61 protein-coding genes and 1 tRNA gene (1 of these 62 running past the window's edge) are annotated in these 57671 nt (G+C 37.9%); 26 read left to right on the forward strand and 36 right to left on the reverse strand.

What is annotated here, in order from left to right; translation table 11 throughout:
• Window positions 1-354: hypothetical protein (locus tag J2743_RS10700; RefSeq protein WP_425342816.1), on the reverse strand; the 354-nt coding region annotated here is incomplete at its 3' end.
• A gap of 390 nt (window positions 355-744) precedes the next feature.
• On the opposite strand from J2743_RS10700, the gene J2743_RS10705 reads away from it, so the two are divergent.
• Window positions 745-1818, forward strand: a complete 1074-nt coding sequence (locus tag J2743_RS10705; protein ID WP_209627054.1) for a CPBP family intramembrane glutamic endopeptidase — start codon at window positions 745-747, stop codon at window positions 1816-1818.
• A gap of 71 nt (window positions 1819-1889) precedes the next feature.
• The gene (locus J2743_RS10710) at window positions 1890-2435 is read left to right on the forward strand and encodes a flavodoxin family protein (RefSeq protein WP_209627056.1); all 546 of its coding nucleotides are present in this window, start codon (window positions 1890-1892) and stop codon (window positions 2433-2435) included.
• Window positions 2436-2473: 38 nt separating this feature from the next.
• On the opposite strand, the gene J2743_RS10715 is transcribed toward J2743_RS10710, so the two are convergent.
• The gene (locus J2743_RS10715; protein WP_209627058.1) at window positions 2474-2920 is read right to left on the reverse strand and encodes an SRPBCC family protein; all 447 of its coding nucleotides are present in this window, start codon (window positions 2918-2920) and stop codon (window positions 2474-2476) included.
• A gap of 151 nt (window positions 2921-3071) precedes the next feature.
• Window positions 3072-4106: an NAD(P)/FAD-dependent oxidoreductase gene (locus J2743_RS10720; protein WP_209627060.1), complete on the reverse strand. Its 1035-nt coding sequence runs from the start codon at window positions 4104-4106 to the stop codon at window positions 3072-3074.
• 317 nt (window positions 4107-4423) lie between these two features.
• On the opposite strand from J2743_RS10720, the gene J2743_RS10725 reads away from it, so the two are divergent.
• Together J2743_RS10725 and J2743_RS12255 are read left to right on the forward strand one after the other, a co-directional pair.
• Window positions 4424-5203: a carotenoid biosynthesis protein gene (locus J2743_RS10725; RefSeq protein WP_209627062.1), complete on the forward strand. Its 780-nt coding sequence runs from the start codon at window positions 4424-4426 to the stop codon at window positions 5201-5203.
• Between the two features lie 125 nt (window positions 5204-5328).
• Window positions 5329-6351, forward strand: coding sequence for a CPBP family intramembrane glutamic endopeptidase (locus tag J2743_RS12255; protein ID WP_209627064.1), 1023 nt, complete (start codon window positions 5329-5331; stop codon window positions 6349-6351).
• Between the two features lie 101 nt (window positions 6352-6452).
• Here J2743_RS12255 and J2743_RS10735 read toward each other — a convergent pair whose 3' ends face one another.
• Window positions 6453-7124 (reverse strand): peroxiredoxin, encoded by a 672-nt coding sequence (locus J2743_RS10735; protein ID WP_245248274.1) that lies wholly within the window; start codon window positions 7122-7124, stop codon window positions 6453-6455.
• Window positions 7125-7347: 223 nt separating this feature from the next.
• Complete coding sequence (locus J2743_RS10740; RefSeq protein WP_209627066.1) at window positions 7348-7965, reverse strand: hypothetical protein; 618 nt, start codon at window positions 7963-7965, stop codon at window positions 7348-7350.
• Between the two features lie 403 nt (window positions 7966-8368).
• Between J2743_RS10740 and J2743_RS10745 the strand changes: the two genes are divergently transcribed.
• Together J2743_RS10745 and J2743_RS10750 are read left to right on the forward strand one after the other, a co-directional pair.
• Window positions 8369-8545 carry a carboxymuconolactone decarboxylase family protein gene (locus J2743_RS10745; RefSeq protein WP_209627068.1) on the forward strand — a complete coding sequence of 59 codons (177 nt, stop codon included), beginning with the start codon at window positions 8369-8371 and terminating at the stop codon, window positions 8543-8545.
• Window positions 8546-8864: 319 nt separating this feature from the next.
• Window positions 8865-9116, forward strand: coding sequence for a zinc-ribbon domain-containing protein (locus tag J2743_RS10750; RefSeq protein WP_209627070.1), 252 nt, complete (start codon window positions 8865-8867; stop codon window positions 9114-9116).
• A gap of 39 nt (window positions 9117-9155) precedes the next feature.
• Here the strand turns inward: J2743_RS10750 and J2743_RS10755 are convergent, their stop codons facing one another.
• The gene (locus tag J2743_RS10755) at window positions 9156-10394 is read right to left on the reverse strand and encodes an aldo/keto reductase (RefSeq protein ID WP_209627072.1); all 1239 of its coding nucleotides are present in this window, start codon (window positions 10392-10394) and stop codon (window positions 9156-9158) included.
• 51 nt (window positions 10395-10445) lie between these two features.
• Window positions 10446-11006, reverse strand: coding sequence for a TetR/AcrR family transcriptional regulator (locus J2743_RS10760; protein ID WP_209627074.1), 561 nt, complete (start codon window positions 11004-11006; stop codon window positions 10446-10448).
• Between the two features lie 268 nt (window positions 11007-11274).
• Between J2743_RS10760 and J2743_RS10765 the strand changes: the two genes are divergently transcribed.
• The 4 genes from J2743_RS10765 (at window position 11275) to J2743_RS12260 (ending at window position 14096) form a co-directional block, all read left to right on the forward strand.
• The gene (locus J2743_RS10765; protein ID WP_245248275.1) at window positions 11275-11643 is read left to right on the forward strand and encodes a hypothetical protein; all 369 of its coding nucleotides are present in this window, start codon (window positions 11275-11277) and stop codon (window positions 11641-11643) included.
• A 209-nt stretch (window positions 11644-11852) separates the two neighbouring features.
• Window positions 11853-12920: a CapA family protein gene (locus J2743_RS10770; protein ID WP_209627076.1), complete on the forward strand. Its 1068-nt coding sequence runs from the start codon at window positions 11853-11855 to the stop codon at window positions 12918-12920.
• A 153-nt stretch (window positions 12921-13073) separates the two neighbouring features.
• Complete coding sequence (locus tag J2743_RS10775; protein WP_209627078.1) at window positions 13074-13340, forward strand: hypothetical protein; 267 nt, start codon at window positions 13074-13076, stop codon at window positions 13338-13340.
• A gap of 87 nt (window positions 13341-13427) precedes the next feature.
• On the forward strand, window positions 13428-14096 hold the full coding sequence (locus tag J2743_RS12260; protein WP_209627080.1) for a methyltransferase family protein: 669 nt from the start codon (window positions 13428-13430) through the stop codon (window positions 14094-14096).
• A gap of 13 nt (window positions 14097-14109) precedes the next feature.
• Here J2743_RS12260 and J2743_RS12095 read toward each other — a convergent pair whose 3' ends face one another.
• Both J2743_RS12095 and J2743_RS12100 read right to left on the reverse strand, forming a co-directional pair.
• A complete protein-coding gene (locus tag J2743_RS12095) occupies window positions 14110-14316 on the reverse strand; it encodes a hypothetical protein (protein ID WP_245248277.1) in 207 nt (68 codons plus the stop codon).
• Between the two features lie 43 nt (window positions 14317-14359).
• Entirely contained in the window at window positions 14360-14665 is a 306-nt protein-coding gene (locus J2743_RS12100; protein ID WP_245248279.1) for a flavodoxin family protein, read from the reverse strand.
• Between the two features lie 434 nt (window positions 14666-15099).
• Between J2743_RS12100 and J2743_RS10790 the strand changes: the two genes are divergently transcribed.
• Together J2743_RS10790 and J2743_RS12105 are read left to right on the forward strand one after the other, a co-directional pair.
• Complete coding sequence (locus tag J2743_RS10790) at window positions 15100-16221, forward strand: PAS domain-containing protein (RefSeq protein WP_245248280.1); 1122 nt, start codon at window positions 15100-15102, stop codon at window positions 16219-16221.
• Window positions 16222-16277: 56 nt separating this feature from the next.
• Window positions 16278-16502 (forward strand): PAS domain-containing protein, encoded by a 225-nt coding sequence (locus J2743_RS12105; protein WP_245248281.1) that lies wholly within the window; start codon window positions 16278-16280, stop codon window positions 16500-16502.
• A 21-nt stretch (window positions 16503-16523) separates the two neighbouring features.
• Here the strand turns inward: J2743_RS12105 and J2743_RS10795 are convergent, their stop codons facing one another.
• The 3 genes from J2743_RS10795 to J2743_RS10805 all read right to left on the reverse strand — a co-directional run bounded on the left by J2743_RS10795 (window position 16524) and on the right by J2743_RS10805 (window position 19771).
• Window positions 16524-16970, reverse strand: coding sequence for a universal stress protein (locus J2743_RS10795; protein ID WP_209627082.1), 447 nt, complete (start codon window positions 16968-16970; stop codon window positions 16524-16526).
• Window positions 16971-17060: 90 nt separating this feature from the next.
• Window positions 17061-18413, reverse strand: a complete 1353-nt coding sequence (locus tag J2743_RS10800; RefSeq protein WP_209627084.1) for a DASS family sodium-coupled anion symporter — start codon at window positions 18411-18413, stop codon at window positions 17061-17063.
• 929 nt (window positions 18414-19342) lie between these two features.
• The gene (locus J2743_RS10805; RefSeq protein WP_337971860.1) at window positions 19343-19771 is read right to left on the reverse strand and encodes a hypothetical protein; all 429 of its coding nucleotides are present in this window, start codon (window positions 19769-19771) and stop codon (window positions 19343-19345) included.
• Between the two features lie 422 nt (window positions 19772-20193).
• Here J2743_RS10805 and J2743_RS10810 point away from each other — a divergent pair, with 422 nt between their 5' ends.
• The 6 genes from J2743_RS10810 to J2743_RS10835 all read left to right on the forward strand — a co-directional run bounded on the left by J2743_RS10810 (window position 20194) and on the right by J2743_RS10835 (window position 23928).
• Window positions 20194-20529 carry a hypothetical protein gene (locus J2743_RS10810; protein ID WP_209627087.1) on the forward strand — a complete coding sequence of 112 codons (336 nt, stop codon included), beginning with the start codon at window positions 20194-20196 and terminating at the stop codon, window positions 20527-20529.
• On the forward strand, window positions 20526-21431 hold the full coding sequence (locus J2743_RS10815) for a DUF4405 domain-containing protein (RefSeq protein ID WP_245248283.1): 906 nt from the start codon (window positions 20526-20528) through the stop codon (window positions 21429-21431). Before J2743_RS10810 ends, J2743_RS10815 begins: the two co-directional genes overlap by 4 nt.
• A 399-nt stretch (window positions 21432-21830) precedes the next feature.
• A complete protein-coding gene (gene arsM / locus J2743_RS10820) occupies window positions 21831-22598 on the forward strand; it encodes an arsenite methyltransferase (RefSeq protein ID WP_209627089.1) in 768 nt (255 codons plus the stop codon).
• Between the two features lie 27 nt (window positions 22599-22625).
• A complete protein-coding gene (locus J2743_RS10825; protein WP_209627091.1) occupies window positions 22626-22979 on the forward strand; it encodes an ArsR/SmtB family transcription factor in 354 nt (117 codons plus the stop codon).
• 91 nt (window positions 22980-23070) lie between these two features.
• Window positions 23071-23457, forward strand: a complete 387-nt coding sequence (locus J2743_RS10830) for a putative zinc-binding protein (RefSeq protein ID WP_209627093.1) — start codon at window positions 23071-23073, stop codon at window positions 23455-23457.
• A gap of 42 nt (window positions 23458-23499) precedes the next feature.
• On the forward strand, window positions 23500-23928 hold the full coding sequence (locus J2743_RS10835) for an arsenate reductase ArsC (protein ID WP_209627095.1): 429 nt from the start codon (window positions 23500-23502) through the stop codon (window positions 23926-23928).
• A gap of 156 nt (window positions 23929-24084) precedes the next feature.
• On the opposite strand, the gene J2743_RS10840 is transcribed toward J2743_RS10835, so the two are convergent.
• The 4 genes from J2743_RS10840 to J2743_RS10855 form a co-directional block, all read right to left on the reverse strand.
• Entirely contained in the window at window positions 24085-24738 is a 654-nt protein-coding gene (locus tag J2743_RS10840) for a potassium channel family protein (RefSeq protein ID WP_209627097.1), read from the reverse strand.
• Between the two features lie 592 nt (window positions 24739-25330).
• The gene (locus tag J2743_RS10845; RefSeq protein ID WP_209627099.1) at window positions 25331-25837 is read right to left on the reverse strand and encodes a TIGR00288 family NYN domain-containing protein; all 507 of its coding nucleotides are present in this window, start codon (window positions 25835-25837) and stop codon (window positions 25331-25333) included.
• A 387-nt stretch (window positions 25838-26224) separates the two neighbouring features.
• Window positions 26225-26683 carry an AraC family transcriptional regulator gene (locus J2743_RS10850; protein WP_209627101.1) on the reverse strand — a complete coding sequence of 153 codons (459 nt, stop codon included), beginning with the start codon at window positions 26681-26683 and terminating at the stop codon, window positions 26225-26227.
• Between the two features lie 156 nt (window positions 26684-26839).
• Window positions 26840-27298, reverse strand: a complete 459-nt coding sequence (locus tag J2743_RS10855) for an AraC family transcriptional regulator (protein ID WP_209627103.1) — start codon at window positions 27296-27298, stop codon at window positions 26840-26842.
• 185 nt (window positions 27299-27483) lie between these two features.
• Between J2743_RS10855 and J2743_RS10860 the strand changes: the two genes are divergently transcribed.
• Complete coding sequence (locus tag J2743_RS10860) at window positions 27484-28119, forward strand: TMEM175 family protein (RefSeq protein ID WP_209627105.1); 636 nt, start codon at window positions 27484-27486, stop codon at window positions 28117-28119.
• A gap of 60 nt (window positions 28120-28179) precedes the next feature.
• On the opposite strand, the gene J2743_RS10865 is transcribed toward J2743_RS10860, so the two are convergent.
• Complete coding sequence (locus J2743_RS10865; protein ID WP_209627108.1) at window positions 28180-28887, reverse strand: class I SAM-dependent methyltransferase; 708 nt, start codon at window positions 28885-28887, stop codon at window positions 28180-28182.
• Window positions 28888-29027: 140 nt separating this feature from the next.
• On the opposite strand from J2743_RS10865, the gene J2743_RS10870 reads away from it, so the two are divergent.
• Window positions 29028-29777 (forward strand): class I SAM-dependent methyltransferase, encoded by a 750-nt coding sequence (locus J2743_RS10870; protein ID WP_209627110.1) that lies wholly within the window; start codon window positions 29028-29030, stop codon window positions 29775-29777.
• A gap of 37 nt (window positions 29778-29814) precedes the next feature.
• Here the strand turns inward: J2743_RS10870 and J2743_RS10875 are convergent, their stop codons facing one another.
• The 4 genes from J2743_RS10875 to J2743_RS10890 are packed head-to-tail and all read right to left on the reverse strand — an operon-like array spanning window position 29815 to window position 32281.
• A complete protein-coding gene (locus J2743_RS10875) occupies window positions 29815-30321 on the reverse strand; it encodes a CDP-alcohol phosphatidyltransferase family protein (protein ID WP_209627187.1) in 507 nt (168 codons plus the stop codon).
• 48 nt (window positions 30322-30369) lie between these two features.
• Window positions 30370-30915 (reverse strand): flavodoxin domain-containing protein, encoded by a 546-nt coding sequence (locus tag J2743_RS10880; RefSeq protein ID WP_209627112.1) that lies wholly within the window; start codon window positions 30913-30915, stop codon window positions 30370-30372.
• A gap of 11 nt (window positions 30916-30926) precedes the next feature.
• The gene (locus J2743_RS10885) at window positions 30927-31421 is read right to left on the reverse strand and encodes a helix-turn-helix domain-containing protein (RefSeq protein ID WP_209627114.1); all 495 of its coding nucleotides are present in this window, start codon (window positions 31419-31421) and stop codon (window positions 30927-30929) included.
• A complete protein-coding gene (locus tag J2743_RS10890) occupies window positions 31421-32281 on the reverse strand; it encodes a hypothetical protein (RefSeq protein ID WP_209627116.1) in 861 nt (286 codons plus the stop codon). Before J2743_RS10890 ends, J2743_RS10885 begins: the two co-directional genes overlap by 1 nt.
• A gap of 189 nt (window positions 32282-32470) precedes the next feature.
• Here J2743_RS10890 and J2743_RS10895 point away from each other — a divergent pair, with 189 nt between their 5' ends.
• Complete coding sequence (locus J2743_RS10895; protein ID WP_209627118.1) at window positions 32471-34480, forward strand: copper-translocating P-type ATPase; 2010 nt, start codon at window positions 32471-32473, stop codon at window positions 34478-34480.
• Between the two features lie 50 nt (window positions 34481-34530).
• Here the strand turns inward: J2743_RS10895 and J2743_RS10900 are convergent, their stop codons facing one another.
• From J2743_RS10900 to J2743_RS10910, 3 genes are all read right to left on the reverse strand, one after another.
• Window positions 34531-35202: a class I SAM-dependent methyltransferase gene (locus J2743_RS10900; protein WP_209627121.1), complete on the reverse strand. Its 672-nt coding sequence runs from the start codon at window positions 35200-35202 to the stop codon at window positions 34531-34533.
• A gap of 43 nt (window positions 35203-35245) precedes the next feature.
• On the reverse strand, window positions 35246-36688 hold the full coding sequence (locus tag J2743_RS10905) for an RDD family protein (RefSeq protein WP_209627123.1): 1443 nt from the start codon (window positions 36686-36688) through the stop codon (window positions 35246-35248).
• 188 nt (window positions 36689-36876) lie between these two features.
• Window positions 36877-36960 (reverse strand) — tRNA-Ser (locus tag J2743_RS10910).
• 218 nt (window positions 36961-37178) lie between these two features.
• Here J2743_RS10910 and J2743_RS10915 point away from each other — a divergent pair.
• Complete coding sequence (locus J2743_RS10915) at window positions 37179-39149, forward strand: heavy metal translocating P-type ATPase (RefSeq protein WP_209627125.1); 1971 nt, start codon at window positions 37179-37181, stop codon at window positions 39147-39149.
• Window positions 39150-39164: 15 nt separating this feature from the next.
• Here J2743_RS10915 and trpD read toward each other — a convergent pair whose 3' ends face one another.
• The 7 genes from trpD to trpE all read right to left on the reverse strand — a co-directional run bounded on the left by trpD (window position 39165) and on the right by trpE (window position 45729).
• Entirely contained in the window at window positions 39165-40211 is a 1047-nt protein-coding gene (trpD, locus tag J2743_RS10920; RefSeq protein ID WP_209627127.1) for an anthranilate phosphoribosyltransferase, read from the reverse strand.
• Window positions 40212-40216: 5 nt separating this feature from the next.
• Window positions 40217-41044 (reverse strand): tryptophan synthase subunit alpha, encoded by an 828-nt coding sequence (gene trpA, locus J2743_RS10925; RefSeq protein ID WP_209627129.1) that lies wholly within the window; start codon window positions 41042-41044, stop codon window positions 40217-40219.
• Window positions 41041-42222: a tryptophan synthase subunit beta gene (trpB, locus tag J2743_RS10930; RefSeq protein ID WP_209627131.1), complete on the reverse strand. Its 1182-nt coding sequence runs from the start codon at window positions 42220-42222 to the stop codon at window positions 41041-41043. Before trpB ends, trpA begins: the two co-directional genes overlap by 4 nt.
• A 66-nt stretch (window positions 42223-42288) precedes the next feature.
• Window positions 42289-42948, reverse strand: coding sequence for a phosphoribosylanthranilate isomerase (locus tag J2743_RS10935; protein ID WP_209627133.1), 660 nt, complete (start codon window positions 42946-42948; stop codon window positions 42289-42291).
• Window positions 42945-43766: an indole-3-glycerol phosphate synthase TrpC gene (locus J2743_RS10940; protein WP_209627135.1), complete on the reverse strand. Its 822-nt coding sequence runs from the start codon at window positions 43764-43766 to the stop codon at window positions 42945-42947. The genes J2743_RS10935 and J2743_RS10940 overlap by 4 nt, the downstream gene beginning before the upstream one ends.
• A complete protein-coding gene (locus J2743_RS10945; protein ID WP_209627136.1) occupies window positions 43763-44341 on the reverse strand; it encodes an anthranilate synthase component II in 579 nt (192 codons plus the stop codon). The genes J2743_RS10940 and J2743_RS10945 overlap by 4 nt, the downstream gene beginning before the upstream one ends.
• Window positions 44338-45729 carry an anthranilate synthase component I gene (trpE, locus tag J2743_RS10950; protein WP_209627138.1) on the reverse strand — a complete coding sequence of 464 codons (1392 nt, stop codon included), beginning with the start codon at window positions 45727-45729 and terminating at the stop codon, window positions 44338-44340. The genes J2743_RS10945 and trpE overlap by 4 nt, the downstream gene beginning before the upstream one ends.
• 192 nt (window positions 45730-45921) lie before the next feature.
• Between trpE and trpY the strand changes: the two genes are divergently transcribed.
• Window positions 45922-46425, forward strand: coding sequence for a TrpY family transcription regulator (gene trpY, locus J2743_RS10955; protein ID WP_209627140.1), 504 nt, complete (start codon window positions 45922-45924; stop codon window positions 46423-46425).
• Window positions 46426-46538: 113 nt separating this feature from the next.
• On the opposite strand, the gene J2743_RS10960 is transcribed toward trpY, so the two are convergent.
• Window positions 46539-46772 (reverse strand): HypC/HybG/HupF family hydrogenase formation chaperone, encoded by a 234-nt coding sequence (locus J2743_RS10960; protein ID WP_209627142.1) that lies wholly within the window; start codon window positions 46770-46772, stop codon window positions 46539-46541.
• Between the two features lie 238 nt (window positions 46773-47010).
• On the opposite strand from J2743_RS10960, the gene J2743_RS10965 reads away from it, so the two are divergent.
• Window positions 47011-48327, forward strand: a complete 1317-nt coding sequence (locus tag J2743_RS10965) for an FAD-dependent oxidoreductase (RefSeq protein WP_209627144.1) — start codon at window positions 47011-47013, stop codon at window positions 48325-48327.
• 92 nt (window positions 48328-48419) lie between these two features.
• Here J2743_RS10965 and J2743_RS10970 read toward each other — a convergent pair whose 3' ends face one another.
• Window positions 48420-49466, reverse strand: coding sequence for a glycosyltransferase (locus tag J2743_RS10970; protein WP_209627146.1), 1047 nt, complete (start codon window positions 49464-49466; stop codon window positions 48420-48422).
• A 131-nt stretch (window positions 49467-49597) separates the two neighbouring features.
• Entirely contained in the window at window positions 49598-50374 is a 777-nt protein-coding gene (locus J2743_RS10975) for a TrmB family transcriptional regulator (RefSeq protein ID WP_209627148.1), read from the reverse strand.
• A 158-nt stretch (window positions 50375-50532) separates the two neighbouring features.
• On the opposite strand from J2743_RS10975, the gene J2743_RS10980 reads away from it, so the two are divergent.
• Both J2743_RS10980 and J2743_RS10985 read left to right on the forward strand, forming a co-directional pair.
• Window positions 50533-51288 (forward strand): ABC transporter ATP-binding protein, encoded by a 756-nt coding sequence (locus tag J2743_RS10980; protein WP_209627150.1) that lies wholly within the window; start codon window positions 50533-50535, stop codon window positions 51286-51288.
• On the forward strand, window positions 51285-52424 hold the full coding sequence (locus J2743_RS10985; protein ID WP_209627152.1) for an ABC transporter permease: 1140 nt from the start codon (window positions 51285-51287) through the stop codon (window positions 52422-52424). The genes J2743_RS10980 and J2743_RS10985 overlap by 4 nt, the downstream gene beginning before the upstream one ends.
• A gap of 168 nt (window positions 52425-52592) precedes the next feature.
• Here J2743_RS10985 and J2743_RS12185 read toward each other — a convergent pair whose 3' ends face one another.
• Both J2743_RS12185 and J2743_RS10995 read right to left on the reverse strand, forming a co-directional pair.
• Complete coding sequence (locus J2743_RS12185; protein ID WP_209627154.1) at window positions 52593-56315, reverse strand: Ig-like domain repeat protein; 3723 nt, start codon at window positions 56313-56315, stop codon at window positions 52593-52595.
• 442 nt (window positions 56316-56757) lie between these two features.
• Window positions 56758-57671: the 3' portion of a cell wall biosynthesis protein gene (locus J2743_RS10995; protein WP_245248287.1), read on the reverse strand. 13 nt of this gene lie beyond the right edge of the window; only the last 914 of its 927 coding nucleotides appear in the window; its start codon lies beyond the right edge, outside the window; its stop codon occupies window positions 56758-56760.

Raw genomic sequence — 57671 nt, forward strand, 5'->3', positions numbered from 1 at the left:
TGTTGTTTGTTGGTTTTGTTGTTGTCTTTGTTTGTATTTTTGTTTGAGTTGTTCTTTTTCTTGTTGTTCTTGTTTTTGTGCTTGTTGTATGAGTTGTTGTTGGGTGTTGTTGGTGTTTTGTGTTGTTTGTTGGTTTTGTTGTTGTCTTTGTTTGTATTTTTGTTTGAGTTGTTCTTTTTCTTGTTGTTCTTGTTTTTGTGCTTGTTGTATGAGTTCTTGTTTTTCCTGATGGGATGTGTGGTTTTTTTGTTGTTGATTCTGTCTTTCTTTATACTTTTTTCTGATTTTTTCTATTTCTTCCCTATCCTCCTTCTTAGCCTCTTGGCGCATTAATTCTAATTCTGCAGTACTCATTTATTATTTCCCTCTTCAATTTAACCATCAAGTGTCCTGTGAAATTTGAAGATTTAAACTTCATAGTCTACCAATGCAATTGGTAGAAATTATCATGAAATATCTATTATTAATATGATTGAAACGTTCTATAAATCTTTGGATTCTAATTTTAAACATTTATTTACCTTTTTTGTCAATAATAGTGACTTATGACAAAATTGTGCTCATATAAAGTTTCATGCGTTAGTTTAAATCTGGTTTAAATTTGACTAAAAAAAGGGGAGTGGCGTCAAAAAAAGCCATAAGTGATCCAAATCCAACTAAATAAATTATTCACCTAAACTGCACCTTAAAAGGCAAAGAATATATTTCGTACCTTCCCATATAATAGAAAGGAGGGGAAGGCCGTTGAAAAATTTTGCCAGTGAAAGTGATAATACTTCAAAATTGAAACGATCGAAATTAAAAAAAGAACTAATTTTTTTCCTAGTTATATTGACCACATTGACGTTTATCCATTTTTTATGGTTTTATTTCAATTATGGCACATGGAATAACGTCCCCACATACACCACCTTGGTGCACATGCTGATACCTGCCTCAGCAGCCATTATATGCATGGCCATATTTCGAGATCAGGCCCTAACCCGTGAAACAAAATTTTTCATGGGAATATTCGTATTATACGTCATAGTTTTTTTGATTGAAAGTTTTTACAAGCCAATCATACCCCAACCTCTTATTAATTTACCAGTTATCAAAGAAATACCATTATTATCTGCTCTCATCGCAGTTTTCGGTTTTATAAGCATAATCATAATGAACCTTAAGAAAAAGTGGAGAGAAGGTCTTGAACTGTCTAAATTATGGTTTGGAATGAATAAAAAGTTTTTCATAGGTTTCACAGCACTCTTTGCCATTATCGTTATTACTCTTTTCTATTTAAACTATATTTTTGGTTTTGGAGAACCCCTGATGGGTTATGATCCAGGAAATTTCTTCGTATTATACCTTACATTATTGGGCCTGAGTTTCTTTATTATCTGGCCTCAATATTTTGGGGAAGAGTTCGGATGGAGGTACTACCTGCAGGACCGGTTATTCCCACTATTTGGGCCTTACGTTGGTGTCGTGATTTTAGGAGTGATATGGGGGATCTGGCATGCTGGTAACATCGTTATGGGGATGAACTGGCCAGGACAACCCCTCCTCGGTAACTTGAACATGATATTCATTGCCATAATCCTGGCAGTGATCTATGGTTACGCAGTTCTGGTTACACGGAGTGTCTGGATCGCAGTTGCCCTGCATTTAATCACAGACACCACGGAAGTAGCAGCCATAGTCTACCTTTCCCAGTCTGGATCAATATTCGCCTTCGGATCTGGCCTATATTCATTTGTAATCCTGGGAATATTTGCCATCTTACTCATACTCCTGGATCAGAAGGTCTGGAAGAGTGTAAAAGTGCTTAAAACATGAAAGGGAATATAAAAGAATTTAATGGAGAACTACTAATTAATTAAAAAAATTCTTTCGTTGGGGGAATAACCTTGAGCATATGGGTCATAATTGGAATTATTTTAGGTATTGTAATCCTGATTTGTGTGGTGGTGTGGTTAATGAGCTATTCTGGAAGTTCTACTTCTGAAATACTCAAACCCGATGGTAACATCACCGGGAAAGCATTGGTTGTCTATGATCCTGGTTTATCCGGTGGAACCAGAACTGCAGCCACTTACATGGCTGAAAATTTAAAAGCGAAGGGTTATGAAGTTAAATTAACCAGTGTAAAATCAGACAACCTCTCTGATCTATCAGGATATGACTTTTTAATTGTGGGAAGCCCAACCTACGGTGCTAAACCTACAGAACCCATAACATCATATCTAAACAGTTTAGAAAATTCAGGTAATATCATGGCCGGAGTTTACGCCCTATCTGCGGGTAATACGCAGGATGCTGAGATAGTTATGGCAGAAATACTTGAAAATAAGTCCATACCAGTTAAAGTTCTAATTAAATATGGAAATTCGCCATTTGCATTTTCTGCAGACCAAAAACAGTGTTCTGATTTTGTATCACAGCTTTTAGACTAAGTAAATGCATAAAAAGGGAATATTGCGTTTGAAAACTTTTAGAAAGAAGATATCCGTTCAGATTCAGCTTTAAGATATTTCAGACCAGAGTTGAGAGATGACTCCAGCATTTCCTGCAGCCTATCGAGCATGGCACTACTCACCAAGCCCTCCCATGATTCCTCAGTCTCCACTATAGTTTTAAAATCCACAACATCAATTTTCCAGACATGAATGGCATTGATGCCCATGATCTTACCAGTCCAGGCTAAAAGATGAGGTGGCTCGACATTCTGCAAGAGAGAAGTTATTGTCCCAGGTCCAGCTTTCCACTGAAACTGTGTCCCGGGTTTTAACTCACCTTGAAGTGAGACATCCTTCACATCAGGATTCCACCGGGGCCAGGCTTCAATATCAGCCATAATAGCCCACACAGTATCTGGTTCTGCGTCAATTTCAATTTTAGCCCGAGCCAGCACAGGTGCTTCTTCATTGACACTGACCATTTTTCATCACCCCAATGTAATAATTTGAACTTCAGAATACTAAAAAATTATGTATTTAAAGGTGAAATGGACTTTTATCAATCATATCATTCCTTATGAAAAACTGATTAAACCAATGAAAAACTCTGTTAAACTGAGATAAAACATTTAATCATTTATAATGGTTAAACTTAGGTGAAATCGTTCCTAAAAACATCCACTGTCTTATCATGTATTTTATCGTTGGTTTCAGGTTATCTTGGTAGTTATGTAAAATATCATCTGGATTTTCACGGTTTTTAATGGCCTCAGCCGCAGCATAACCACTTGCCAGGGCACTGGATATTCCCTCACCCATAGGGTTCAGAAGCCCGGCAGCATCACCAGCCAAGAGCACCCGACCCTTACCCAGATCCACCTGAAAACCTGCCTGGATCTCAGGCATCATACCAATCTCTTCCTTTTCACAGGCCCCTATTTGTGCATTGAAATGTGATTTGAGGAAGGAAACAAATCTGGAATAATAGGTTTTAATAAGGGAGGTGTCTTTTACTCCCACTCCTATGATGAGAAAATCATCTTTCACATTAATCCAGGCATCATACTCAGAAAGAGCAGGATCCAGAAAAGCATGGAAAAACCTACTATCAAGGTCAATGGTGCCTTTAGAGAAGGTCTGGTAGGTGGTGATGTAATTGGCAGGAACATTCCTTAGATTTCTCCGGGTCTTGCTGGTGGTCCCGTCACAGGCTATAACCATCCTAGCCTTTTCCGGGTAAATTTTACTCTTCTTGTCTTTCATCTCCATGAACTCTACTAGTACATGGTCCTCTTTTTCTTCACACTTCACGGCTGCAGTCAACGGTCTGAGCTTTACACCAGCACTTTCGGCTTTCAAGCTCATCCAGTGGTCGAATGAAGTTCTCCAAATGTTATAACCTTCATTTTTGAATTTGAATGGTTTTCCTTTTTCGTTGGTAATTATGATCCCTTGATTGATCTGGGGATGTGAGAAAGCAGTGTCTGGTATTTTTCCAAATTCTTCTTCCACCATCTGCACAGATTTTTCTATGAGGATACCGGAACAGGACTTTTCCCGGGGTAATTCCATCTTTTCCGCCAATAAAACACTGTAACCATTTTCACTTATCCTTTTTGCAGCCATGCAACCGGCTGGTCCGGCCCCTATCACTATAACATCATACAATTTGGATTTCCTCCTATAAATTATTATTAGCGGTCTTTTAATCTAACTATTTTTTGGGATTACATTTCAGTTCAGTTTCCTATATTACGATTTCATAAAAAACCATGAAAGAACTTCTTTATATACTTCTTTTGGTTAATTAAATGATAAAATAGAAGATGTGAGGATGAATCTCTAATTATTCTATACTATGCTGAGTTTATTCAAAAAAATAAAAATAATTATTATTTAGGGGGGATTATAATGAATGAGAAAAGTGTTCAAACAGACATGGGGAAATTTAATAAATTAAGATGGTCTCTCATAGTGGGTTTTTTTTGATTGTTAATCTTCTTCTTATTTTCACTTATAAAAACAAAAATCTGCTGGCCATAGACAGTTTTTTAGTCACAGCTCTCTTATTTATCCTGGCAGTTCTCCATGGAAGTGAACGCTACGGTAAAAAGAATATATTAATCTTTTTCCTTATCACATGGGCAGTGAGTTTTTCTTTTGAAAACTTGAGTATAGTCACAGGCTTTCCTTTTGGTTTTTATAATTATTCACCCAGCTTAGGATTGTTAACAGTTCCAATTATAATTATATTCGCCTATTTTGCCATGGGATACTTGGCCTGGATGTTAGCCCATGTATTAACCGGCCAATACACCAGAAAACTTGAAGGAAAACAGATATTTTTAGTGCCTTTCATAGCTGCATTTCTCATGGTGATGTGGGATCTGACTGTGGATCCTATTTCTTCAACTCTACAGGGTCTCTGGGTATGGACTTATCCGGGGGCCTATTTCGGAGTCCCCACCTCCAACTTCTTCGGATGGTTCCTGGTGGTATACATATTCTTCCAGATATTCGCCTTGTATCTTTCAAAATATGACTCTATCAAAGAAGAAATAGCCAGTAAACTTTTTAACAAACTTTACTGGAGTGAAACAGCAGCTGTTTATGGGATTACAGCTCTGGGGACCATATTATCAGTTTTTTACCAGTACAATGACATCACCATTTCCATGGCCTTAATAACAGTGTTTACCATGATATTTGTGGCAATACTTGCCCTGATTAACATCTGGAATAATCCTGATTTTAAGAACAGTTAATTTGGAGGTTAAGTTCCATTTTATACTGGCCTTTGAATCCAGTCCAATAATTATAAATTTGCATAGGAAATAATAACTCATATTAAAGTGGCAAAATATGGTTGTTCATAGAAGGAGTGAGTAAAGTGTCAATTTCAGAGATGATAAAAAATAACCAGTTAAAATCTTATTTCATACTAACTTTCTTAATCACCTGGAGTTTCTTCTTTTTACCTTTCATCTTTTCCCTAACTGATTCTATGTTTAACCTGTTATTAATGGCTATTGGTGGTTCTGGCCCGGCATTTGCTGCTATAATAATTTCAGGTGTCATAAAGCCTCAAAAACTGGAAACTCAAAATCTTAAAAGATGGATATCTTTTTTAATAGCATTAGTCCTAGTTGTTTTTTTGATTGTTTCCTATCTCCATATAGCTTTGAATTCAATTTCAATTCCCATCTTTATTTTAATACTTATCAATGCAGCCATAGCTGCATATATAATAAGTGGAGGTTTAGCTGGTCACAAAGGAATAAGAGAACTTTTAAGTAAATTATACATTTGGAAAGTTGATTTAAAATGGTATGTAATTGCATTACTCCTTTATCCTGCCATAAACTTCATCTCCCTCCTAATTGGTTCTATGGTTACTGGAATCTCCTTTAATGAGATATGGCCTCAGTTATCTCTGGATGCTCTTTTTTGGTTCATTATCTCCTGCGGATTCATTGGTCTGGTTCGCGGACCTTTAAGGGAAGAAATCGGATGGAGGGGCTTTGCACTGCCCAGGTTACAATACTTGTACTCACCACTGGTGGGAACACTCATATTGGCTCTGATATGGACTTTCTGGCATTTACCACTCCACATAAATGGAATTTACCCTGGAGGGATAGAAGGATTTTACAGTAGATGCACCTGGAATATTGGCATAACCTTCCTTTTCACCTGGATCTACAATCATTCCAGAGGCAGTTTACTTTTAACTACGATTTTCCATACTTCTATCAACACCACAGGTACTTTACTTATTATTCCCTCAAATATAAGTGGAATATGGGGTTTGGCTTTCATTGCTTTTATCAATATCGCAGCCATCCTGGTTATTGTAGGGGATAAAATGTGGCAAAAACTACCAGAAAAATCCGAAGCAGTGTATAACTATTAGATCACATAAATTTTTTTTAACTTTTTGTCCACTAAAGGCTCCTTCACTTTAAAAAATAGCAAAAAAAGAAAAAATTTGAATGTTAATTGTTCTTGAATTTTTCATTCCAATTTTTTATGGCAAAGCCACCAGTCATAACACGCAAATTCACCTGATTTTGATTGTTCAAGCCGTGCTTTAGCGGTTTTAACATCTTTAGGTGGGGGGACAATTACATGATCCTGCACCAGTTCGTTGTTGGGCCAGTTAGCAGGCATGGCCACATTGTTTTTATCAGCAGTTTGCATGGCTTCTACAACTCTTAGAATTTCATCCATGTTTCTTCCTAATTCTTGAGGATAGTAAAGGATTATCCGTATTTTGGCTTGGTCATCCACCACAAAAACAGCTCTTACTGTGTTAGTTCCTTTACCTGGGTGGATAAGGCCTAATTTATTGGCAACTGCTCCGGTATCGGCAATTATAGGGAATTGGATTTCAATATCCAGGTTTTCGTTTATCCATTCCTCCCATTTGATATGGGCAAAGACCTGATCCACACTCATACCAATAAGTTCACAGTCCAGCTCCCGGAACTGGTCGTATCGTGTTTGGAATGCATAGAATTCTGTGGTACAAACCGGGGTGAAATCAGCTGGATGGCTGAAAAGAACAAACCACTTTCCAGAAAAAGCTTTTGGAAGTTCCATCACACCATGGGTTGTTTCTACCGTCATTTCTGGGAAGTCATCTCCTAAAAGGGGCATACTACCCTTTCCTTTTTCATTTTCCATATATATTACCTCCACCCTTATTTATAGTAACACCAACTATTTGATTTTATCCAGTAGAGAGTATTATCGGTAAACGAGGATAGTTAGGATTAATATTACAAAAAAATAATTCTAAAAGTTATAATTTTAAAAATAACAATCAAATTCATGGAATTAATTTTCAATCAACCTATTTACTCTTGACATGATGATTATTCTCGATTCATTCATGATTTCAATTTCCTTAACCATTCCTTTCTTTTTTCCAGGCATCCCCTACTTCAGGGTTATGTTTGAAAAACTTTTCTCTAATAGAATCATCTACTTTATTGGCAGGACATGCAAAGTTAATGCATTGGCTGCACATGTATTTGCGCATTATATTAAAAGCCAGTAGGCTGAAAACTAAATAAAGGACTATAAACATGTAATTCATGGATAATATCATTAAAATGATGGGATAACCCCATATAACTAACAGACCCAGAATAAAAATGATTTTTTCAGCAAGTGACATGGGTCCGGGACGGTACTTCCATAGTTTGGGTGAACCATAATTGGCCCAGCATTTCAAGGTGCGACTTTCAGTTTCAGCGTAATGAGGGCAATGGGAACACATAACCCTTATTTCAACCAATCCAAAGTACAATAAAAACATCACTATCCATGGAATTAGAAGTAAGGGATTGTAGTAATAGATACCAATCCCAGCCAGCAATATAACCAGAGAAACATTTAAAAGAAATTGTATTAGTTGATGTAGGTTAAAGTGGCAGCTTAATTCCTGACACACGTTACATTTATCACAGGATGTTTCCTGGCAGGTAGTTAAAGGTTTTTCTGGATCTAGAAAGAATTTCAAGTGAACATCTCCTGAACATTAATATGTCCTTTAATTGTTAGTAATCTTTTGGAAAGATCTTCTCTGTCATGGTTCTTTTTGGGTAAAATTTTAGGATTGTGGGTTGATATATGGATTTTAGTCAAGTTCATTTTTTTTTATTTCACGTATGTTAATTTTTCTGTTAAGGAGTAATCTATCGCCCCTAGATGATTAAGGTTACTTAAATAATTTAAATATTGGCTTAAATAATATTTTCAATTTATATAATGGGCTTATTGGAAAATGGAGGGACATGTAATGGTTGAATTTGTTGAAGACAAATCATGCAGAGTGTTCATGATAGAAAAAATCTTAATTTCGGGTTGTTAGAAAACTATTTAACCATTCTTTTTTGGAACTTGAAAAAAGGGCATTTAGTGATGTGGTTTGCCACGTAAACACAGGAAATGATGACCAGGGCATATCGATTGTAACTAAATGCGAGCCATGTATTGAATGGCATGTTCAACAGACAGATATTGCCGGAACATCAGATGAAGAAATACACGAAACCATTAATGTTGTTATAGGGAATGGAAGAGGTTCTGCTGATTTTTAATCCAGATTTGCTTTGAATACCCTTGATTTTCATGGAAAGGTTAAATTATGCTTTTTTAATTCTTCGATTTTTTTTGCATGTTAAATTTATCTTTATTACCTTCTTTATTACCTTTAACCTATTTTTTTAATACAGTATAAGTGATTAATTACTTATATGCCAATGATTTATATAAAAAACAGGGATTTAAAATGGAGAGGGGAAATTTTAATAAAAAATTTCTTTTTATTTTCAGGATTTTAATTGTTTTGGAATCTTTTAGGGTTATTTTAGTTTTATAAGAGCAATAAGAAATATTTAGTGACTAAGGGTTTTTAAAATGGTTTTTTGTACAAGATGTGGGGCTGAAAATCCTGAAGGATCCGGGTACTGCTATAAATGTGGGGAAAAACTTCGTGACTTGTCGGATGATCAAATTTATACCAAAAAAGAACTAATAAAGGAAAAAAGTGATGCTACTCTGTTAAATATTGTTCTAATAATTGCAGTGTTCATTATTGTAATACTAATAGTACAAATGATCTTTGCATACTCTTCTATGGCACCGATATTCAACAATTTCTTTGGATAAAAATGAATTTAAATTCAAAGAAAAAAATGAGATAGAATGTTATCCACGGTTTTTCCTGGAAAATCGATTGCTTAATGAGATAAATGCATTTAAAACAGGCATAACTACCGATCCAAAAATTTTTATCTTGTATTTAAAGCCTCTTCCCTCCAGTTCATGGGAAACATCACCTAAAAGTTCAGGTATTTCCAGGTTCTGAGGACAGGCCTTTACACACCTCCCACAATTAGTGCAAAGTCCGGCATAGGCTTCCTGACCGGAAAAAACTCCTCCCAATATGGCAAGGTAATCAAAAAACTGACTTTTTTCGAACATGTACTTTTGGTTGTAGAGGTTAAAGCAGAGGGGTATGTCCACTCCACGGGGACAGGGCATGCAGTAACCACACCCAGTACAATCCACCTTCATAAGATCTTCATAGACTTCTTTAACCCGTTCATAAAGTTTTAACTCATCTTCAGTCAATGAATTGGGTAAAACTTCATCTGCAACCTTCAAATTTTCTTTAATCTGGTCCTCATCATTCATTCCAGAAAAAACACAGGTAACCTCCGGATGGTTTAACACCCATCGAAGTGCCCAGTTAGCAGGACTACTTCCAGTGTCAGACTCTCCCCATATTTGAAGTGCTTTATCCGGAACTTTACCCGCCAGAAGTCCTCCTTTTAAAGGTTCCATAATAAATACACTTATTCCTTTTAAGTGGGCGTATTTTAATCCTTTTGTGCCTGCCTGATTTTTTTCATCCATATAATTGTATTGAATTAAACAAACATCCCACTGGTATGCATCTACAATTTCTTTAAAAGCTTCTAAATTGGCATGAGATGAAAAGCCAATGTTGTTTATTTTCCCCTTTGCCCGGGCATCTTCTAAAAATTTAAGAACTCCCAGTTTTTTAAGTTTTCCAAAACTTACCGTGCTCATGTTGTGGATAAGGTAGTAATCAATACAGTCTGTTTGTAGTTTTTCAAGCTGTATTTCTAGGAATCGTTCCATGTCTTCATATTTTTTAACAGACCAGGAAGGCATTTTGGTCATTAGTTTTACTTTTTCCCGGTATCCGTTCTTGAGGATCTCACCTAAGAATGATTCACTGGCTCCGCCGTGGTAGGGGAATGCAGTGTCAATTATGTTCACACCATGATCTATTGCATAATAAATCTGATTTTTAGCCTTTTCTTTATTGATCATGCCGTTTTTGGTGGGTAGTCTCATGGCGCCATATCCCAGGGCTGAGATCTTATCACCGTTTTTTTCATTTTTCCTGTACTGCATCATCACACCTCTTAGATTGACCCGTCAGTTGAATATTCTAAAAAATTATACTTATTTGGATAGTCCGTCCCAGAAAAGTTCAAAAGTAAGGTTTATGTTTTTTTGATTCATTTTTTCAGGATATTTCTCAAAATGCATGATAGTATTGAGTATATTTCCCCAGAAACAATCCATTAATAGTTCATCGTAAATTTCCTTAATTTTGTTCTCTTTAAATCCTTTTTTATAGACTTCAAGAAGTTCCACAAATTTCTCTTCAATTCGTCCCTTGGTGAAAGATGTTATATAGGGGGAACAGTGGAATGTCATTATGAAATTGAATTTATAGGGATTTTCAATGCCTAAACACACAAATTTCAGCCACAACGATTTAACATTTTCTTTAAATGGTTTTGTATCATCATAATCATCTTGAACTTCGTTTAAGATGTTTTCTTTGGTGTAAATGTAGAGACGATCGATAAGTTCCTCTTTAGTCTTGAAATAGTGGAAAAGCGTACCGGTGGCTACTCCAGCAGTTTTAGCAATTTCTGCAGTGGATGTTCCATGAAATCCCCTTTCAACAAACAGTTTAAGGGAGGTATCCAGTATTTTTTGTTCTTTTTCCCTCAATTTATTTACATCCAAAATAGTGATGTAGACTGATTAGTCGGTCGAGTATTTATACTTTCTCTAAATCTTCTTACCAAACTGTAAAAAGTAAAATTTCTTTTATAAATCTGGACAAATAATTCATTTAGGGGTGATTTTCTATGATGATGATTTCTATTATAAAAAAAGGTTAAAAGAGGGTAAAACATACGAAGACTTCCGTCAGGCATGGTATCACGCCACTTGATTCGGAAATGCATCAGATTCTACTGTAGAAGCAAAATCTCCATTGGGACACCTTTACACTGTGGTCAATGCCTTTGATCCAAAAGAAATAATTGTTATAGGTTTTGGTCCAGAAATAACAGAACAAGTCTTGCACTCAACCCTCAATATAGATGTTAAAGAAAGACTCGAAAATCATCTGGAAGAAGTTATAGAACCAGAAATTGGCCGTTCATTTGGAATTTTAGTCTCTGAAGATGATTTTTCTCCTAAAGGAACACTTGAGTATCAAAAACCTTCGGTGGCAGGAGTAGAAACTGATCTTAAAAAGACGGAAGATTTGATAAGTTTAGTAAGAAAAAAATCCAACAGGCTTCAGTTAAAAGGGATCGGGCTAAAAAAACAGAATGAACCTATCATTAAATCCCCCTAAAATGATGGGAAACTATTCCAGATTAATTTTTTCTACAAAAAGGGTTATTCATCCATGGGCATTGGTTTTTTCATTTTTTGACATTCTGAGAATCAATGAATTATATTTATCAGTAGAACGATTATGATATTGAGTATTCTAAAGTTTATTATATGAAAGACATTAAAACAACAACTCATATGATACAATAATTAAACTTAGGTTAGAATATGGTTAAAAAAGTTTATTTAGGGGTTATTTTATCTTTAATAATCATATTGTCCCTTTTTTCATATTACACCATCCAGGAGCATAGTGAATCTGAAGATTCAAAACCACAGGCTTCAAATATAACGATTTTTTTAACTGGAGATGTAATGTTTGATTTTGCAGTTGGACCCCTTATTGATAGTGGTGTGGATGTTTTTGGAGATTTCACACCACTTTTTAGGACATCAGATCTAGTGGTCATAAATCTTGAAAATCCACTAACCACATCGAATGACAACATAAAAACAACTGTCCCTGTCAAAGCCAACCCCCAATATGCCAAAATACTTAAAAAGGATAACATCGATGTTGTGTGTCTTGCCAATAATCATATAATGGATTACAATGAATCAGGGCTAAATGATACCTTAAATACCCTTAAAAAGTACAACATCACCGCGGTTGGTGCCGGTGAAAACCTCCAAAAAGCATCTAAACCTGCCTATTTTGTCGTTGACAACCGTACAATTGCCATATTAAACTTTTTCGATACAACCACTTTCCAGGAATTCGCAAAAGCAGAGTTACCCCCAGCCACAGATAACAGTTCTGGATTTGCACCTGCAGACTGGAATGTGATAAAAGAAAATTTAGATCAGGCCAGAAAACAGGCAGATATTGTCATTGTGGTTTTTCACTATGGGAATGAATATTCAACAACCCCAAACCAGTATCAGAAGAACATATCAAGAAAATGCATTGATGCGGGTGCTGATATAGTTGTGGGAAGCCATCCTCATGTAATTCAGGAAGTAGAAATTTACAAGGGGGGATTAATCTTCTACAGCTTAGGGAACTTTGTTTTTGACCAGAGCAACCCATCACCCAAAGAATCAATGATTGTTCAGCTTCAGGATTTAAATGGAAACTTAAGTGCGATCATTTATCCTTTCCGCATTACCAATTCCTGCCCACGTTTTATGGATACTCAAAGTGCTGAAACTTTCCTGGAGTCTTTAAGGGAAGAATCTAATGCAGACATTAAAATTGAAAATGGTAAGGGGGTTATAAATATGGGGGTATTATAAATTCCAGATTACAAAATTTTAGGTGATATGATATTGATAATAAATTAAGAGTATATCATAGTTTAAAGAGCACATTATTAGGTTTAAGAGCAGATCATAGTTTGAAATAACATATGATCCGTGTTTTGTAAAACACAACTCATAAATGATACCATGAAATCCAACACCAAAATCGAAAACTTGAAGGAAGCCCTTAAGGATAGGGAGTGCACAGTCGAGAAACATTCAAGCGTTATGGAAATAACCTTCGAAAATTTCGAGGATGCAGACTGGTTTGAATCAATTTTTGAAGATTACCAGCAGAAATCGGCAGTGAGCTGTTTAATGTCCATGAGACCCAAGGACCAAAATTCACGCCATAAGTTTGTATTCAATGTCAGGGACATGGATAAATTCATAGAACTTCTAGAAGAGGAATAATGCAATTAACTGGACTGTTTTACAGATAATAAGAAACAGTGCAAAATCACCTTTAATGGTGATGCAATTTTTTATATCGGATAATAGGTGATTAAAATAGTTAAAACAGAGTTAAAAACTGGAAAAGATATATTTATCTTCCTACTCTTTGCAATGGTATTTTTAAGTACCTATCTGGTTATGGAACGTGATCAGACCATACTCTATATCTTCCTGGCACTTTTTTTAGTATACAGTTTCATCTCGTTACTGGTTTCTCGTAAGTCTGGTGCTGAGATCATGGGTTGGATAGGCATAATAAAAAGTAGAGACTATACATCATTATTCCTTGCTGTTCCACAGGCAGTACTTATCTTCGGTGTGGTGATGGTGTTATACAATGATATGTATGGAATAATATCATTGACTGCCGGTTTTGTGCTGATGTTTATTGGTATGGGGTTCAATATCATGGTACGGATGGAATTAGGTAAAAATTGGGTTCCTCTTTCAAAAACAACTGATCATCAGGAACTTATAACCTGGGGAATTTATTCAAAGGTTCGCCATCCTTTTTATCTATCTATTTTAATCTTATTTCTGGGAGTTGCCGTCATATCATGGGATCTATTGGGCTTAGTTTTTTTTATTTTATTTATATTGGGTCTGGTCTTCCGAATAAAAAAAGAAGAAAAGGAATTAATCTTCAAATTCGGCCAACAATACACGGATTATATGGATAAAACCCCCATGCTAATCCCAACAGTCTTCAAATAATTATTCGGCCTGTTTAACCTTTTACAAGGTCTTGACCAATTTTTCTGGCCTGTTTCATTACATTTTTCTTGTTTTTTACTTCTCCAGGAACTGCATTTCCCTGTGAGGAAAGCACATTGATGACATCATAACCCAGGAAGTTAAACATGGTCTGAGTGTAGTTGAAATATTCTTGAAACATGGTTTCATCAGGGTTTCCCTGTGAAAAAATCAATACCATCTTTTTTTCCCATATCTTTCCTGGAACCCAGTTTTAAAATTAGCTACAGTCGGTCAGTGAAGAGTTTCGCCTGGGCTGTCATCTGCCACATGTAAACTGGACTACCCAGTATAAATGCATCAGCATCTTGAATCTCGTTATAGATGATCTGCATATCATCCCTGATGTCACATTCCCCTTCATGGCTCTTGCAGTGCATGCAGGCCTGGCATGGTTTTATGGACATCTGGTTAAGGTTGAAGATTGCAGTGTCTGCTCCAGCAGCACCTGCACCTTTAAGCGCCTCTTTAACCAGAATTTCGGTGTTACTATTCTTTCTTGGGCTTCCTGTAAATCCTACTACCTTCATTTTTTAAACTTCCTTTGAAAGCAACTGATTTTGAGAATATCTAAATTTAAAAAGATAAACTCCATTCTTGTTTATAAAACCATCTCTATAATATTCATATATTTTTTGTAAGGAAAAATGAACTGAATGATCTCGTAGATCAGTATGAAATTTATCTCATCTAACTTCTACCCAAATATTATATACGGAGTCATTTATGTAGATTTTGTAACCTTTAAGTGACCAAGTACCTATACGATAACCAGGAACACTAATACAGTTAATGAAATACATTTTGATAGGTGTCTGGTAGGTGGAATTTTACAATTTAGCCAAAAAAGTGGAACATAAAACATTTTTAGGGAGGAATAAAGGTTAAAATTGATAATAATACTCTCAGAGAAGTTTTTGACGAATCAATTGTAGCTTTTCTTATTTGTGATGAAGAAGGCACTATGGTTGGTGCTAATAAATATGCATTAAACATATTGGGGATACCTGAATCCGAAGATCATTTTCCAGAGATCAACATATTTAAAAATTTCATTATTCCTTTCCAAAGGGAAAAATTACTTAAAGAGAAATCTTTTAAATTTAAAACCCAACTTAACATAAAAAAGATAAATGGTAACTCTGATGTTTCCAAACATCTTAAAACTGCCTCTTTTGAAGGAAAAGTTTCAGTTATAAGTTCTGGATTTCTGGTACAGATCCAGCATATTCCCCAGGATGGAAAATCTGAAAAACTGCTTCAAAGTGAAAGGAAATATCGTCACTTTTTTGAGGATGATCTTACGGGAGATTTCATTGCAACCCCTGAAGGCAAGATTTTAGAATGTAACCCTGCATTTGCTGAATTGTATGGTTTTCAAAACATTGAAGAAGCTTCAAAATCCAACATGTCTCAGTTCAACTCAGAAGACTGGGAAAATTTAGTTAAACGACTGGAAATTGAGTATAAAATCAAGGGGCATCAAACCATACATAAAAGCCCTGACGGGAAACAAATCCACATTGTTTGTAATGTTGTTGCCATTTTCAATGAATCAGGACACTTAGATCAAATTGAAAGTTACATCTTTGATGACACCGAACGGAAAGAAGCGGAAAATGCTTTAAAAGAAAGTGAAAAGAAATATAGGCGTTTATTTGATGAAGATTTAACTGGGGATTTTATTGCAAAACCTGATGGTAAAATAACAGAGTGTAACCCTTCTTTTGCAGTCATATATGGATTTAATACTATTGAAAATGCGCTTAAGTGGAATATATCAGAATCAAATCCTTTTGACTGGCCATATATGGTAACCAGGCTCAAAAGTGAGGGCAAGATTCAGGGTTTTCAAAGCTGGCAGAGAAGGTCTGATACCCTGAGGATCCATGTTGTGGCCAACCTCGTAGGTATTTTCAATGACGGGGACAAACTCACCCATGTTAAAGGTTACGTATTTGATGATACTGAACGTAAACAGGCGGAAGAAGGACTTGACAGAACTATAAGTCAAATAACAGGGATTTTAAACAGTATTAAAGATGGATTTGTTGCTTTAAATAATTTCTGGGAAATTGTTTATTAAATCATTGTGCTGCAGAATATGCAGGTGTTGATGTTGATGATCTTCTTGGGCAAAATTTGTGGCAGAGATTTCCGGAACTCGTTGGAACCATATATGAAACTACGTTTCGCAAAGCAATGGAGGATAATGCTATACAGAACTTCGAATCCCAGGGACTTGGTAAAACTGATAGTTGGTTTGATTTCAGTGTTTATCCATCTGAAAATGGAATTTCAATTTACTGGCGGGATATAACTCAACGTAAAAAATTTATAAAGAGAATTAAGGCAGGTGGGGAATGATTAAAAAGGATAAATGGATGTTTATGAAATGACGTTTACCGGGACTTTAGCCTTTCTAACCACTCTTTCAGTGGTACTTCCCAGCAGGAACCTTTCCAGTCCGTGTTTGCCTGATTTTCCCATAATTATCTGGTCTACATTTTCTTCTTCTGCTGTTTGAAGAATAACACCTTCTGGTTTGCCTTTTTTGATCATGGTTATCAGATTTATGTTTTTACAGTTACCAGAACATTGTTCGTCTTCAATCTTTTTTTCAAATTTTTTAACAGCCTGTTTACCTTCTTCGCGTAATTCTTCATCCAGTTTTTCACGTAAATCTTGCTGTGGCAATGAGTTTAAATAGTCCATGTCAATTACATTTAAAACAATTATATCTGATCCACTTAAGCTGGCTTCTGAAATAGCGTATTCTCCTGCACGTTCAGATGATTCTGAACCGTCTGTAGGTAATAATATTTTGTAAACCATTTATTAACCCTCCCTTTTGTTATTGGTTTTGTTTTTCATTTTTTTTTAAAAAAAATAAATTAGTAGAATTGAATTCTACTTTTCATTTTTTTATCCCAGCGCTGGTTTTGCAAGTGGGCTCATTATAATTATAATGGTTAACACAATTCCAATAACGACTAATGGAACTCCTGCCTTTAATATTTCCTTAATTTTCACATATCCTGTTCCATAGGCCATGGCCACAGTTGGGTCTGCCATGGGTAACATGAATGATAGTGAACAGGCGATTGCCACAGGCACGGCATATGTTCCTACGGAGTGTCCTTGTGCTGATGCTAGAGTAACTGATAATGGTATGAGTATTGCTGAAAGAGCAATATTGGACATTACCTGAGTAATGACAACTGCAATTATCATCAGGACAATGGTGATAAGGATCGTTGATGGATTACTTCCCATCATGGCCACGATATCGCTGATTAGCCATTTTGCCGCTCCGGTATTGAGTAATGCGGCTCCAAGGCTTAATGCTCCTCCGAAAAAGATTATTAATCCCCAGTCAACACCGTTCTGTGCATCTTTCCAATCAACAATTTTGAATATGAAAAAGAGCACGGCGCCGATTAAGGCAATAGAATAACTGTTAAGCCCGGTCCAGTTAGTTGTGACCCATAGTCCAATTGTAAATAAGAGAATAACCAGTGATTTTTTCTCTGTTTTTGTCATTGGTCCTAATGAATCCAATTTGCTGGATATGGTGTTGGTCCCACCTACTATTCCACTTACTTCTGGTTTGAATACTCTGCCGAGTAATTTCCAGATAATAAGCATCATAGCTATTGCAAGCGGAAATCCGAAAACCATCCAATTGGCAAAGGGAATATGGGTGTATGCTGCTGCCATCAAGTTGGGGGCAGTACCGATTTCAGTACCAAATCCTCCGGCCAGAGAACCGTAAGATGCACCAAGCACCATGGCCTTTGCAAAGTTACTTTTACCCTTTTCAGGGTCATTTATACCCATAAGTGGGATGATTTCTTTGATAATGGGAAGTAACATTGCAAATGCCACCACGTTTTCAATCCAGGCGGATAAAATTCCTGTAGAAAACACCGCCACAAAGATACTTCTATCTGGGCTGGTACCAAACTTGTTGAGCATGGCATAAGTCATGCGTGTTGCCAATCCGCTTTTACGGATGGCCTCAGCCATAATAAATCCACCGATCATTAAAAAGATGATAGGATTTGCAAAACCAATTACAGCATTGTTAAAACTCTCAACACCAATAATGGGCTGTATGAAAAGTATTATTAAAGAAGTAACTGCCAGGTGAACTGTTTCAGTTGCCCACATTATCACGGCGAATACGAGTAAAGCAATTGCTGCGTGGCCAGGATAGCTTAAACCTTTCATAGGAATTAACATTACAACTATAAAAGCGATTATAGCCAATGGCATTCCTAAAACTTTTAAATTTAAGTTCGTTTTTAAGCCTCCTGAATTTTACAGCTAACCTAAGAATTTAGTATAATATAAATATATTTCATAATGATTAATCATTTATATTTTATGATATGTGGTTGTTTTAGGATACATTGTATCAATATGGATAAAATACTTTAAAAAAGGATAGTCCATGATCTAAAACTAATGGGAGTAAGTTATAATATCAATAATCAGAAACTATTAATAAACAGGAGAAAAAACGAATTTTAATTTATTAAACACGATTTTATCGTTAGTAATGGCAGTAATTGGTCTTTACGAGATTTTTGGATGGGGTTCACATGCCTGGTCAAACTAAATTAGCACCATCTATTTGCCATGGTGTTCATAGTGGTGGTTAAAGCTATGAGGAATCAATCACCAAACTAAAAAAATAATGAAACATAATTAATTCTGTGCCATGTTGGAGGCGGGGTGCTGTTTAAAACCTGATCTAGCTGATCTACGTGGTTTTTTGGTGTTGATCAGATCCAAGCAGTCACTAAGGTCGTGAACATCAACATAGCACAGAAGATTCTCATATCTTGAACTTCACCTCCCTCTACTTGGTTGGCTATACATAACTCCATGATAAGATAAATGGTTTTTCCAAATTTACACCCAGATCACACCAAATTCTCGCCGGAAATCACCCCAAACTCAATTTAAAACCAAAAAAATCTTTTTATTTTTTTTAAAATTTTTAAATTAATAATAAATTGATTTATTCATTCCCACTTATTGGGCAGACACAGTGTAAAAACCATTAAAAATCCATATAAAAACTAATAAAATATTAATTAAAAAGTTTATTGGTCATTTAATCAAATAAAAAGACGGATATTGTTAATTTCTCTAAAAAAAATAAAAAATAAAAGGTTGTAAATTAACCTTTCCCTAATCTAGGTTGTGTTTTTACAGTTTTGACCATCACAGTTTTCATTCCCTGCGTTACCGTTATTCTGGCCGTACTGGTATTGGTGAGCCTGCTCACTGTTTGATGATCCGGATGCACTGTTATCCTGGCCGTACTGGTATTTGTACTGATTTCCGTCACAGGTTCCATCACAGGTTCCATCACAGGTTCCATCACAGGTCCTATTTTGGGTTCTATCACAGTCTCCATTACCGGTTCCATCGCAGGTTCCACAGTTGCCACTACCTGAAGCAGTGGTCTCCTGACCATATTGATGCTTGTTCTGAGCGGTAGTCTGGGTGCTATTTTGATCTGTGGTGGTGTTGTTAGATGTATCATTCAATGCAAAAGCAGGTACGATACTGGCTACCATCACTATTGCACAGATCAATGCTCCTTTTTTCAGATTGTTCACTCCATTTCACCTCCATTAGTGTGTGACTAAAATAAACTCATGATAGGATAAATGATTATTCCAAGTTAATGCCCAGATCAGACCCATTTTACTCCCGAAAATTGCCCAATATGGAATCTGAAATTTGAACAGTTCGGATTACTCATTAAAACAATAATGGGGCATGATTTTGGAAAGATCTGGGTGTAATCTTGGAATAATTACTTTTATATAGATGATCTATTTAGTAAATGTAATCCTACAAAAGGCTCTTAAAACAGGTTCATGGCATACTTTTGAACTTAAAACATTTTTAAAGTTTTAATAATATCATATTTGTCTAAAAACACATGAACCTTTTTTTAAACAGAATTAAAAGCAATAAAAAAAAGTTTTAAAATGGAATTGAAAATAAATATTCTAAAATTTATGGGGGAATCATTATGGTTTACGATATGATCTTACCTGCCCTCCCCTTTATCGGGGGCTATTTACTCACTTACAGTCTGTACAAAATGAAATTGATCAAAAAAGCATTACACATCAATATATGGAATTTAATAATTGGATTAGCATTTCTGATATCTGCAGGAGCAGGTTTCATCCTACTTCTAGTTATGGAATTAAATATTAAACTGCCAATAAGTCCCGAGTTACTTTACTGGCACGTTGAACTGGGTGTAACCTTGGCCCTGGTCACGGTGTTCCACTTCCACACCTACTGGAAATCTGCCAAAACTATGTTTGTAGCCGCAAAAAGAAGGAGGTCACAAGCATGATTGGGAAAATAAAATCTGTGATGTCAAAGGAAAAATTCGTTCCAGTTTTATCTGGTGAAAAAGTGACCTCTACTTTATCCCGAGAAAAGGTTATCTCTTCTCTATCCAAGGAGAATTTAAGTTTTGTATTAACCCAAATCCCTATGAAACAGAAATTATTCGCTGCAATTTCCACCATTCCATTCATAGCACTAGGATCCATGTCTGCCTCCTGTGCTACCACCTGTCCTTATGGGATGGTAAATGACCCTTACCCGGGGCAATGCCCTCGTTATGCGGATTTAAACGGGGATGGATTCTGTGATCTGTCCCAATCAACATCAGTTGCAGCTACAGACACAACTGCTGATACTACTACTGATCAGTCTACCTCAGACACCACTACATCTACGGATAGTGTCACCACTACTGATCAGGGGCATGGCAATGGTGCCAATGCTGATGTCGCACCAGATCAATCTACCGATGCAAACACAACCACACTACCGGATGATCCTGGTTCAGACTATGGAAGCCTTAACGGAGACGGAACCAATTACTATATGCTACCCATAACCCTTATATTAATAGGTGGATACTTATTTACATATTACCTGTTTAAAAAGGGCATATTAAAACGGAATAAACACAAAAGAATATGGAATCTTTTGGTCACCATAGGGTATCTCGGTACAGGAATTACTGGAGTTATTTTAACCTTCATGGTAAATCTTGGCATAAGAACTGCCTTAAACCAATCTTTGACATTTTGGCACGTGGAACTGGCGATTTTGATGGTTGTAGGAACTTTGATACATCTTCACATCTATTGGAAGCCGTTTAAAAATATGTTTAGGGTTCTTTTTGGGTTTAACTTTAATTTAAAAAAGGACCCAAGTAGGGCTAAGGGAACATCTAAGTGATTTTTTCTTACTCCTTTTTTACATCCGACAAAAGTGCTATAATATTATTAAGACTACTATTTTTTTTACATGTTTATTGATTCTGCACTATTAATCGATGTTGCACTATTAATCGATGTTGCACTATTAATTGATTTTACATTGATTTTTGATCTCTTATTTTGATAGAAGATTTCAAATCAAAATAAAGCCCCAAAAATACATGATTTTTAGTTGTCAGTAGAATATCTGGAGAAATCTACTGATAAAAATGTCTCATAACCTACCATATCTCCTCCTTAACAACACCAAATTATTTCTTCAGATTAGGTAACTTTTATAAGTAAGCAGTAATATTAATCTATACATCGAAATATTTGGATATATGGATATCTATATGGAGTATATTATGGTGTGATCATGGAAGAAAAGAAAATAAAGGATCATGTAAAGGAACGTTACAGGAAAATAGCAACCAAGGAAACATCCTATTGTCCCTGCTGTGGTGGAACAGAGGATATGTTAGAAAGTGCACTAGAACAGGCCAAAGCAATGGGATACTCCCAGAAAGAGATGGAGAGTATACCTCAAGATGCCATTTATGGGCTGGGATGCGGGAATCCCACGGCCCTGGCAGAAATTAGTGAAGGAGAAACAGTACTTGATTTAGGATCAGGAGGGGGAATAGATGTCTTCCTAGCATCAAAAAAGGTAGGTTCAAGTGGTAGGGTAATAGGAGTGGACATGACCCATGAAATGGTTAAAACTGCCATTCAAAATGCAGAAGAAGGTGGTTATCAAAATGTTCAGTTCAAACTGGGAGAAATTGAGGATTTACCCATTGAAGATGAAACCATTGATGTAATCATTAGTAACTGTGTCATAAACCTAACACCAAATAAAAATATTGCATACAGGGAAGCTTTCAGGGTTTTAAAGCCAGGTGGAAGAATCTTAGTTTCTGACCTTGTTACCCATGGTGAAATTCCTGAAGACATCCGGAGAAGTTTTCAAGCATGGTCAGACTGCATAGCTGGAGCAATGGAAAAACAAAAATACTTGAATACCATTACCCTGGCTGGATTTAAAGATGTGGAAATTATGGAGGCACATTACTTCACCGAACCCAACATGAACATCAGACTAGAAGGAAAAATTCTCAGCATCCAAGTTAAGGCCATTAAATAGACAATGGCCACTAATAAGGTGATATGAATGAAATGCCAAATTTCTGATGAAAAACTTCCTGGAGAGGACCAAATAAAAAAATTAGAAGAAATAATGAGTCATTTGCCTGATGATAACCAGTTTCAGGAAAAATCAGAAATATTCAAGGCAATAGCAGATCCAACACGACTTAAAATATTATATCTTCTAGAAGAAGGTGAGTTATGTGTTTGTGAAGTTATAATGGCCCTTGATAAACCACAATCGACAATTTCCCACCATTTAAATGTTCTAAAAAATGCAAAACTCATAAAATGGCGTAAAGAAGGGGTTTGGATACATTACAAACTTGCAGATCCAAAAATTGTTGGCATAATTGGCCAATTTGCTCAAATCATATAAAATATGCATCACATGATGGAATTTAATTAAGAATACCTAATCATTAAAGAAAGATCAGATTAAACAAATCAAATTTAACGGAGAATGAAAAATGAAGGACAAAAAATTAGCACTGGCACCATGCAGTGGGATGAGCCCTTACGGCCTCATCACCCGGGCGGCAAGTTCAGACACTGTTGAAGAATCAGATAAACTCATCTCCATATGCATGGGGGCTACATCAGCAGACAGAGAAGGATTCCGAGACCTCATAAAAAAATATCCCATACTGGCAGTTAATGGCTGTGAAGGATCCTGTGTGGATAAAATACTCAAACAGAAAGGAGTTAAAGTTGCAGAAAGTATAAATGCCCTTGAAATTTTGGATAAAGAAGATTTAAAGCCAACTGATGTTTCAAGACTGGACGCAGAAGGGGAAAAAAGTGTGGAAGTGTTAAAGAAAAAAATAAAAGAAATTGCTTCTGAATGCGATTGCTGATGAATTTTTAAGGGGTAATAATTCCAGTGTACGGATGATTCAATGGAACAATCAAATAGAAAGGAAAGAGTTTTATTCATCTGCATTCACAACTCTGTAAGGTCCCAGATGGCTGAGGGTCTACTTCACCACTATTATGGAAACCGATTTGAAGTTCACAGTGCAGGGAGTCATCCAAGGGGAGTTGACCCCCTGGCTGTAAAAGTTATGGCTGAAGTTGGAATTGACATTTCCAACCATTTGTCAAAAAGTTTGAAAGAATTTGAAGGCCAGGAATTTGATTACGTGATCACAGTATGTGACAGCCACTATATCTGTCCAGTATTTTTTAATGGTAAAAAATATATCAAACAATCATTCGATGATCCTTTAGCAATTAATGGAAGTTCAGAAGAAAGAATTAGAGCTTTCAGACGAATAAGGGATGAATTAAGTGATTGGATTTGTAATCAGTTTACTTCTCCAATCTGAAAGTTTTCATGCGAATTTATATTTTATGGAAATTAAAACTATCACATGGGGCACTGCATCTACCCTTCCAATGCAGTAGAATTGAATTAAAATCAGATAGTTCCTTACCTTTTTCCACATTCAACCTGTTTTCATAAAGTAGGATATAGAAATCTACTACAATGTGGTGAATTTATTCATAACAGCCCTGGCAGCCCGGGTCTTCACTAAAATAGAGACTTTCATGCCTTTTTTTAAGACTATGTCTGGTTTGGGAATGGTTATATCTCCATTTTCATAGACAGCCACAATGATGAAGTCTTCAGTGGGGCTGATATCTCCAATTCTTTTACCAACAACTTTCTCGTTTTCCAAGTTAAAATCAAGTAATTCAGCATCACCCTTACCCATTACTACCAAGTCTGCGATTTTCGGTCGGATAATTAGTTTTTCCAGATAACTGGCTGCTGTAATTTCAGGGCTTATAACCGAGTCAATACCCACTTTGCGGAATGCTTCAGCATGGCTGGGTTCACTTACCCTGGCAATGATTTTTGGGATGTTATACTCTTTCACCAGGATACAGGCAAGTAAGTTGGCTTCATCGTTTCCTGTGGCAGCCACGAAAACATCTGCACTGGATACATTGGCTTCGTCTAAGGTTTTGATATCAGTGCCGTTGCCACAGATCACCAGGGCATCCAGTTCAGCTGCAGCATTGGAACACAAAGTTTCATCATTTTCTATTAGGGTAACATCATGACCATCAGCAATTAGAAATGAGGCCAGGCTCAGGCCAACTCTTCCCCCACCCATTACTACTACATACAATTGAAACACCTCGTAAACCAGCAATAACAATATCAATACAATGTAAGTCCCTATGTTAAGTGATAAATTTTAATAAAACCTTGAAATCTTTTTTAATGAGGATTAAAGTTTCATCACATTATTGGTAAGGATCAGAATTTTACGGAGTTCCTGATCATTGCTTACCTGTTGATAACAGTTAACTTTGTAACATCTAAAACTTAACTCACATAAATTTTGACTTTCTGATATTTAAGTGTTGTAAATAAATTTGGTTTAAGTTTTATTATTTTTAGCCTCGTAAAGATAGAACATACGTGCATATAAATTTTCCTGAGAGATGAATAAGTACATTTTTCCAAAAAAGGTTTTTTGCAGTACGTTAGATTTCTATGTTAAAAATAGGTTTTTTTTAATTAGATACGGGAGATTAATCAGTAGTAGAGTAAATAGGGGGTTGTTTAATGGTGTAGGCCTAAATTGATTAATCCGCGATAAATCTAATTGAATTCAAATAATGTATGGGTTAACCTGGCGGATCAATCGGTCAATAAAATGTTAAGGGGTTTTGAATAAAAAGATAAGAAAATAATAGTATTACTCCATTAGGGATTTACATTGCTCCATGAGGATGGGAGTGGGAGTGCTGTTTTTTCAGGACTATGGTGCTGTCTGCTGAGTTTTTTAAAGCTATGCTGAAACCTGGTTCGGCGCCAATGACTATTGTTTCTTTGCCATTTTCTTTGGCGATGTTGACCAGGGGTAAAAAGTCAGTGTTACGGGTCATCAATGCAACAACATCAATATTGGGATTACGGATGGCTTCGAAGGCTTCAACTGCCATTTGAACGTCAATATCGCCTGCCACGATGATGGGGGACATTCCCTGATTTACTATGGCTTCAATAAGTTTATCTGAGGCGTACTGATTTAGGAAAACTTTCCCAACCTTTATGTTTCCATACTCTTTTAATATTTCCTTTATCACGTCTAGATCAAAGCCAAATTCCTTACGTAACATGTTAGGGCCATCGATCAAGATGGCTACGCTTTTAGCGTTGGGTTCTCCCATTTTAGGGATGTATTCTTTAAGCGAACTTAATTTTTCAAGATTGCGCATTTTTCCTCCTGGTTCTATTCAAGATAAACACGAGCCAGGTGTTTTTAACAATATTTTTAACGTTATTAACATTTATTCTTAATAGGGTTCTTAACATTACTCTTAAATGTTTGCATGTTCCTGTAGCCCATATAATCATTGGAATTCACTTAGATAGAAGGGTCATCAAGATTCTTTATTTTTGGTGATTCCTTTTGGAAGTAGGTAAGAACTATTCTATCTTTATTTAATCTAAATAATAAATAGCTATGCCCAAATTACACCCAGATATACCCATATCTTTACAACTTCAGATGTTTTATATGATAATGGTAAGTTATCTTTATTTTTTTAAACAACTAACGATAAAATTAGTAAATGAAAAAATAGAAGTTATAATTATTTTTTTCAGATTTTAATAACTGGAAACTGTACTTCTGTTAAAAGTTCGTTTTCAGGAACTTCCAGGGGACTGTTAAGGTATACTTCTGTTACAGGCCCTACAATATCGTAACCATTTTTAACAGCGTAATCCACCACTCCATGTATAACCGGGCCCACTTCGGTGTATGGTCCTTTGTGCATTGCTGCGAGGACGGTGTGTTCAGGTATTTCTTTAATTCCCACTTTACCTTCAGGGGTTGCGTCTCCAAGAAATGCAAAGCCGATTTCATATTGAAGATGTTCTTCTGCAGTGTCTTCAGGGCTGTTGAAGTAAGTTCCATAAACCCGTCCAGTCATCTGGAGGCCTTTGTTTGAAACCCACTCTCCTACTTCTTGCATTAGTTCGGGAATTTTATCATAACTTCCCATATAAGGAATATAAGCAACTTTAGCTTCTTCGATCCTTTTTTCTGTTACTTCCATGTTTACACCATGATTATAACTAGATACTCCAACTGTTAATTATTTTGTTATTAGGGAATGAATCTATGTTATCTGATTTTGATGTTGGAATACATTACATTGCTTTAATCGGCTAACAAGTCTCTTAACGACTTAAAGAATTGGAAAGTCCTTAAATTATTTTTTAACCACAGGGAATTGCACTTCAGTTAGAAGTTCACTCTCCGGTACCTCATCAGGACTGTTAAGATAACTTTCCAGGATGGGGCCTGCTATTTCGTAGCCTTCTTTTGCAGCGTATTGGATGAGATCCATATAAACTGATGCAGCATCACCATAGGGTCCTTTGAACACAGTCGACACAGCTTTATGTTGAGGTACAATCTTTATTTCTATATCCTCTTCAGCTTCCAATTCTCCAATAAAAGCGGCTCCAACTTCCCATTCAAGTTCGTCTTCAGACACTTCCATAGGACTATTATAATACGCCCCATAGACGGGCATCTGAATTTCCACATTCTTAACCATTAACCATCCCACTACTTTGCCTAAAGTTTCTGGAATCTGCTCGTAACTGCCTTTCATTGGGATGAAGGCTACCTGGTATTGGAGAATCTTTTTTATTTCGATTTTCATACTACCACTTCGAAAGTCATCTTTTTTCTATTTAATATTAGAGGGTGGGCTAATATTATATTATTCCTAGAGCATGTGCAAAGTAATAGGCAAATTTTACACCTATTCTAAACTTCATCTTTGTGGACTCAATAAGAGCTTCCAAACCAATGATTTTTATAACTTTAAAAAAGAAACATCAAATTATGTCTGATCAATCTAATTCCATTAATTTATGGATGACCACCAGCCGTATTGAAACCCTTGTGGATGGTATATTTGCCATCGCTATGACCTTACTGGTTTTAAGCATAGGGGTTCCCACAATAACTGGTAATTTAAATGAAACCGCTTTTCAACACGAGTTATTGGCATTATGGTCTAATATATTATGTTATGCTCTTTCATTTTGGATATTATCAGGTTTTTGGCGGAACAACCATCAGCAGTTTCAGTTTATCAAACGTTCCAACCCTACTTTAATTACTATAAATGTTGTGTGGTTACTGTTTATAGCTTTAATGCCATTTTCCACAGAGATAATCGCTGAGTATGGTGGTACTTATTTTACAGCAAATGTAATTTTCCAGTTGAACCTTTTCTTGGCGGGGTTCCTCTATATCATAAACTGGCAATACGCCACTCGAAACGGATTATTGGATGAAGATATTAGCGAAAGAACAATCAAAATGCTGAATATTTCCAGTGTGATTTTACCAACATTATCCTTGATAGCCCTGGTCCTGTCTTACTATGTTTTGGCTTGGAGCAGTTTGGTATATTTAATACATCCTTTTTTAAAGAAAATGCTGCAAAATAAATTTTTGGATAATTCAAGTTAAAATTTGATGAAAATCCTCATTTAAAAGAATTTTCATCGGACATTTTTAACAAGAGGGGTCTCACAATTTAGAACAGATGTATTCAACAAAGTTACTGGATTTAATTTTTTTAGAATCAATTAAAAATCCTGTTTTTTCAAGCAATCCTTCCATGATCCAGTCATAGGTGCTGAATTCATCCTTAATATGAATTTCAGTTTCATGAGCCATGGAATCCCCTGCAACATCCTGCATATCCTTTATCATCTTTTCAATAGATTTTTGGTGATCTTGGATATTGAAGGTAAAAATGATATCAAAAAGATAGAGTTTTTCACCTGGTTTTAAAATTTCTGCCATTTTTAAAAGGGCTACTGATTTCCAAAAGTCAGGTAGATGATGGAGTGCAACCATAGAAACGATTTTGTTCACTTTATCTTGCCAATTATGATTGTAAGTTAAAAAACCCGCAGAATAAGTTTCAATATTGTTGATATTTAGTTTTTTGGCCTTATTCTCGAGAACATCCAACATTTCTCTTGAAATGTCCACACATATCACTTTATCACAATATTTTGCCAGGTTTAAGGCAACACCACCAGTTCCACAACCAAAATCCATAACTGTATCTTCAGGTGTGATTTCCATGACTTGAACAATATGTTCGGATTCCTCCTTGAAATTTCTGAATTTTTGATGTTCAGCATCGTATTTTTGGGCTATTTTAGGATTTAAATAGTCTACTCCTGGAGTTTTTTCTTCATAATACCAGTTTGGATTGGTTTTCATGTTTAATTTTCCTTTTTTTGGGTGGCTATGTGTTGCTTTGATTAGTTATTAATAACAAATAGTATTATATAAGATCTCGCAATGACCTTGTATAAATTTTATCCTTAAGATTTCTATCCTAAAGCCTGGAAAGATTCTGTATGTACGATTATTTCGGAATACAAGCCCAAATTGGTATAACTAAACATATGGGTGGCCTGGAAGCCACCCAAAAACTTTTGAAATGGTGTGAAATTGATAATTCAGATCATGTTCTGGTTATCGGCTCAGGGAATGGAGTATCAGCAATTAAAATTCATGAAATGACTGGTTGCAATGTTTTGGGGATAGATTTATCTGAAGACATGGTTTTAATGGCTCAAAAAAAACTTAAGTCCTCTGAAACGGGAGTAAAATTCGTTGTGGGAAATGCAGAGAATCTAGAATTTTCTGATAATAGTTTTGATGTGGTTATATCTGAGTCTGTAACGGGGTTTACCGATAAAACAAAGTCTATTCCAGAGTATCATCGGGTACTTAAACGTGGAGGTTTTTTGGGTTTGAATGAAGTGACCTGGATTTCAAATCCATCTCGTGAAGTTGTGGAATATTGTCGGAGAGTAATGGGTCTTGTGGCTGAAACAAAAGGTGTATGGTTGTCTCTTCTCAGGGAAACTGGTTTTAAAGATATAAATAGTTTGGTAAATCGAATGAGTCAGTGGAAACAAATGAAGGGAGATTTCCAACTGCAGAGTATGGATTTTTTTAAGATTTGGGGTAGGTTCTTCAATTTGTACTTGCATGAAACAGAATACAGGAAATCAGCCAACCGTCTTGCTTGGGAAGCTCTTCATATTCCTAGAGGATTCAGCCGTTATTATGGATATGGGCTTTATGTGGGGAAAAAATGAATTTAAGTCGAGGATGGAATTAAAGCATCCTGATTTATTAATGATTATTTCTGTAGTAAAATACTGAAAACCGACTGATTATAGAAATCAGGCACATGATGACCAGTACAATTAATAAAATTTTTCTTATGAGTGATTCTGGGAATAAAAGTGAAATAAAAACCATTATCATAAGATATCCCCCTAAATATTTGCCAATGGGATCATAAACTGGTTTCTTAAGGCCAGATGTGCCAACAAAAAGCAAGAACATGGCGATGATCAACAATAGAATCAATGGATCATACCATCCTAGAATAATAAATGCCAAAAAACAAGCCAGGATGAGGATAAAATCCGCAGCTACATCCAAATATGCACCCATATCTGAAGTTACATTCAGTTTTCTAGCAACGTGACCATCAAAAGCATCGGTAATTAATGATAAAACAAGCAGAAATACTGAAGCTACGAATAAATCGTTCAAAAATGTGTAAAAAAAGATGGGGGCTGCTATAAACCGGACAGATGTTAGTGTATTCGGGATTTGAGATTGGTATGATATTTTTAACCCCCCTCTCCAAAAGTTTCAGAACACCTTTTACTCCTTGATTTATTCATTTTTTAACAGAACTACCAGACCACGTGCCCAGGATCTTATATCATCCCAATCCCGGTAATCATGACGTTTATTGGGATCTAATCCATTTTTTTCCATTTCTTTTTTCACAAAACGCATGCTGAAATTGTACATTAGCCCGTGTTTGGCTTCAGGGTCATAAACACTGCCAAAAAGCCCGGTGGCTACTGGTGGATTTATCAAGTTTTTTTGTGCCACTTCATCCAGATACTTTTTTTGTCCTTCGGGTCGGGTTTTTTCTTCATTTGCTGAGCCACATGAAACAAAAATGGCCACTTTCATATTGGCTAAAGATTCTTTATTTTTCTGAAGAAATTTAACCGATTTTTTAGTCCATTTCCCCATTTTTATCCCACTTCCCACCACTACCAAGTCATAAAGAGATACATCACAATCATTAACCCTTTTATCTTCTATTAAATCCACTTTGATTCCTTCTTCTCTTATAACATTAGCTATCTCTTCAGCTATTTCAGCAGCAGTGCCATATCTGGTTCCGTAAACAATTAACGTTTTCATAGTACCCATCCTCAGTTTTTTGCTTCATTATATAATTCACTGGATATCTTCTCCAGTTTACCCATTATTTCAAACAATTTTTTTATTTCATCATCTTCCAGTCCCCTGAATAAGGAGGTTATGGATTTAACATCCTGCGAAGTTCGCTTATCCCAGTATTTGAAACATTCTTCCGTGACTTTTAAACGTAAAATACGTTTATTCTCAGAATCTTTTTCAATCTTCAAAAATCCTCTGGTTTCCAAACGGGTAGCCAGTTGTTTCACGTTTTGGTGGGTGGTGCTCATGGCATCAGCCATTTCCTGCATGGATGGGGGGTTTTGGAAAGCGTTGGCCATGACAATCATCATTAACCATTGTTTGGTGGTTATCTGATCATCAGCAAGGTTTCGGCCAATAATATAACCCCATCTCTGCTGCACCAGGAATAAAACCACTAAGAGATATCTTTCCATATCCAGTCTTTCTGCATTAAATTCTGCCTTAATGGTGTGGGAATCTTTCATTATTCTACCCTAATCATTGTTCTGTTATCACCTTTATTGAATTTGATGTATTTATTTCCATCCATGGAGCCATTTATCCTGCTGTAGAAGGTTGCTGTAATTATTATTCCAAGCACAGTTACAACTATAAAGAACACAGCCTGCCCTACTTCAATATTCACACCACTTTGTGTCATGAAATAGATCATGGAAAGTATTGCAGTTCCCAGTAAAGATACTTTCATCAGGAGAATGGATGCCAGTGCATATCCCCACGTTTTACCTTTAAAAAGAAGTATTCCGGTAATCACTACCGCAGGAACAACAACCCCTAAATCTAAAGCTTGAATTACCAATGTAGTGTACGTTTCAAGTGTGGACGGTGGAACACCCGTTGATAATGAGTTAATAATCATTTTAAGCCACATACCTGCCAACATTGACCCGATAATTACCATGAATACTGCAGCAACTTTGTTGATTCGTCCGGGAGTGAAACTTTTCTTGACATTTTTAATATCGAGGGTTATTAGTTCTCCCAGCAACGAATACAGTGATATGGAAAATATGGCCACATAGGCTAGGAATAGTTGATTATATGACGTAAGGAAGGCCATTGATGCATAAGAATACAGGAAGTAAAATATGGTTCCCATCCAGATCAATCGTCCTCTCAGTGAATCTTTCCTGATTAAATATAATGTTCCCAGCAATAAGGGGATGCAAATTACCAGTGTAACCAGATCCTGGCCCATCATTTGGGCTGCACCAGAGATGGTGTCATGCTGGTAAAGTCCTTTCCAGAATAATCCTGCTAAAGTTGCAATTAATGCAAGAATAGCGATAGCAATTGAGTTTGTATATATTATTTTTTTTTCCATTTCTTTTCAACTCCCATATAAAATTTTAATAGGTAATATATTACATATTTAGGTAATATATTACCTAAAATGTAGGAACTACTATATAAAGTTTGTGTCTCCGCGTTTAGAAAAATCTTAAAATTGTTTAAATCAAAAGCCACATAACAATAATTATTGATTTTAACGGGATTTTGGGGGTAGACTGGAATGGAACATTCTCATTCAAACCATGAAATGGACCCTAAAATGAGAAAGAAACCGGATGGACATGGACATCACCACATGATCGCCGACTTTAAAAGACGTTTCTGGATATGTGTAGTTTTAACCATTCCCATTGTCTTTTTAACACCACACATTCAAAATATTCTTGGCTTTGGGGAGTTACTAAGTTTTTATGGAGATTCCTATCTTTTGTTCTTTTTATCATCAGTGGTCTATTTTTATGGTGGTTATCCATTCTTCAAGGGCATGTACAAGGAGTTAAAATCACGAATGCCTGGGATGATGACTCTGGTGGCGGTGGCCATAACCACCGCCTATATCTATAGCAGTGCAGTGATTTTCGGTCTTAAAGGCGAAATTTTCTTCCTGGAACTGGTCACCCTGATTGATATAATGCTTTTGGGCCACTGGTTGGAGATGCGATCAGTTATGGGGGCTTCCAATGCCCTGCAAGAACTGGTAAAACTATTACCATCATCGGCCCATAAGATAATGCCTGGTGGTGAAACCATGGAGATCCCGCTGGCTGAATTGGAAGTGGGAAATCAGGTGCGGGTAAAACCAGGAGAGAAAATCCCGGCTGATGGCCAGATAATCATGGGTGAAACTAATGTTGATGAGTCCCTCCTCACTGGTGAATCAGAACCACTATATAAAAAGGCTGAAGATGAAGTAATAGGAGGATCCATAAATTTAGATGGTTCTATACAGGTGGAAATCCAGAAAACAGGAAAAAAATCCTTTTTATCCCAGGTAATAACCATGGTGGAGGAAGCCCAGGCTGGTAAATCCAAAACACAAAACCTGGCAGATCGTTTCGCCATGTATTTGACCATAATATCTCTCACAGCAGGTTTCATAACTCTGGTGGTCTGGATGATAATAACTGGACAGGATCTGGCATTTTCCCTGGAAAGAGCCGTGACAGTCATGGTAACCACATGTCCCCATGCACTGGGCCTGGCCATACCACTGGTAGTGGCAGTTTCCACTGCACTGTCAGCCAGCAACGGTTTGTTGGTAAGGAACAGAACCTCTTTTGAAAAAGCACGTAACATAAACGCTATTATATTTGATAAAACAGGCACACTGACTAAAGGAGAGTTCGGAGTTACTGATGTTATTTCTCTGGATGATAAATTGGATTCTGTGGAGATTTTGAAATATGCGGCATCCCTGGAGGCTTATTCAGAACATCCCATTGCCAGGGGTGTGGCTGCAGAATCAAATGATCATTTCCCAGTGGAAAATTTCAAATCAATCCCAGGAAAAGGTGTCGAGGGAGTAGTTCTGGGGAAAAAGGTGAAAATGGTAAGTTCAGGATACTTAAAGGAATTAGGTTTTGATGTTGATGATGAACGGGTTGATAAGTTATTATCACAGGGGAAAAGCACGATTTTTGTTATTTTGGATGGGCAAGTGAAGGGGTACCTGGCTCTGGCAGACATCATCCGTCCTGAGTCCAAGGAAACTGTAGCAAGGTTTAAGGAAATGGGTATCAAGTGCCTCATGATTACTGGAGATAAAAGGGAAGTGGCAGAATGGGTATCCCAAGAAGTAGGTCTGGATCAGTATTTCGCCGAGGTCTTACCACCAGATAAGGCACAAAAAGTAAAAGAGATCCAAGAAGAGGGTTGGGTGGTGGCCATGACTGGTGACGGTATCAACGATGCTCCAGCCCTGGCCCAGGCTGATGTAGGAATAGCCATAGGGGCCGGGACTGATGTGGCCATAGAAACCGCAGATATTATCCTGGTCCGGAGCAACCCCTTAGATGCCCTTTACATAATTCGGCTGGCACGCTCCACCTACCGGAAAATGGTGGAAAACCTGGCATGGGGAGCAGGATATAACATATTCGCCATACCCCTTGCTGCAGGAGTTTTATCAGCCTATGGAATCATCCTAACCCCTGCCATGGGAGCAGTGTTAATGTCTGCCAGTACCATAATTGTGGCAGTTAATTCCAAGTTTTTGAGGATGGAAAAATAGAACTAAGTGACAATGAGGTGAGGAGAAGAGTTGGAGTTTAAAAGAAATGATTAAACTTTTTTCATAACATAAAAAATAGAACTAAGTGATTCTACATCTTCCTTAAATGCATTTATTTCATCTATTTCTTTTTGTACGGTCTGCTGAACTTCTGAATTATTTTTATACTTTTCATCTAACTTTTTAAGATGCTTTTCATAGGGAAGGTAAAAATCCAATTTCCAAGTCTGGTGGGTGATTAAAAAAGAGTTAAGCAATTTATATCCGCATTTTTCAATGATTTCTAACTTTTTGGCATGGTCATGGTATTGATCATGAACCACTAAAAATCCCTGATCCTTAAGCAGGGGTTTCCATTCTTTCAAACCCCTCTTGAATCCTATTATAAAGATGGATCCCTCACTCCAGATCATATCAAAACTTTCATCAGGGAAAGGTAAATCAAATAATGAGCAATTAATTGTTTCGATCTGTTTTTCAAGACCCATCTTTTCTATTTTCTCTTTGAGAATATCCAATGAATCCTGATCTATATCAATACCAATAACTTCTCCCCCACTCATTCTGGCAAGTTCAAGGGTGGGAAGTCCTGTACCACAACCAATATCAAGTATTTTAGGGGTGTTGATGGGAGGGAGTTGATAAAATGCCTTCTTCGTGTATTCAATTAAGGGCTGGCGAAAGGCATCTTTATTTATTATTTTTAATGTTTCCACGCTCATAAGAGGATTCCTGTTTTCCAGTTAACCACATGATTCCCATGTTTTATATGTCCTTTTTGATCACTAAGGTTTTTGCTATAATATCGCCAATCCTCTGTTTTTTTACAGATCCAAAGCTGAAGATTAAACCCACTAATCCTGGCACCAGATAGGGGATCAGATCTATAATCAGTAGAAGGTTTCGGGTTATGCTTTGCCAGTAACTAATTTGTTTTTGGTTGGATTCATTCACTATTTTGATTCCCATTATCATTTTACCGATGGTTTGTCCGTTTTTTTCAAGAAGGATGAAATAAGCAAAAAATATCACCAAATCGAGAATTAACCAGATTGCCGATAGCAAACTTTCGTTAACTAACTCCCCATTTACCATAACTTCAAAAACAATCAGTGCCACTAAAGTTATAAAGAAAATCACCACTAACAAAACCAGATCAATTATAAATGCTAATGATTTGTATAGTAAGGAGGCGTATTCCAATTCTATTTTTTCCCCACATTCCCTACAGTAAACTGCCCGGGTTGGATTGTAAGTTTTGCAGTTAGTACATTGAATTTCATGGGATCTATTATTGATATTACTTATTTCGGTATTTGTTTGAAATGCTGCCTTTAGTTTGTCTTTTTTATTCCAGAATACCATGACAAGGAGTATGGGTGGCAGGATAAAATAGGGAACACCCACTGCTGCCTGGGATCCTGCGGTCATTATGGATGGTAAATTACCCAGTAACTCGGGACTACTAATTATTGTGGTAATAAATAGATTATTAACAATATGGGCTCCTATGGCAGTTTCAAGGCTGTTTTCCCCTAACGTTATGATACCTAAGGTTATTCCAAAGATAAACATGTTGATAACCATGCCAACACCGCTGATGACGTCATTACCATTCCAAAAATGTCCAATTGCAAAAATTACAGAAGTGATCAACAGGGGAATGGCTGGTTTTCTTGTTAGAAGTCCTATTCCCTGCATGAGATATCCTCTGAAAAATATTTCCTCAAATGAGGCCTGAATAGGGTAGATGATCAGACTTAAAATTAAAAGGATGAAGAATGCAGGATTAAAGGACCATTCAACAGAAGTCGGGTTGATTATCACATCTATCAGGAAGGCACATCCTATTATGATAAACCAAAATCCCGCTCCCTTTAGTATTCTCTTCCAATCAATATGGGGGGAGGTGGTGATGAGATGGATAAGTTTTTGGTGGTGGATGGTGCGTGTGCAGGCATAGAAGATGAAAAAGGATAGTGCATAGTAGATGCCAAACAATGCCAGGAAAGTCAACGAGCCAATGCTGTTTACCATATTTTCGGGATCCATCTCCTGTTTTATAGGATGGAAAATAATGAAAACCGGGATTAAAATAATCAGTAACAGTATAAATGGCCCAATCCATGTTGTAATGATGGTTAAGATGTATCTCCACCAGTTGTTATTACCATACTGTGCGTTATCTAGGAAAGTTTTCCCTGACATGTTATCAATTGAATAAAAATCATGACAAGTGAAAGTAGGTCATGTTTTTTCACTTAATTTTTTAGTGCGTCTTTTATGGAGGATATATGTAAGATTCATTACACATATTAATATATTTATTATTTTTATGATCATTTCATGTTCATGGAAAATAGAATAAAAACTTCAAATGAGTTTTTATAATGAAGCGCCGGGACTGGGATTTGAACCCAGGGTGAGCATCGCTCATAGGATTTCGAATCCTACGCCTTACCTGACTAGACTATCCCGGCATAGAATATATTCAAAAGTGTGCATGGCTATCATAAATAACTATTCATGCCAAATTTTTCAAGATATTCATGAGTGTACAGGTTAAGTTTTCGGATCCCCATGGGATCCAATCAAAGCTTATATATGTTCATCTGAACATATATTCATATGAAAGTTCCTAATATTGTTTTTTCAGCAAATGTTTAGTAGCAAATATCTAGTATTAGAGGAAAATAAAATGACGAAAAATCATGAACACTGTACAGAAGACTTGGATTCATCAGCCACATGCAGCTGTTGCGGTGGAGATATATTTCAGGAAAAACCACCCCTTTGGAAACACAAACCCCTGCTAATCATATGCACGTCTGCAGTAATATTTGCCGTTGCTTTGGTCCTTGAAAAATTCCTTAACCAGGGCATACTGGCAGAAGTAGCATTCCTGGCTGTGGTGGCAGTGGCTGGTTATGAAATCATCATGGGGGCTTTTAAAGGACTTTTGAAATTCCGTTTCAATATGAACCTCCTCATTACCATTGCAGCAGTAGGTGCATTTCTCATAGGTCATGGTGAAGAAGGAGCAGCTGTTATCCTCCTATTTTATGTGGCTGAATTTTTGGAGGACTATGCCAGTGAACGGGCACGTAACTCCATAGCTGCTCTCCTTAAACTGGCACCTGAAACAGCCCATGTGATTCGCAAGGGACAGGAATTGGAAGTTCATGCACACAGTGTGCAACTGGATGAAACGGTAGTGATCCGGCCGGGTGATAAGATACCCCTGGATGGTGTGGTGATTAAGGGTTCATCCGCAGTAGATCAATCCCCTATAACTGGTGAAAGTATGCCAGTAACCAAAAAAAGTGATGACGAGGTTTTTGCAGGAACCCTCAACGCTGAAGGATATTTGGAAGTAAGGGTAACCCGGAAATCCGATGAAACCATCATATCCAGAATCATAGAACTGGTACGTGAGTCTAAAAATAAAAAATCAAAAACAGAATCATTCATCGATGGTTTCGCAACATATTACACTCCTTCCGTGATTTCACTGGCCATTGTAGTGGCGATAATCCCTCCCTTCCTATGGGGGGCTTCGTTTGATGACTGGTTCTACCGGGCTCTGGTTCTTCTGGTGGTATCCTGTCCATGTGCCCTGGCCATATCCACTCCAGTTTCCATGGTATCAGGAATAACATCCGCCACCAGAAACGGAGTACTGATAAAAGGAGGAGAATACCTGGAAGAAATGAAAAATGTGAAAACGGTAGTCTTTGATAAGACTGGAACCCTAACTGAAGGCTGTCTGGAAGTCACAGATATATTTACTTTTAACGGCACTTCCATGGATGACGTGTTAAGAATATCTACCTCCTTGGAGTCCCATTCCAAACACCCCCTGGCAAAAGCCATACTCAAAAAATCCAAAGAAGTTGGAGTGCAACTGGAAGAAGTCCATAACTTCAAATCCATAACTGGAACTGGTTTAAAGGGTGAAATTAATGGAAAAACGTTTTATGTGGGTAATAAAACTTTATTTAGGGACACAAACCGTTTTAAGGATGAAGATATCCCTCTGGGGAGGATAAAGAAATTAGAGGAAGAAGGTAAAACCGCAGTCTTATTGGGAAACCAACAGGAAATTATGGGGTTAATCGTTCTTATGGATAGTATTAGGGATGATGCCAATAAAACCATTCGATTCCTCAAAAGAAATGGAATTAAGACGGTTATGCTCACTGGTGATAACCAGGGCACTGCACGTGGAGTAGCCTCTCAGTTGGGATTGGATGAATATTACCATGGACTCCTACCTGAGGACAAGGTGGAAAAGATTGATGAACTTGTCCAAAACCATGGACACGTGGCCATGGTGGGTGATGGAGTTAATGATGCTCCTGCACTGGCAAGAGCCAACATAGGAATTGTTATGGGGGCAGCTGGTTCAGATGTTGCCATTGAAACTGCAGATGTGGCTTTGATGAACGATGATCTTGTCAAAATAGAATACCTTGTGAAACTAAGTAGAAAAACCATGGGCGTTGTCAGGGAAAACGTAATTTTATCCATACTGATAAAAACATCTTTCGCAATTCTGGCAGTTTTAGGATTTATCACCCTGTGGATGGCAGTGGGTATTGGGGATATGGGTCTCAGCTTGACAGTTATCCTGAACGCCCTTAGAATAGGGAGTCAAAAATTCCAATGAGATTATTATTAAGTGTTAACAATTACTCGCTGCAATGAATTCATCTAACTTCTGTTTGGCATCTCCATTTTGGACGGTTTTTCTGGCTAAATCTACTCCAGTTTTAAGATCAGATGTTTTATCTGCCAGGAACAAAATAGCCCCGGCATTGGCCAGGCAGATATCCATCCTGGCTTTCTGTTGGGCAGTTTCTCTTTTCCCATCCAGTACATCCATAGCAATTTTCATGTTTTCTTCCAGAGTATCCGGAGCCATAATGAACTTTTTATCCGCCAATTCTAGTCCTAAATCATTTGGTTGCAACTGAAAAACCTTTATTTCACCACCATCTAAAATTGCTACTTTGGTTTTGCCGATTATGGAGATTTCATCCATTGCTACATTATCTTCATCATCAAAACCATGCAATACCATGGCCCTTTTAACCCCTAAGTTTTTAAGGACATTGGCTATTGATTCCACATATTCAGGGTCAAAAACTCCCATAAGATGGATATCTGCATTTGCAGGGGAAGTCAATGGTCCCAAAACATTAAAAACTGTGCGGATTCCCAGTTTTCTCCTTACAGGCATTACATGTTTGGTGGCAGGATGGAAGTTAGGGGCAAACATAAATCCCATTCCTGTTTTTTCAAGGCATGCTTCCACATCCTCTGGTTTACCATTTATATTAACTCCCACAGCCTCTAAAATATCAGCACCACCACATTTACTACTCACAGCTCTGTTTCCATGTTTGGCAATGGCCACACCATTAGCTGCAGCAATAATGGCGGCAATAGTACTCACATTAAAGGTTTTAAAACTGTCCCCTCCAGTACCACAGGTATCCACCAGGGGTTCATCTAGCTGGACTGATACTTTAATGGAAACCTGGCGCATAGCCCTTACAAAACCCGTTATTTCGGATATGGATTCACCTTTAGTGGCAAGAGCGGATAATAAAGCAGCCATGTGCACATCACTGGCACTACCACTTACCATTTCCATCATACAATCATAAGCCTCTTTTTCCTCAAGATCCTGTCGGGATACAACCTTTTTTAAACACTCTTCAATCATTTGCATCACTGTTTCCGGGTGGCTGCCTTAAGATCATGACAGAACGTGCTGATCTTATCTAACATCATCTTTTTATCAGGGAGATTCTCAGTTATCAAGTTCAATATGGCACTGGCCACAATGGCCCCATCTGAACCGCTATTTATAACGTTTTGTACGTGTTCAGGTTTAGAAATCCCGAAACCAACCACAATTGGGAGGTCGCTGTGGGTTTTGACCCGTTCCACCAGTTCAACAGTGCTGAATTTAAGATCATCACGTGCTCCGGTGACACCCATAACTGCCACCACATACAAAAACCCGCTACAAATCTGTGATATTTTCGCCAGACGTTCATTACTGGTGGTCTGGGCAACCATGAATATCTGCTGAACTCCATATTTTTCTGAAGCATCAACTGCATCTTGAGCCTCTTCTGGTGGTAAATCAGCAGCAAGAATAGCATTAACCCCACTTTCCTTGGCATTTTGGTAGAATTTGCCTATTCCCATTTTATAAATTAAGTTATAGTAAACCAGAAGTCCTATGGGGATGGAAGTGAACTCCCTTATCATTTTAATAAATTCAAATCCCTTTTCTGTAGTCATTCCGGCATTTAAAGCCCTAATATCTGCAGCCTGAACTGTTGGTCCATCAGCCACCGGGTCACTGAAAGCAAAACCAATCTCCAAGGCGTCTGCTCCATTTTCTACGTAGGTTTTTACAATTTCCAGGGAGGTTTCAAAATCAGGATCCCCGGCAACAATGAAAGGAATGAATGCTCCTTCTTTTTTATCCTTAACCCGCTGAAGCATCTCATCATAACTTTCCACTTCCATCTCACCGGAACTCATATTTCCACCCCCATTTCACGGGCAGCCAGAAACATATCTTTATCTCCACGACCGGAAAGATTAATTACAATGGTTTTACCCTTATTTTTGGGTATATTGGCATATTTAACTGCATAAGCAACCGCGTGAGAACTTTCCAGGGCAGGAATTATGCCTTCATATTTGGAGAGCATCTCAAATGCTTCGAGTGCCTCTTTATTAGTTACAGCATCGTATTTTGCCCGGCCAGTGACTTTTAGGTAGGCATGTTCCGGACCTACTCCAGGATAATCAAGACCAGCAGAGACTGAATGAGCCTCAGCGATCTGCCCATCATAATTTTGAAGGACAAAAGAGAATGAACCATGTAATACTCCCTCTGTACCCTTACACAGGGTTGCTCCGGTTCGATCAGTATCCACTCCATCTCCACCACCTTCAACACCGATAAGTTCCACTTCTTCATCATCCATGAATCCTGAAAATATTCCCATAGAGTTACTTCCACCCCCAACACAGGCAATAACTGTATCTGGAAGTTTACCTTCCTTTTGAAGAATTTCTTCTCTGGTCTCCCTGCCAATAACACTCTGGAAGTGTTTCACCATGGTGGGGTAAGGGTGGGGTCCCATGGTGGAACCTATGAGGTAATGGGTGGTGTCCACACTGGCCACCCAATCACGAAATGCATCATTTATAGCATCTTTAAGGGTTTGTGAACCATTTTCAACGGGCAAAACCTTAGCTCCGGAAAGTTCCATCCGGAAAACATTTAACTTCTGTCGTTCCACATCTTCTGATCCCATGTAAACTTCCACAGGGATCCCCAGAAGAGAACCAACAACTGCTGTGGCTATACCATGCTGCCCAGCACCAGTCTCAGCTATAATTCTCTTTTTACCCATATATTTAGCTAAAAGTCCCTGTCCGAGTGTGTTATTTATTTTATGGGCTCCGGTGTGGAGCATGTCTTCTCTTTTAAGGTATATTTTACATCCTACTTTTTCTGAAAGATTCTTGGCATAATATAAAGCTGTTGGACGTCCAGCGAATTCCCTTAAATAATAATCAAGTTCTTCATTGAACTTTTTATCATCCTTATATTTTAAGAATGCCTCCTCAAGCTCTTCAAGGGCGGGTATTAGGAGTTCTGGCACGAACATTCCTCCATATTTGCCGAATTTCCCATCAGTTATCATAAAATCACCATTATTCCTATTTTTCATTAAATCATATTGTTATCAAATATTTTGGAGTAATTCATTTTATAATGTTTTAATTTTCATTAATTTTTGAATTTTATCAGAATTTTTAACTCCAGGTTCATCTTCTACACCCGAGTTAACATCAAAGAATGTGAATATCTTCGCCAGGGGGTTCCCTTCATTTTTAATTCTTTCAATGTTCATTCCTCCAGCAAGGAAAAGTTCAATATTTTCATTATGAGATTTGGCGATTAGAGCTGCTTCTATCGCAGTATCTGTGGGGATCTGTTTCCCAGTTCCTCCGGTTTTTCCATGAATTTCATAATCAAAAAGCAGGTAATCACAGACATCTGCAAAATCTTCAATCTCTTGTTTTTTAGCAGGATCAATCATTTCAGATATTCCAATCGCTCGTGTAACGGTTAAACGAGAGTTATTATTCTTAATTTCTCCGATTTCATCTGGGGAAAGGGAATGAAGCTGTATATTATTCAAACCTGATTTTTTTATCCTTTCGTTGGCATCTACCATATTTGCAGGTTCAATTACAAGCACTGCCTTGTTTTTATCCATCATGGTAGAGGTTAATTCTTTGATCTGGTCTGTTTCCACCCTTCTTTTGGATCTTTCAATGTTGATGAATCCTATGAGATCTGCACCTGCCTTTTCACAGGTTTCCAGGTCCATTTTGTTTCGTATTCCGCAGATTTTTATCTTCATATCACAGTCACTGCTGCACTATTGGCTATTCTATTGGCCCTGGCATTTTTGGCGGAATAAACCAATTCTCTGACCTTTCCATTGATATTATTGTTTGTCATGATGCTGGTACCCACCAAAAGGGCGTCTGCACCGAAACTGGAAAGTAATTCGACATCTTTGGCATTTTTCACTCCACTTTCTGATACCATGATGGTGTCAGAGGGTACTGACTGTGCTAATTTTTCAGTCCTTCCCAGATCAATGGAAAAATCGTTGAAATCCCTGTTATTTATTCCTATTATTTTTGCACCAGCTTTGGTTGCTAGTTCTATTTCTTCATTATTTTTGCACTCCACCAGAGCGTCCATATCAAGGTAGTGGCATAATTCGATCCCTTCCAGGAGGTTGGGATATAAACTGGCCATCAGGAGAACTGCACTAGCACCGTAGGCTCGAGCTTCATAAATTTGGTAGGGATCCAGTATGAAATCCTTGCGTAGTAAGGGAAGTTTGGTTATTCTGCAGGCCATTTTTAAATTATCAATATTACTTTTAAAGTATGATTCTTCAGTTAAAACTGAAACTGCACTGGCTCCTCCTTCTTCGAATTGGGGAAGAACCTCATCTATCGTAAGAGGACTGATATTTCCCAGAGAGGGGGATGCTGGTTTATATTCGCAGATAATGGAAACATCATCCTCTTTAGTTAAGGATTTTGCAAAATCAGTCCTGAGTTTAACCCGTCTGATATTCTCTTTTAACTCGTTAAGTGGTTGATATTTCATTCTAACCTTAAGGAACCTTTTTCTTTCCTGTATAATATCAGCGAATTTCATGAGACTTCCATCTCCAGGAAATTTTTCATAATGATTTTACCATCATGGGTTCCAATGGATTCTGGGTGGAATTGGAGGCCAAATATGGGATATTCATGGTGTTTTATGGCCATGATCATGCCTTCATCAGTTTCAGCCAGGATATCAACAGATTCTGGTGTGGTATCCCGTTTACATACCAGGGAATGGTATCTGGCAGCTGGAAGAGGACTGCTCACTCCCTGGAACATTCCATTATTTTGATGGATTATTTGAGTTTGTTTTCCGTGCACGGGTTCTGTGCGGATTATTTGGCCACCAAATGCGGTGAAAATTCCCTGATGTCCCAAACACACACCTAACACTGGGATTTTTTTACCTACCTCCAGGATAGTGTCTTTGGAAACTCCGAAATCCCTTTCGTTTTCAGGGTTTCCTGGTCCAGGAGATATGATAATTTGGGATGGTTGGAGTTTTTTTATCTCTTCCACAGTTATTTCGTCATTTCTGTAAACTTGGATGTCTTTTTCAAATTCTCCCACTAGTTGATAAAGATTATAGGTGAAAGAATCGTAGTTATCGATTATTAGTATCATTTTGCTTCACCTGACATGTTAAGTGCGCTTAAAAGTGCCTGAGCTTTGTTTTCACATTCATAATATTCACTGGTGGGAACTGAGTCATGGACTATTCCTGCCCCTGCCTGTATTTTTCCATGGGCACCGTCACATACCAGGGTTCTTATGGTTATGGCAAAATCTGCATTCCCATTTAAACCGAAGTATCCCACTGCACCGGCGTAGGGTCCGCGGGGGATCTGTTCCAGTTGATTAATTATTTCCATAGCCCGGATTTTAGGGGCACCACTTAGGGTACCTGCAGGGAATATGGAGGCAAAGGCATCCACGGCATTTTTACCATTCTGGAGTTTGCCCTGCACCCTAGATACAATATGCTGAACATGGGAGAATTTCTTCACAGTCATATATTCTGGAACATGTACTGTGCCAAATTCACTTACCTTCCCAATATCATTACGGGCCAGATCTACCAGCATCAGATGTTCGGCTCTTTCCTTTTCATCAGCTAAAAGTTCTCGTTCCAGATTTAGATCTTCCTGTGGTGTTTTTCCACGTTTTCGGGTTCCGGCTATTGGATAGGTTTCAACATCCTTTCCTTCCACCCGTACCAGCATTTCCGGACTGGAACCGATTATCTCCCTTTGACCCAGCTTCAAATGGTACATATAGGGTGATGGGTTGATGTTTCGGAGAGTTTCATAAAAAGACAGTTTATCCCCGGAAATTTCATATTCACGGGCATTGGAGATGACACCCTGGAAGATTTCCCCGGCTTTAATTTTATCTTTAGTTTCTAAAACCATATTTTCAAATTTTTCACGGGAAAAATGATGGTTTTTTTCTTTAAAGGATAATTTTTTGTTGTTAAATTCTTCACGGGAAGTTTCTTTGATTTCATCCAGCCGATTTTCTCCAAGGGTTATATATTCACATTTATTCTGAAGCCGGTCAAAGATCACAGCATCCATGAAAAGTCCAAATTCATAATCTGGCATGGTTCCTATTTCCACTTGGACTGGTTCAAAGTATCGCACTGATTCATAGGATACATATCCCACCAATCCCCCGCGGAATCCTTTTTTCTTACTTCCATTTCCAATGATACCTTTAATTTCATCAAAGGGATTTGGAGTTTCAAATTCTAGGGTTTCATCTTCATTCTCGATTTTGAGAATTCCATTCTGGGCCTTGATAATGGCGGTTGGTTTGAAACCTATAACTGAGTATCTGGCCAGACCACCATCACTTTCCATGGACTCTAGAAGGAAACTACTGGGATATTTAGAGTATATTTTTTTGAAAAGTTCGAAAGGAGAGTCAAAATCTATTTGAGTCTTTTGAACTTCTTTATTTTTCAGTTCATATTCGCCAAAAGCATTCACAGCCCTGCATTTTTTCACCATAATTAGTCACTGACACTCATATACTTCATTGTACTATTTAAACCTTTAGAGTATAAAAATGTACATAAAATTAATTATATGGGCACTGCTAAATGGAACATATAGAATGGTGCAGAGCAGTGAAAGTGAAATGATTACTGTGGAAAAATTTAGGTATCATGGATAAAACTTAATTATCATGGAGAAAACCGCATGTGGGACCGTGTAAAACATAAATTCGAAAAATTTCCAGCAAGAATGGGAGTAGCACGTAAAATAGTTGAACTAGGGCTAAGGGTTGGTGAAAATGGCAAAATTTACTGTGGAGACGTGGAAATAACTGACGTAGCCCTAGCACGAGGAGCAGACGTGGATCGCAGATCCATCCGGGCTACAGTAGAAGTGATAATGGATGACCCGGAACTAGCCGCCATTTTCAGCAACATATTCCCAGCCGGAGCCTTACTTAAAAACGTAGCCAACGATCTTGGTTTTGGAGTGGTGGAAGTAGAAGCCCATGCTGGTGCTCCAGGCATACTGGCTAAAGCCACCCAGTTAATATCACAAGAAGGTATAAGTATCAGACAGGCCCATGCAGGGGATCCCGAACTGGAGGAAAACCCAAAACTAACCATAATAACTGAAAAACCAGTTAAAGGGGATATGATCCAGAAATTTCTGGCTATTCAGGGGGTTAAGAGAGTTTCTATTTATTAATCAATCTAAAATGGGTTAAAAAACAAGAAAAACTTTGAAAACTTATGAAGAAGAAAAAATGAAAAATATAAAATAATATTCTTTAATTATGCATTTTTCACGGTTTTAACTTTTCATGCTTCTTCTTCATCCATAATCTTCAGAAGTTCATCCCATGCTTCCAGGGATTCTTGAGCTTCCTGGTCAGATAAAACCTCTATTGCATATCCTGAATGTACCAGGACGTAACGACCCACATCCACATCCTCTACTAGATCCAGTTTAGCTTGTTGCCTGACTCCACCAAAGTCCACAGTGGCTACATTATTATTAATTTCTACAATTTGAGCTGGTGCTGCGATACACATTACGATCACCTTCTAAAAGTTATTTTAAAGAGTTAATATTCGTTTTCGGATTAGTTGGATTAACTTTACCTTGAATTGTATTAAATTAGAAGTGTTTTACTAAGAATTCACCCAAAGTTTAGTTATTTTAATAGATACTCATCACAATATAAATATCTTGGGGAGGAATGGATTTTTTAGTTATGAAATTGATTTCATATTATGTGTAAAGTGATGAGTATGTAAGTGGGATGATGAAATGAAAATGGTGATAATTGGGGGAGGACCAGCAGGCCGCACTGCAGCTACGGAAGCAGCACAACTTGATGCAGAAGTCACATTAATTGAAAGAAAACATATTGGAGGAACTTGCCTTCATGAAGGTTGCATGGTAGTGTGTGGATTGAATGAGGTAGTCCGTTTTCATGAAAACTCTAAAAAATTCCACCAAATGAGTATCATCTCTAATCAACCCCAAGTTGATTATTCCAAAGTGGTCCAGGGGATAAAAAAGGTAATAGGTAAAATAGAACGGGTTTTAAAACATGAAACCAGACAATCAGGGGTAGAAATAGTCCTGGGAGAAGCATCAAAGATCAACGAAGAGACAGTGGAAGTTGATGGGGAAGAATATCCATATGATAAACTCTTAATATCCACAGGTTCTAGACCATTCATCCCGCCTGTCCTGGGAGTGGAGAATGCTTTAACCTACCGGGATGTTTTAAATTTTAAAGAAGTACCTGAAAAACTAAATATCGTGGGTAGTGGTGTAATTGCTGCAGAATTTGCAGGAATATTCTCATCACTGGGAAGCCAGGTTAAAGTATTGTGCCGTGGCAGTTTTTTAAGAAATTTAGATGGTGAAATCAAAAAATATGTATTAGAACATCTGCTTCGTGATGTAGAAATCACAGAAAACGTGCAGGTTAATGAAATAACCAGTGAGGGTGCAATCACTTCTGGTGGGGAAGTAGAAGGGCCGGTATTTTTGGCCACAGGCATGACACCCAACTCAGAAATAGCTGAAAATCTGGTTGAAATCGGATCCAAAGGTCAAATAAGGGTTAATAAACAAATGAAAACCAGTAATTCATCTATTTATGCTGCAGGTGATGTTGTGGGGACGGTTGGCAATACTCCAGTGGCACGTAGGGAGGGTGTTGTTGCAGCGAGAAATGCATGTGAAATATCAGCTACCATGGATTATTCCATCATACCTCAATCCTTAACACTTTACTATCCAGTTAGTTTTCTAAACACTGAAAGTGAATTTAAAAATTTTAAAGATGAATCAGAAGCATTCAATGTTCGTATAAGGGGTTCAGGTGGTCCCGGTTCATTCTGGAATGTTCTGGAGGGGAATACTGGTTTTACCAAAATGTCAGCAAACCTAAAAACCGGTGATATACTCAGTGCATCTTCAATATCACCTTCATCCAGTACCAGCATACCATACCTGGCTAAGATGATTAAAGATGGTTATAAAACATCTGACTTTGATGATTTTATAGAAACACACCCTTCAACAGATGCTATTTATAAATTACTGCATTTTTTGGCAAAATATGGCTAAGTAACATGTTAAATAATAAAAAACAGATTTATCCTGCATAAACCAGAGTGTTTAAGTGTAATGCTCAGAATACGCAAATGATTGTTGTTTATTCATCCCTCAATCCTGCCATATATGATACTGGCTATTTTATCAGAGGCTTGCAGGACATCTTCGCTGTATTTAAGTGCGTTTTCTTTTAGTTTGCCCAGATCAGTTAATGCTTGTTCAGTGACTTTTTCGATATCTTCAAGTTCACTTTCCAGCACAGCTCCTTTGAAAATCGAGGCAAGATTATGATACCTGCCATATTTAACTCCTAAAAGGGCTATAATGGGTAATTGGCATGCAATAGCTTCCTGGATCATCATACCATCATCAGTAAGTACAGCCAGGTCAACGATCTTGTAAAGATCTCTTATCCAGTCAATGTAGCCCAGATAAATAATGTTTTTTTCCTTAAGATATTCCCGATATTTCTCTTCTAAAGGATCTCCAACAACCAGTATATTGGCGTTTACACCACTTTTCCCCAGTTTTGATGCTCCCAATGCCATTTTTTCAAATAAAGTAGAACCAGATGAGAACAAGATGGTGGGACGACTAGAATTAAACTCTTCTGGCAACTTAACAAGGGCTTTATTCTCATCTCCCACAACGATCTCGGGATCAACAGGGGAAAAAGCTTTATGGATCCTTTCATCCTTCAGATCAAGCTGGAAAAGGTTTGACTCAGGTAAAGCCACAGTGGTAGTGATTTTGGTGCATACTTTGGCATCGGCAGGGGTTATTAAGATACCCACTGAGGGTGTGTTGGCCATTTTAGCCCCTAAACATCCAACTACAGCCCCACCTCCAATCACACCCACCACCACATCAGGGTTTACTTTCCTTATGAGGCGAGCAGCTTCAACTGCTGCTTTAGAAGTTCTAACTGCAGCTTTTGCCAGAGTTTTTTTAGTTGCAGCATGACCTCCTGCCTGAGGAATGCTAATTTTATACCAGTTTAAATCATGTTTTTTGAGTAAAAGTCCAGGTGCACTGTGATCTAATGCAAATTCACATTCAACACCATATTTTGATAGGGCATGAGCAATATTGAGGGCGGTGACTGCATCTCCCCCAATTCCTCTTCCAGTAACTATGAATAAAGCCTTCATTTAAACTCCTTTAAGCATAAAATCATTGTTATGTTTGGTAATTATTTCATATTGGCAACATTTCATAATAAATCTTTCCAGAAATTCTTATCTAAGAAATTATAATGAAGACTCTTATTTAATGAAAATTTTCATTGAAAAAAATCCGTATTCCAGATGAACTCGTAGATACCGGATATTGTGTCCACAAATTCCTGATATTGATTCCATATGCCTATGGCAGTTTCAGATATGGCAGTGTTCCCTGAAAGTTTACAAAATGCTATTAACATCTCTTTTTTATCTCTTACAATGAGTTTAATGAATGGAACCGGGAAAAACTTGATTTGGAGAGGTAAACTTTTTAGAATCTCCTGAGTGGGTACTTCAACATCATCAACCCAACATACAGGAGCAGTGAGCATTCTTATGTTAACTCCTTTCTGTAATGGTTTTTCAAGGTTACTCTTAAGTTCATCAGGCTCTTCTGGAAACATTAAACCCCCCATTATAAACAGAGATTCTTTAGCACGGGATATGATCTCCATTTCCTTACTCAGAATTTTTTCCTGGCCATGCAGCAGCCAGATTGGTGCTGGAACCTGGGGGATTTGACTTTCATAAACCATGTTAAGTTCAGCCTCTGCCTGATCCATGGTTTCCCGGATATGGTTTCTGGATCTTTTAAATACTTCATGTGGAGGGATTACCGTGAATTTTAAAGGTTTTCCCCTGTTCATTTCAACGAAATCCTTTTCCACCAGGTTTTTCAACACTTGATATACTTTTGATCGAGGGACATTGGCGGCTAAACTGATTTCAGTAGCATTTGCAGAAATTAATGATGTTAATGCCACGTAAGTTTGTGTTTCATAATCGGTGAGGCCCATTAATCTCAAAGCTTCCATTGATTCTCTGTTTAAAGCCATTAAAATCATTTCCTTTGGGTTTATTTATTTTCATCCTTTTTTTATCGATATTTTAATTCCAAGATAATCTTTGTTTCATTTTATACTATATTAGTGACAAAATCTATAAATGTTTCTTCTCAGGATATCATAAAGTTAGAAGTAAGAAAGGTGAAAATATGACTTCAGAGAATGAATATGCCATCGTAACCAACCACCTCACCAAAAAATTCAAAGATTTCACTGCAGTGAATGATTTGAACCTTAAAGTGAAGAGGGGTGAGATATATGGACTTTTGGGTCCTAATGGTGCAGGCAAAACTACCATGATCAAAATGCTGGCCAGCATCATCAACCCCACTTCAGGAGATGCAAGGGTGCTGGGGGAAAAAATTCCTGATGGTAAAATAGCACCTAAAATAGGTTACATGCCCCAGGAAACGGGTGTGTACCTGGGACTTACCGTGGATCAGAATCTTAAATTTTATGGAAGGATATTCAACCTTGAAAAGGATGAAGTGGAAAAAAGGGAAGATGAACTTCTAAAATTTGTGGACCTTTCTGACTGGAAATATGAAATGGCGGAAAACCTCTCAGGAGGAATGAAACACCGAGTGTCACTGGCTTGCACCCTAATTCACCAGCCAGAACTTCTATTTCTTGATGAACCTACTGTAGGTGTTGACCCTGAACTCAGGGTGTCCTTCTGGAATTACTTCAACCAGCTACGGGAGAAAGGTGTTACCATCCTTATAACCACCCATTACATGGATGAGGCACGCCACTGTGACCGCATAGGTTTCATGCAGAGAGGCCATCTCATAGCAGAAGATGCACCCATAAATCTGCTTGAAGAAAGTGGTAAAGATTCACTGGAGGATGCATTTATGGAGTTTTCTAAAAGGGATGAAACCCATGAAGAGGTGGGGTCATGAAATTTTATCGTGTGATGGCTGTCAGTCGCCGAGTTTTCCGCGACGTGGCCAATGATAAGCGTAGTCTGGCAATGTTATTCATAGCTCCCATCTTTGCCATGTGCATATTTGGGCTGGCCTTCAGTGGTGATGTGGAGGATGTGAATGTTATCATTGTAAATCAGGACAATGGATTCACCCCTCCCATGGGAAACACCACTTATCTATCTGAAAAAATCATTGACAACCTGGATACCAAAGTTTTGAAAATCCAGAATATGAGTAACGTTGATGAGGCACGTCAAAAGGTTGTAGATGGCCAGGCATCTGCAGTGATCATATTCCCTGAAAACTTCACTGAAAACGCCATTTTGAAGACCGAAAATTCATCCTATCCCGACAGTGCAGAGATTGTAATTCAAGGTGATGATAGTATAACCAACATCAAAAACGCCATCTTGAAGACGGTAAACGATGCAGTTTCTGACACCATGTCTGAAGAAGGGGTAAACCCAGCATTGAAAGTAACTTCAGACCCTATTTATGGTAAAGATGCAGAATTCATTGATTTCTTCGTGCCGGGGATATTGGCCTTTGTAGTTTATCTATTAACAACCATATTAACCCTTATAACCTTCGTAGGGGAACGATCCAACGGCACCCTTGAACGAGTGCTGGCCACTCCAGTTACCGAAGGGGAAGTGGTGACCGGGTATGCCATTACATTCGGCACACTGGGAATCACGCAGGTTGCACTCCTTCTTATCATTGCCATCCTGGTATTTGACATTATGGTGATTGGAAACGTGCTTTTAGCTTTTTTAGCAGTGGCAATTTTAGCAGTAACCTGTCAGGCACTGGGAATATTATTATCCAGCCTGGCCAAACGTCCAGAACAGGCAATACAATTTTTCCCATTTGTAATATTGCCAGCATTCCTTCTTTCTGGAGTTTTCTGGCCAATACAGGCTATTCCAGAGTGGTTAAGGCCATTATCATATCTGGTTCCGCCCACTTATGCGGTAAATGCTTGCAGGGCAGTGATGCTTAAAGGATGGGGATTGGATAAAATATGGCCAGATCTCCTAGCTCTGGTAATATTCGCCATTTTGTTCATGGTTTTAGCAGTGTATTCCTTGAGAAGAGGAAAACAATGAAAATAAAATCAGAATATTATTAATATTTCTTTTTTTTTATTTTGAGTTATTTCATGTATTTGATAGATATTTGATAAAATAAACACATGTTTGATAAAATAAACTGACAGATATAATCTAAAAAAATAAGAAAAAGGGGATAAGGCATATCCCAAATTTTGATTTATTTTATTTGCGTTTTGGCAGTATCAATCCACCTAACACCATTAACACTGCAAATAATAGTGGTGCTATTGGTGCTCCGGTAGTTTGCATTCCCACAGTTTGGCCATTGGTTTCTGGAACTGTTCGCGCATTTACAGTCACTGTTTGGATGTTACTTTCCAGATTAGGGTCGTAAGTGTCGGTGGTAAGGCTGGGTTTGAAGATGAATGTTCCAGCACTTAATGCTTTAACTCTAACCAGTGCAGTAGGGTCGCCCACAACTACATCACCCAGTATCCAGGTTACAGTCCTGGTCACAGAGTCATAGGTAGCTGTTCCCTGATCCACAGTCACATCCACAAATTCCATACCATCAGGTATTGGTAGTGTAAACACCACATTCTGTGCGGTGTCCGGACCTCGGTTACCAACTTTGAAGGTGAGAGTTATAATTTCACCCACATAAGGATTGGTTTTACTGGCCCAACTGTTGATGTAGAGGTCTGCTTGAGGGACTTTTAGGGTTCCATTACCAGTAGATGCATTGTAGTAGTCATCTCCTTCAAAATTGGCTTGTATGGTGTACGTACCCCCAACAAGCTCAATTAAATAGGATAAAGTTGCCACGCCATTAACATCTGTGAATGAAGTACCTGCAACAACTCCATTGACAGTAAAACTAACTTCAAGGCCGCTTAAAAGGTTACCATAACTGTCTGTGAGGGTGGCAGTTAGATCAACTGTTTTACCCTTGTTTCCAGTGACATCACTTACGGTGATTGTGGTGTTTGCTTTGTTGATGGTTAGGTTGTTGGTTCCGTTGGTTAGGTTGTAGTATTGGTTGCCTAGGAATTCTGCGGTTATGGTGTAGGGGCTTCCTGTGGGGTTTAGGGTTATGGGGTTGTATGTTATTGTGACTATGCCGTTGGTGTTGGTTGTTGCGCTGTTTATGAATGTGCTGCCGATGTAGAAGTTTATGGTTTCTCCGTTGAGTGGGGTGCCGTATTCATTTGTTAAAGTTGCAGTTAGTGTTGTGCTGCCTAAGTATGTTCCTGTTGATGGGTTTACGGTGATTGTGGTGTTTGCTTTGTTGATGGTTAGGTTGTTGGTTCCGTTGGTTAGGTTGTAGTATTGGTTGCCTAGGAATTCTGCGGTTATGGTGTAGGGGCTTCCTGTGGGGTTTAGGGTTATGGGGTTGTATGTTATTGTGGCTATGCCGTTGGTGTTGGTTGTTGCGCTGTTTATGAATGTGCTGCCGATGTAGAAGTTTATGGTTTTTCCGTTCAGTGGGGTGTTGTATTGGTTTGTTAGGGTTGCAGTTAGTGTTGTGCTACCCAGATAAACTCCTGATGCTGCTTCTACAGTTATGATGGTGTTTGCTTTTTCTACAGTAACTGAGGTGGTTAAGTATTCATTGTCCACCTGAGTGAAGATTACAGCAGTTCCAACTCCCTCTCCAGTGTAGGTTGTGGTACCAATTCCATCGGTGGTTTCAGTGTCCGTGGGATCAACACCTTCAGGTCCAGATACCATGCCAAATTCGACAGGAATTTCGTCAGGCACATAACCTCCAGTAGGCTGTTGGTAGGGGTCCACACCGTTTATGGTGTTCCAGGTTAAATCAGCAGTTATTGTGGAATTGCTGAGATAGTGTATGTTGGTAGGATCAGCCATTAACCTTAGCATAATCCAGGGACTGTAATCCACACCTGCAGAAACTCTGGAACTAGGTTCATCGTTTGATCCCCACCAGTTGTTTTCTGCGTTGGCATTGGCTCCATTACTGGCAATGTCGGGTAAGGTGTTATCTAGGATGCGGTTGAAGTTTATACCAGGTGTGGATGACACATCAACATCTGTGTAAATTGCTCCACCGGTACCATTAGTTCCGTTAAAACCTGAAGTTCCATTGGTACCACCATCTCCTTGTCCTTTTAAACCTCCAGCTCCTCCGCTACCAGGAATGCCAATGAGGTTGCTGATGAGGTTGTTACTGATTACTTCCAGATGAGTTCCAGTGTGGTATATGCCGGCACCAGAACCTGAGTTTCCACCGTTTCCACCGTTTCCACCATTTCCTGAATTAACCCATATCGTGCCAAAGAACCAGTAACTAAACCTGTCGCTACCGTTTCCACCGTTTCCACCGTTTCCACCGTTTCCACTTCGGTTGGATGTTACTGTGGATTCAGTGAGAAGTAGATAGTTGGAGTTGTAGATTGTTCCACCGTTTCCACCGGCACCTCCGGAGCCACCATTACCACCGTTACTGGCGGTTATTTCTCCTTTAACACCGTTTCCACTGTTTCCACCAACTCCTCCTTCACCAGCGTAGTTGTCGTGGATTGTGGTGTTGGTTATATCTGTGGTTCCGGTGTTGTATATTGCTCCACCGTTTCCACCTGAGCCACCATCACCTCCAGTATAACCGGGTATGAGGGCACCGTAACCATTTGCTCCTTTTGCTCCGGCACCTCCGGTTCCTGCAGTGTTGAAGTATATTTCAGTGTTGTTTGATATGGTTGTGGTTCCGGTGTTGTAGATTGCTCCACCGTTTCCACCAGCACCACCGTTTGCACCGTTTGTTCCTTCACCACCAACTCCTCCTTCACCAGCGTAGTTGTCGTGGATTGTGGTGTTGGTTATATCTGTGGTTGCGTTGTTGTAGATTGCTCCACCGTTTCCACCACTACCACCAGTACCACCAAAAATTAATGCATTATATCCATGACCACCAGTTCCAGCGGTATTGGAATTGATTTCGGAGTTAGTTATGGTTAATGTTCCAGTTCCGGTGTTGTAGATTGCTCCACCGTTTCCACCACTACCACCAGTGCCAACAACAGCACCACCAGCACCAGCATTACCTGCCAAGTTGTTATGGATCAGGGTATCGGTTATGGTTATGATGGTTCCGGTGTTGTAGATTGCTCCACCGTTTCCACCGTTTCCACCGGTACCAAACAGTATACCATCGGCACCGTTACCGGCACGGTTGTTGTACAGTTCGCTACCAGTTATGATGAGTGTTCCAGTACTGTAGATAGCACCACCACTACCTCCATGGAAACCATTTGAATGGAGAAATAAAGTTCCTTCACTACCATCTCCAGCACGGTTATCATGGATCTTACAGTCAGTTATGGTTACAGTTCCGGTGTTGTAGATTGCTCCACCATCACCACCAACACCTCCATAGCTAACTGCTCCAACATCACCATCACCAGCCTGGTTGTTTCTCAGGACACAGTTTGTAAGATACAGTGTACCTTCGTTGTATATGCCCCCACCATCAGATCCATCAGGATGGAGTGTGGTTCCATCGGATGCATGACCATTTTCAAAGGTGATGTTGTAGAAGTAGACAGTGAAACCAGGGTAGATATGGATCAACCTATCATTGTCACCTTGGATAGTTGCGATGCCACCGTTTGCAACTGTGAAGATGAGGTTCTTTTTGATTTCAAAATCCTTTAAAACGAAAGTTCCCCCTGCTTCCAACTCTATTGTGTCCATTTCTGTGCTTGTACCAACAGCGGCTGCATCATAAGCTTCTTGTATTGTGTCATAATGGACAGATGGACTTCCATTGTAAGGTATTAATGTGGGGTCAGGTAATTGCGTATTATTCGTAGAATTATTGGTTAATTGTTCCACACTTGTACTATCATCAGCAGCTGAAACAGCACCTGCCAATGTCAGCGAAAACACAAGCACGAACAAAACCAGTATTATCTTTTTTTGCAAGTTCCTCACCCCCTTTTTTGGTTTTTTTTGTATGATATTAATTTCTTTTTTGGTCAGATTTTCACCTCTTTGGCACTTTTTTATTGCTTAGATTAATTGTGTATCACTGAATCAAATAAGGCATAATAAATAATTATCATAAATTGATCATGCCTTGAGAAATTGTCTTTGAATGTCAGTATTGTTTTTGTTGTTCACAATATAAAACAAATTCCCCAATTAAATGGGGGACTGTTATCACTAAATACCATGGAAGTAAAAAACAGTAACTCATGATTCTTTTATTATAAGGAATATTTTAATGATAATTAAAAAAAAATCAGTTAATTCGAATGTGAACAAGTTAAATCCTTGAAATATTTCAGGTAAATTTGGAAACTAATATTTTTTAAACGGAACCTAAGATAATTTATGGTATATGAAATGTTATTATAAAAATAAATTAAAGGACATATGGATTGTAAACTAGTCTTCGCAAGCCCAAAATGATTAAAAACCTATTTTTTATAGTTATGCTTTTTTTGCCCAATGTTAGTTTACGGAGAAGATCTCCCAAACCCCCACCAGTCAACACATCCATTACTAAATCTCCAAAGGTAGGATTTGGAATATTTAAGCTGGTTTCAAGGAATTTTTTAAGGTTTAGACGTCTTAAAGACGCTATTAATAAACTGGTGATAATTAAAAGGAACAACACCATCAAAAACACGCTCCAAATTCCCCAGTTATGGAAATTTGCAATATTCATTCCCAGGAATGTATATAATATTCCTAAACCTACTCCAAATGAATGGTTTCCCACTTCGCCCATCATGATCTTTCCCTGATAATCAAGGGGAGCATATCCAATACAGGCAGCTAAAAGGATCAGTGCGGGGAAATACAGATTTCCAGTGGTAAAGTAGAGTAATAATGCCATAACAGAGCTCATTATAATCACAGTGGACGCTGCAGTTCCGGGTTGCATGTCAGCGATGTTCATTGGTTGTATCATTAGGGCGATGACGATTGAAACAGGACCAAAGTAGAAATATCCCACTACCATAACCAGAAGCATCCCAATACCCCGGGAAAGCTGACCAATTTCTAGTGGGAGGTTTTTAATTTTTTTCCTACCAATCAAATCATCCATAAATGCGAATATCCCTATTATTCCTATTAGATAGTTTCCAGGCGGTGGGAAAAATAACAAAAGTACTATAAATGGAGCCATTCCAACTGCTCTGGGTGTCCCCCCTCGAATATGGGTGTAAAGGTTACCTCCTAGGTGAGAAAATAGTTTTCGAAAGATTAAAGTCAAGATACAGGAGATGAGAAATGCCATTGTTAACATTACAATTCCATTTATGTTCATTT

It is taken from the genome of Methanobacterium petrolearium, from assembly GCF_017873625.1.
Lineage (GTDB): Archaea > Methanobacteriota > Methanobacteria > Methanobacteriales > Methanobacteriaceae > Methanobacterium > Methanobacterium petrolearium.

Excerpts from the sequence above, each read along its gene's own strand:
- J2743_RS10880 (WP_209627112.1), bottom strand. The coding sequence starts at position 30,915 with ATGAAAACGTTAATTGTTTACGGAACCAGATATGGCACTGCTGCTGAA.
- J2743_RS10890 (WP_209627116.1), bottom strand. The coding sequence starts at position 32,281 with ATGGAAAAAAAAATAATATATACAAACTCAATTGCTATCGCTATTCTT.
- J2743_RS10960 (WP_209627142.1), bottom strand. The coding sequence starts at position 46,772 with ATGTGTATCGCAGCACCAGCTCAAATTGTAGAAATTAATAATAATGTA.
- trpD (WP_209627127.1), bottom strand. The coding sequence starts at position 40,211 with ATGATTGAAGAGTGTTTAAAAAAGGTTGTATCCCGACAGGATCTTGAG.
- J2743_RS10795 (WP_209627082.1), bottom strand. The coding sequence starts at position 16,970 with ATGGTTTACAAAATATTATTACCTACAGACGGTTCAGAATCATCTGAA.
- J2743_RS10885 (WP_209627114.1), bottom strand. The coding sequence starts at position 31,421 with ATGAAAGATTCCCACACCATTAAGGCAGAATTTAATGCAGAAAGACTG.
- J2743_RS10775 (WP_209627078.1), top strand. The coding sequence starts at position 13,074 with ATGAAATCCAACACCAAAATCGAAAACTTGAAGGAAGCCCTTAAGGAT.
- arsM (WP_209627089.1), top strand. The coding sequence starts at position 21,831 with ATGGAAGAAAAGAAAATAAAGGATCATGTAAAGGAACGTTACAGGAAA.
- J2743_RS10900 (WP_209627121.1), bottom strand. The coding sequence starts at position 35,202 with ATGAGCGTGGAAACATTAAAAATAATAAATAAAGATGCCTTTCGCCAG.
- J2743_RS10915 (WP_209627125.1), top strand. The coding sequence starts at position 37,179 with ATGACGAAAAATCATGAACACTGTACAGAAGACTTGGATTCATCAGCC.
- J2743_RS10835 (WP_209627095.1), top strand. The coding sequence starts at position 23,500 with ATGGAACAATCAAATAGAAAGGAAAGAGTTTTATTCATCTGCATTCAC.
- J2743_RS10715 (WP_209627058.1), bottom strand. The coding sequence starts at position 2,920 with ATGGTCAGTGTCAATGAAGAAGCACCTGTGCTGGCTCGGGCTAAAATT.
- J2743_RS10935 (WP_209627133.1), bottom strand. The coding sequence starts at position 42,948 with ATGAAGATAAAAATCTGCGGAATACGAAACAAAATGGACCTGGAAACC.
- J2743_RS10755 (WP_209627072.1), bottom strand. The coding sequence starts at position 10,394 with ATGCAGTACAGGAAAAATGAAAAAAACGGTGATAAGATCTCAGCCCTG.
- J2743_RS12095 (WP_245248277.1), bottom strand. The coding sequence starts at position 14,316 with ATGGTATTGATTTTTTCACAGGGAAACCCTGATGAAACCATGTTTCAA.
- J2743_RS10970 (WP_209627146.1), bottom strand. The coding sequence starts at position 49,466 with ATGAAGGCTTTATTCATAGTTACTGGAAGAGGAATTGGGGGAGATGCA.
- J2743_RS10895 (WP_209627118.1), top strand. The coding sequence starts at position 32,471 with ATGGAACATTCTCATTCAAACCATGAAATGGACCCTAAAATGAGAAAG.
- J2743_RS10965 (WP_209627144.1), top strand. The coding sequence starts at position 47,011 with ATGAAAATGGTGATAATTGGGGGAGGACCAGCAGGCCGCACTGCAGCT.
- J2743_RS10790 (WP_245248280.1), top strand. The coding sequence starts at position 15,100 with ATGGTTGGTGCTAATAAATATGCATTAAACATATTGGGGATACCTGAA.
- J2743_RS10855 (WP_209627103.1), bottom strand. The coding sequence starts at position 27,298 with ATGAAAATCGAAATAAAAAAGATTCTCCAATACCAGGTAGCCTTCATC.
- J2743_RS10980 (WP_209627150.1), top strand. The coding sequence starts at position 50,533 with ATGACTTCAGAGAATGAATATGCCATCGTAACCAACCACCTCACCAAA.
- trpY (WP_209627140.1), top strand. The coding sequence starts at position 45,922 with ATGTGGGACCGTGTAAAACATAAATTCGAAAAATTTCCAGCAAGAATG.
- J2743_RS10770 (WP_209627076.1), top strand. The coding sequence starts at position 11,853 with ATGGTTAAAAAAGTTTATTTAGGGGTTATTTTATCTTTAATAATCATA.
- J2743_RS10750 (WP_209627070.1), top strand. The coding sequence starts at position 8,865 with ATGGTTTTTTGTACAAGATGTGGGGCTGAAAATCCTGAAGGATCCGGG.
- J2743_RS10865 (WP_209627108.1), bottom strand. The coding sequence starts at position 28,887 with ATGAAAACCAATCCAAACTGGTATTATGAAGAAAAAACTCCAGGAGTA.
- trpB (WP_209627131.1), bottom strand. The coding sequence starts at position 42,222 with ATGATAACTGATGGGAAATTCGGCAAATATGGAGGAATGTTCGTGCCA.
- J2743_RS10800 (WP_209627084.1), bottom strand. The coding sequence starts at position 18,413 with ATGCCATTGGCTATAATCGCTTTTATAGTTGTAATGTTAATTCCTATG.
- J2743_RS10850 (WP_209627101.1), bottom strand. The coding sequence starts at position 26,683 with ATGGAAGTAACAGAAAAAAGGATCGAAGAAGCTAAAGTTGCTTATATT.
- J2743_RS10860 (WP_209627105.1), top strand. The coding sequence starts at position 27,484 with ATGTCTGATCAATCTAATTCCATTAATTTATGGATGACCACCAGCCGT.
- J2743_RS10830 (WP_209627093.1), top strand. The coding sequence starts at position 23,071 with ATGAAGGACAAAAAATTAGCACTGGCACCATGCAGTGGGATGAGCCCT.
- trpA (WP_209627129.1), bottom strand. The coding sequence starts at position 41,044 with ATGAGTTCCGGTGAGATGGAAGTGGAAAGTTATGATGAGATGCTTCAG.
- J2743_RS10815 (WP_245248283.1), top strand. The coding sequence starts at position 20,526 with ATGATTGGGAAAATAAAATCTGTGATGTCAAAGGAAAAATTCGTTCCA.
- J2743_RS10735 (WP_245248274.1), bottom strand. The coding sequence starts at position 7,124 with ATGGAAAATGAAAAAGGAAAGGGTAGTATGCCCCTTTTAGGAGATGAC.
- J2743_RS10985 (WP_209627152.1), top strand. The coding sequence starts at position 51,285 with ATGAAATTTTATCGTGTGATGGCTGTCAGTCGCCGAGTTTTCCGCGAC.
- J2743_RS10940 (WP_209627135.1), bottom strand. The coding sequence starts at position 43,766 with ATGAAATTCGCTGATATTATACAGGAAAGAAAAAGGTTCCTTAAGGTT.
- J2743_RS10810 (WP_209627087.1), top strand. The coding sequence starts at position 20,194 with ATGGTTTACGATATGATCTTACCTGCCCTCCCCTTTATCGGGGGCTAT.
- J2743_RS12100 (WP_245248279.1), bottom strand. The coding sequence starts at position 14,665 with ATGAAGGTAGTAGGATTTACAGGAAGCCCAAGAAAGAATAGTAACACC.
- trpE (WP_209627138.1), bottom strand. The coding sequence starts at position 45,729 with ATGGTGAAAAAATGCAGGGCTGTGAATGCTTTTGGCGAATATGAACTG.
- J2743_RS10975 (WP_209627148.1), bottom strand. The coding sequence starts at position 50,374 with ATGGCTTTAAACAGAGAATCAATGGAAGCTTTGAGATTAATGGGCCTC.
- J2743_RS10825 (WP_209627091.1), top strand. The coding sequence starts at position 22,626 with ATGAAATGCCAAATTTCTGATGAAAAACTTCCTGGAGAGGACCAAATA.
- J2743_RS10845 (WP_209627099.1), bottom strand. The coding sequence starts at position 25,837 with ATGCGCAATCTTGAAAAATTAAGTTCGCTTAAAGAATACATCCCTAAA.
- J2743_RS10870 (WP_209627110.1), top strand. The coding sequence starts at position 29,028 with ATGTACGATTATTTCGGAATACAAGCCCAAATTGGTATAACTAAACAT.
- J2743_RS10945 (WP_209627136.1), bottom strand. The coding sequence starts at position 44,341 with ATGATACTAATAATCGATAACTACGATTCTTTCACCTATAATCTTTAT.
- J2743_RS10905 (WP_209627123.1), bottom strand. The coding sequence starts at position 36,688 with ATGTCAGGGAAAACTTTCCTAGATAACGCACAGTATGGTAATAACAAC.